The sequence below is a fragment of the Actinomadura litoris genome, from assembly GCF_009733595.1.
GTDB classification, from domain to species: domain Bacteria; phylum Actinomycetota; class Actinomycetes; order Streptosporangiales; family Streptosporangiaceae; genus Spirillospora; species Spirillospora litoris.
In genome coordinates, this window is the sequence record NZ_WOFH01000021.1 from 1 (window position 1) to 57,104 (window position 57,104).

At 71.8% G+C, this 57,104-nt stretch carries 53 protein-coding genes, 1 tRNA gene and 1 pseudogene (1 of these 55 running past the window's edge); 27 read left to right on the forward strand and 28 right to left on the reverse strand.

Annotated features, from left to right (window positions below):
• From GNZ18_RS41035 to GNZ18_RS38370, 4 genes and pseudogenes are all read left to right on the forward strand, one after another.
• Positions 1–547, forward strand: a pseudogene (locus GNZ18_RS41035) (cell division protein FtsK); the annotation flags it as partial.
• Positions 544–2,241, forward strand: a complete 1,698-nt coding sequence (locus tag GNZ18_RS38360; RefSeq protein ID WP_156222116.1) for a replication initiator — start codon at positions 544–546, stop codon at positions 2,239–2,241. The pseudogene GNZ18_RS41035 and the gene GNZ18_RS38360, both read left to right, overlap by 4 nt.
• On the forward strand, positions 2,238–2,432 hold the full coding sequence (locus tag GNZ18_RS38365; RefSeq protein ID WP_312874988.1) for a helix-turn-helix transcriptional regulator: 195 nt from the start codon (positions 2,238–2,240) through the stop codon (positions 2,430–2,432). The genes GNZ18_RS38360 and GNZ18_RS38365 overlap by 4 nt, the downstream gene beginning before the upstream one ends.
• Positions 2,429–3,829, forward strand: coding sequence for a tyrosine-type recombinase/integrase (locus GNZ18_RS38370; RefSeq protein ID WP_281378248.1), 1,401 nt, complete (start codon positions 2,429–2,431; stop codon positions 3,827–3,829). The genes GNZ18_RS38365 and GNZ18_RS38370 overlap by 4 nt, the downstream gene beginning before the upstream one ends.
• 211 nt (positions 3,830–4,040) lie before the next feature.
• Here GNZ18_RS38370 and GNZ18_RS38375 read toward each other — a convergent pair.
• Positions 4,041–4,122, reverse strand: a tRNA-Tyr gene (locus tag GNZ18_RS38375).
• A 153-nt stretch (positions 4,123–4,275) separates the two neighbouring features.
• Here GNZ18_RS38375 and GNZ18_RS38380 point away from each other — a divergent pair.
• Positions 4,276–4,764: a YajQ family cyclic di-GMP-binding protein gene (locus tag GNZ18_RS38380; RefSeq protein ID WP_156222120.1), complete on the forward strand. Its 489-nt coding sequence runs from the start codon at positions 4,276–4,278 to the stop codon at positions 4,762–4,764.
• Between the two features lie 462 nt (positions 4,765–5,226).
• On the opposite strand, the gene GNZ18_RS38385 is transcribed toward GNZ18_RS38380, so the two are convergent.
• A complete protein-coding gene (locus GNZ18_RS38385) occupies positions 5,227–5,499 on the reverse strand; it encodes a helix-turn-helix domain-containing protein (RefSeq protein ID WP_156222123.1) in 273 nt (90 codons plus the stop codon).
• Between the two features lie 35 nt (positions 5,500–5,534).
• Between GNZ18_RS38385 and map the strand changes: the two genes are divergently transcribed.
• On the forward strand, positions 5,535–6,302 hold the full coding sequence (gene map, locus GNZ18_RS38390) for a type I methionyl aminopeptidase (RefSeq protein ID WP_156222124.1): 768 nt from the start codon (positions 5,535–5,537) through the stop codon (positions 6,300–6,302).
• Here map and htpX read toward each other — a convergent pair.
• The 7 genes from htpX to GNZ18_RS38425 form a co-directional block, all read right to left on the reverse strand.
• A complete protein-coding gene (gene htpX / locus GNZ18_RS38395) occupies positions 6,299–7,156 on the reverse strand; it encodes a zinc metalloprotease HtpX (RefSeq protein ID WP_312874989.1) in 858 nt (285 codons plus the stop codon). The genes map and htpX overlap by 4 nt on opposite strands.
• A 92-nt stretch (positions 7,157–7,248) precedes the next feature.
• The gene (locus tag GNZ18_RS38400; protein ID WP_156222127.1) at positions 7,249–8,727 is read right to left on the reverse strand and encodes an NADH-quinone oxidoreductase subunit N; all 1,479 of its coding nucleotides are present in this window, start codon (positions 8,725–8,727) and stop codon (positions 7,249–7,251) included.
• Entirely contained in the window at positions 8,727–10,235 is a 1,509-nt protein-coding gene (locus GNZ18_RS38405) for a complex I subunit 4 family protein (RefSeq protein WP_156222128.1), read from the reverse strand. Before GNZ18_RS38405 ends, GNZ18_RS38400 begins: the two co-directional genes overlap by 1 nt.
• Positions 10,232–12,283: an NADH-quinone oxidoreductase subunit 5 family protein gene (locus tag GNZ18_RS38410; RefSeq protein ID WP_312874990.1), complete on the reverse strand. Its 2,052-nt coding sequence runs from the start codon at positions 12,281–12,283 to the stop codon at positions 10,232–10,234. Before GNZ18_RS38410 ends, GNZ18_RS38405 begins: the two co-directional genes overlap by 4 nt.
• The gene (gene nuoK / locus GNZ18_RS38415; protein ID WP_156222130.1) at positions 12,280–12,657 is read right to left on the reverse strand and encodes an NADH-quinone oxidoreductase subunit NuoK; all 378 of its coding nucleotides are present in this window, start codon (positions 12,655–12,657) and stop codon (positions 12,280–12,282) included. The genes GNZ18_RS38410 and nuoK (GNZ18_RS38415) overlap by 4 nt, the downstream gene beginning before the upstream one ends.
• On the reverse strand, positions 12,657–13,220 hold the full coding sequence (locus tag GNZ18_RS38420) for an NADH-quinone oxidoreductase subunit J family protein (protein ID WP_312874991.1): 564 nt from the start codon (positions 13,218–13,220) through the stop codon (positions 12,657–12,659). Before GNZ18_RS38420 ends, nuoK (GNZ18_RS38415) begins: the two co-directional genes overlap by 1 nt.
• Entirely contained in the window at positions 13,217–13,765 is a 549-nt protein-coding gene (locus GNZ18_RS38425) for a NuoI/complex I 23 kDa subunit family protein (RefSeq protein ID WP_242891865.1), read from the reverse strand. Before GNZ18_RS38425 ends, GNZ18_RS38420 begins: the two co-directional genes overlap by 4 nt.
• A gap of 354 nt (positions 13,766–14,119) precedes the next feature.
• On the opposite strand from GNZ18_RS38425, the gene GNZ18_RS38430 reads away from it, so the two are divergent.
• The gene (locus GNZ18_RS38430) at positions 14,120–14,770 is read left to right on the forward strand and encodes a helix-hairpin-helix domain-containing protein (protein WP_246251233.1); all 651 of its coding nucleotides are present in this window, start codon (positions 14,120–14,122) and stop codon (positions 14,768–14,770) included.
• Between the two features lie 3 nt (positions 14,771–14,773).
• Here the strand turns inward: GNZ18_RS38430 and GNZ18_RS38435 are convergent, their stop codons facing one another.
• The 4 genes from GNZ18_RS38435 to GNZ18_RS38450 form a co-directional block, all read right to left on the reverse strand.
• Positions 14,774–15,730: a complex I subunit 1/NuoH family protein gene (locus GNZ18_RS38435; RefSeq protein WP_156222136.1), complete on the reverse strand. Its 957-nt coding sequence runs from the start codon at positions 15,728–15,730 to the stop codon at positions 14,774–14,776.
• On the reverse strand, positions 15,723–16,337 hold the full coding sequence (locus tag GNZ18_RS38440; RefSeq protein ID WP_312874992.1) for an NADH-quinone oxidoreductase subunit C: 615 nt from the start codon (positions 16,335–16,337) through the stop codon (positions 15,723–15,725). The genes GNZ18_RS38435 and GNZ18_RS38440 overlap by 8 nt, the downstream gene beginning before the upstream one ends.
• Positions 16,334–17,161 carry an NADH-quinone oxidoreductase subunit B gene (locus GNZ18_RS44225; RefSeq protein ID WP_312874993.1) on the reverse strand — a complete coding sequence of 276 codons (828 nt, stop codon included), beginning with the start codon at positions 17,159–17,161 and terminating at the stop codon, positions 16,334–16,336. The genes GNZ18_RS38440 and GNZ18_RS44225 overlap by 4 nt, the downstream gene beginning before the upstream one ends.
• A gap of 82 nt (positions 17,162–17,243) precedes the next feature.
• Positions 17,244–17,615: an NADH-quinone oxidoreductase subunit A gene (locus tag GNZ18_RS38450; RefSeq protein ID WP_214618183.1), complete on the reverse strand. Its 372-nt coding sequence runs from the start codon at positions 17,613–17,615 to the stop codon at positions 17,244–17,246.
• A 367-nt stretch (positions 17,616–17,982) separates the two neighbouring features.
• Between GNZ18_RS38450 and GNZ18_RS38460 the strand changes: the two genes are divergently transcribed.
• The 6 genes from GNZ18_RS38460 (at position 17,983) to GNZ18_RS38480 (ending at position 25,591) form a co-directional block, all read left to right on the forward strand.
• Positions 17,983–19,053: a hypothetical protein gene (locus GNZ18_RS38460; RefSeq protein ID WP_242891859.1), complete on the forward strand. Its 1,071-nt coding sequence runs from the start codon at positions 17,983–17,985 to the stop codon at positions 19,051–19,053.
• Positions 19,054–19,272: 219 nt separating this feature from the next.
• Positions 19,273–20,862: a LolA-like protein gene (locus GNZ18_RS38465; RefSeq protein WP_156222143.1), complete on the forward strand. Its 1,590-nt coding sequence runs from the start codon at positions 19,273–19,275 to the stop codon at positions 20,860–20,862.
• A 206-nt stretch (positions 20,863–21,068) separates the two neighbouring features.
• Complete coding sequence (locus GNZ18_RS44185) at positions 21,069–21,167, forward strand: putative leader peptide (RefSeq protein ID WP_376766300.1); 99 nt, start codon at positions 21,069–21,071, stop codon at positions 21,165–21,167.
• 356 nt (positions 21,168–21,523) lie between these two features.
• Complete coding sequence (locus tag GNZ18_RS38470; RefSeq protein ID WP_214618181.1) at positions 21,524–23,365, forward strand: 2-oxoacid:acceptor oxidoreductase subunit alpha; 1,842 nt, start codon at positions 21,524–21,526, stop codon at positions 23,363–23,365.
• Entirely contained in the window at positions 23,358–24,437 is a 1,080-nt protein-coding gene (locus GNZ18_RS38475; RefSeq protein WP_312874994.1) for a 2-oxoacid:ferredoxin oxidoreductase subunit beta, read from the forward strand. The genes GNZ18_RS38470 and GNZ18_RS38475 overlap by 8 nt, the downstream gene beginning before the upstream one ends.
• 407 nt (positions 24,438–24,844) lie before the next feature.
• Positions 24,845–25,591, forward strand: a complete 747-nt coding sequence (locus GNZ18_RS38480) for a SecDF P1 head subdomain-containing protein (protein WP_156222144.1) — start codon at positions 24,845–24,847, stop codon at positions 25,589–25,591.
• Positions 25,592–25,600: 9 nt separating this feature from the next.
• On the opposite strand, the gene GNZ18_RS38485 is transcribed toward GNZ18_RS38480, so the two are convergent.
• Positions 25,601–26,428 carry a YceI family protein gene (locus GNZ18_RS38485; RefSeq protein ID WP_156222145.1) on the reverse strand — a complete coding sequence of 276 codons (828 nt, stop codon included), beginning with the start codon at positions 26,426–26,428 and terminating at the stop codon, positions 25,601–25,603.
• An 80-nt stretch (positions 26,429–26,508) separates the two neighbouring features.
• Entirely contained in the window at positions 26,509–29,100 is a 2,592-nt protein-coding gene (locus GNZ18_RS43925) for an MFS transporter (RefSeq protein WP_156222146.1), read from the reverse strand.
• 141 nt (positions 29,101–29,241) lie between these two features.
• Here GNZ18_RS43925 and GNZ18_RS38495 point away from each other — a divergent pair, with 141 nt between their 5' ends.
• The 5 genes from GNZ18_RS38495 to GNZ18_RS38515 all read left to right on the forward strand — a co-directional run bounded on the left by GNZ18_RS38495 (position 29,242) and on the right by GNZ18_RS38515 (position 36,187).
• Positions 29,242–29,880, forward strand: coding sequence for a TetR/AcrR family transcriptional regulator (locus GNZ18_RS38495; protein WP_156222147.1), 639 nt, complete (start codon positions 29,242–29,244; stop codon positions 29,878–29,880).
• A gap of 89 nt (positions 29,881–29,969) precedes the next feature.
• Positions 29,970–32,456: an alpha/beta fold hydrolase gene (locus GNZ18_RS38500; protein ID WP_156222148.1), complete on the forward strand. Its 2,487-nt coding sequence runs from the start codon at positions 29,970–29,972 to the stop codon at positions 32,454–32,456.
• On the forward strand, positions 32,453–33,319 hold the full coding sequence (locus tag GNZ18_RS38505; RefSeq protein WP_156222149.1) for an ABC transporter permease: 867 nt from the start codon (positions 32,453–32,455) through the stop codon (positions 33,317–33,319). The genes GNZ18_RS38500 and GNZ18_RS38505 overlap by 4 nt, the downstream gene beginning before the upstream one ends.
• Positions 33,320–33,707: 388 nt before the next feature.
• The gene (locus GNZ18_RS38510; RefSeq protein WP_156222150.1) at positions 33,708–34,235 is read left to right on the forward strand and encodes a GNAT family N-acetyltransferase; all 528 of its coding nucleotides are present in this window, start codon (positions 33,708–33,710) and stop codon (positions 34,233–34,235) included.
• Between the two features lie 329 nt (positions 34,236–34,564).
• Positions 34,565–36,187: a flavin monoamine oxidase family protein gene (locus GNZ18_RS38515; RefSeq protein ID WP_173391013.1), complete on the forward strand. Its 1,623-nt coding sequence runs from the start codon at positions 34,565–34,567 to the stop codon at positions 36,185–36,187.
• Between the two features lie 143 nt (positions 36,188–36,330).
• On the opposite strand, the gene GNZ18_RS38520 is transcribed toward GNZ18_RS38515, so the two are convergent.
• From GNZ18_RS38520 to msrA, 5 genes are all read right to left on the reverse strand, one after another.
• On the reverse strand, positions 36,331–36,669 hold the full coding sequence (locus GNZ18_RS38520; RefSeq protein ID WP_156222152.1) for a hypothetical protein: 339 nt from the start codon (positions 36,667–36,669) through the stop codon (positions 36,331–36,333).
• Positions 36,659–37,126 carry a hypothetical protein gene (locus tag GNZ18_RS38525; RefSeq protein WP_246251235.1) on the reverse strand — a complete coding sequence of 156 codons (468 nt, stop codon included), beginning with the start codon at positions 37,124–37,126 and terminating at the stop codon, positions 36,659–36,661. Before GNZ18_RS38525 ends, GNZ18_RS38520 begins: the two co-directional genes overlap by 11 nt.
• Positions 37,127–37,254: 128 nt before the next feature.
• Positions 37,255–37,689 (reverse strand): PIN domain nuclease, encoded by a 435-nt coding sequence (locus GNZ18_RS38530; protein ID WP_156222153.1) that lies wholly within the window; start codon positions 37,687–37,689, stop codon positions 37,255–37,257.
• Positions 37,686–37,925 (reverse strand): type II toxin-antitoxin system VapB family antitoxin, encoded by a 240-nt coding sequence (locus tag GNZ18_RS38535; RefSeq protein WP_312874995.1) that lies wholly within the window; start codon positions 37,923–37,925, stop codon positions 37,686–37,688. The genes GNZ18_RS38530 and GNZ18_RS38535 overlap by 4 nt, the downstream gene beginning before the upstream one ends.
• Positions 37,926–38,049: 124 nt before the next feature.
• Positions 38,050–38,703 carry a peptide-methionine (S)-S-oxide reductase MsrA gene (gene msrA / locus GNZ18_RS38540; RefSeq protein ID WP_156222155.1) on the reverse strand — a complete coding sequence of 218 codons (654 nt, stop codon included), beginning with the start codon at positions 38,701–38,703 and terminating at the stop codon, positions 38,050–38,052.
• 68 nt (positions 38,704–38,771) lie between these two features.
• Between msrA and rarD the strand changes: the two genes are divergently transcribed.
• From rarD to GNZ18_RS38585, 9 genes are all read left to right on the forward strand, one after another.
• Entirely contained in the window at positions 38,772–39,677 is a 906-nt protein-coding gene (rarD, locus tag GNZ18_RS38545; protein WP_312874996.1) for an EamA family transporter RarD, read from the forward strand.
• Positions 39,678–39,742: 65 nt separating this feature from the next.
• Complete coding sequence (locus tag GNZ18_RS38550) at positions 39,743–40,123, forward strand: hypothetical protein (protein WP_156222156.1); 381 nt, start codon at positions 39,743–39,745, stop codon at positions 40,121–40,123.
• Between the two features lie 384 nt (positions 40,124–40,507).
• Positions 40,508–41,779 (forward strand): cytochrome P450, encoded by a 1,272-nt coding sequence (locus tag GNZ18_RS38555; protein WP_173391014.1) that lies wholly within the window; start codon positions 40,508–40,510, stop codon positions 41,777–41,779.
• The gene (locus GNZ18_RS38560) at positions 41,776–42,699 is read left to right on the forward strand and encodes a terpene synthase family protein (protein ID WP_216651577.1); all 924 of its coding nucleotides are present in this window, start codon (positions 41,776–41,778) and stop codon (positions 42,697–42,699) included. Before GNZ18_RS38555 ends, GNZ18_RS38560 begins: the two co-directional genes overlap by 4 nt.
• Complete coding sequence (locus tag GNZ18_RS38565) at positions 42,696–44,402, forward strand: prenyltransferase/squalene oxidase repeat-containing protein (RefSeq protein WP_312874997.1); 1,707 nt, start codon at positions 42,696–42,698, stop codon at positions 44,400–44,402. Before GNZ18_RS38560 ends, GNZ18_RS38565 begins: the two co-directional genes overlap by 4 nt.
• A 207-nt stretch (positions 44,403–44,609) precedes the next feature.
• On the forward strand, positions 44,610–47,057 hold the full coding sequence (locus tag GNZ18_RS38570; RefSeq protein WP_156222158.1) for a sensor histidine kinase: 2,448 nt from the start codon (positions 44,610–44,612) through the stop codon (positions 47,055–47,057).
• Positions 47,057–47,476, forward strand: coding sequence for a roadblock/LC7 domain-containing protein (locus GNZ18_RS38575; protein WP_156222159.1), 420 nt, complete (start codon positions 47,057–47,059; stop codon positions 47,474–47,476). Before GNZ18_RS38570 ends, GNZ18_RS38575 begins: the two co-directional genes overlap by 1 nt.
• The gene (locus GNZ18_RS38580; protein WP_156222160.1) at positions 47,476–47,922 is read left to right on the forward strand and encodes a DUF742 domain-containing protein; all 447 of its coding nucleotides are present in this window, start codon (positions 47,476–47,478) and stop codon (positions 47,920–47,922) included. Before GNZ18_RS38575 ends, GNZ18_RS38580 begins: the two co-directional genes overlap by 1 nt.
• Positions 47,903–48,511, forward strand: a complete 609-nt coding sequence (locus GNZ18_RS38585) for a GTP-binding protein (RefSeq protein WP_156222161.1) — start codon at positions 47,903–47,905, stop codon at positions 48,509–48,511. Before GNZ18_RS38580 ends, GNZ18_RS38585 begins: the two co-directional genes overlap by 20 nt.
• A gap of 7 nt (positions 48,512–48,518) precedes the next feature.
• Here the strand turns inward: GNZ18_RS38585 and GNZ18_RS38590 are convergent, their stop codons facing one another.
• The 8 genes from GNZ18_RS38590 to nuoH all read right to left on the reverse strand — a co-directional run.
• On the reverse strand, positions 48,519–49,493 hold the full coding sequence (locus GNZ18_RS38590) for a polyprenyl synthetase family protein (RefSeq protein ID WP_216651581.1): 975 nt from the start codon (positions 49,491–49,493) through the stop codon (positions 48,519–48,521).
• A gap of 151 nt (positions 49,494–49,644) precedes the next feature.
• Positions 49,645–51,234: an NADH-quinone oxidoreductase subunit NuoN gene (gene nuoN / locus GNZ18_RS38595; RefSeq protein WP_156222162.1), complete on the reverse strand. Its 1,590-nt coding sequence runs from the start codon at positions 51,232–51,234 to the stop codon at positions 49,645–49,647.
• On the reverse strand, positions 51,231–52,811 hold the full coding sequence (locus GNZ18_RS38600; protein WP_214618164.1) for an NADH-quinone oxidoreductase subunit M: 1,581 nt from the start codon (positions 52,809–52,811) through the stop codon (positions 51,231–51,233). Before GNZ18_RS38600 ends, nuoN begins: the two co-directional genes overlap by 4 nt.
• Positions 52,808–54,724 (reverse strand): NADH-quinone oxidoreductase subunit L, encoded by a 1,917-nt coding sequence (nuoL, locus tag GNZ18_RS38605; RefSeq protein WP_156222293.1) that lies wholly within the window; start codon positions 54,722–54,724, stop codon positions 52,808–52,810. Before nuoL ends, GNZ18_RS38600 begins: the two co-directional genes overlap by 4 nt.
• Before the next feature lie 10 nt (positions 54,725–54,734).
• Positions 54,735–55,034 (reverse strand): NADH-quinone oxidoreductase subunit NuoK, encoded by a 300-nt coding sequence (gene nuoK, locus GNZ18_RS38610; RefSeq protein WP_067466785.1) that lies wholly within the window; start codon positions 55,032–55,034, stop codon positions 54,735–54,737.
• Positions 55,031–55,987: an NADH-quinone oxidoreductase subunit J gene (locus GNZ18_RS38615; protein ID WP_173391022.1), complete on the reverse strand. Its 957-nt coding sequence runs from the start codon at positions 55,985–55,987 to the stop codon at positions 55,031–55,033. The genes nuoK (GNZ18_RS38610) and GNZ18_RS38615 overlap by 4 nt, the downstream gene beginning before the upstream one ends.
• 23 nt (positions 55,988–56,010) lie before the next feature.
• Positions 56,011–56,544: an NADH-quinone oxidoreductase subunit NuoI gene (gene nuoI / locus GNZ18_RS38620; RefSeq protein WP_246251259.1), complete on the reverse strand. Its 534-nt coding sequence runs from the start codon at positions 56,542–56,544 to the stop codon at positions 56,011–56,013.
• A 43-nt stretch (positions 56,545–56,587) separates the two neighbouring features.
• A protein-coding gene (gene nuoH / locus GNZ18_RS38625) for an NADH-quinone oxidoreductase subunit NuoH (RefSeq protein WP_156222164.1) crosses the window boundary here: on the reverse strand, positions 56,588–57,104 show its final stretch. 821 nt of this gene lie beyond the right edge of the window; 517 of the gene's 1,338 nt are visible here — the last part of the coding sequence; its start codon lies off the right edge, out of view; its stop codon occupies positions 56,588–56,590.

Here is a 57,104-nt window from a genome sequence, read left to right on the forward strand (position 1 = left end):
CCCCAAGGGCGGCATGGTCGAACTGCTGGAGTCGGCCGCCGAGAACATGAACGCGCGGGCGGAACAGTTCGCCGGGGTGACGCGCTCGTTCCGGCCCTCGCGTGAGCATCCGTTCCGGGTGGTCGTGGTGGATGAGCTGGCGTTCCTGACGGCCTACTGCCCTGAACGCGACTTGCGCAAGCGCGCCGAATCAGCCATCGCCGTACTCACCTCGCAAGGGCGGTCGGTGGGGTACTGCGTGATCGGTGCACAGCAGGACGCCCGCAAAGAGGTCAACAACCTGCGCAACCTGTTCCCCACCCGGCTCGCGCTCCGCCTGGACGAGAGCGAACAGGTCGACATGGTCCTCGGCGACGGGTCCCGCGACCGTGGGGCGCTGGCCGACCAGATCTCCGCCGTCCCCGAGATCGGCGCCGGGGTGGGGTTCGTCCGGTTGGAGACCGTCCCGGATCCGGTGCGGGTGCGGGCGGCCTACGTCTCCGACACCGACATCCGCCACATGGTCACCCTCGGCGCCCCCGACCTAGAGGCGGGTGAGGCGGCATGACGCAGCTTTCCCTTGATGGCTCGCACCCTCCCGCGGCGGAGGAGACCACTCCTGAGGCGGTGGTCAAGACGCTGCCGCCGCTGGCGCGGGAGGTCCTCCAAGCGGTCGCCATCGACCACGGCGTGTGCATCCGCCCCGTCCCCATGCGCCGCACCGACCTGCACACCGGTGAGTCTGTAGTGGTGTACGTCCCGTGCAACCACACGCTTGCCTCGGTGTGTCCGACCTGCGCCGAGCGCAAGCGCAAGCTCCGGGCCGTCCAGTGCAGCCAGGGTTGGCACCTCGCTACCGAACCCGTCATCACCCGGGCCGATCCAGACGAGCAACAGCGGTCGCTGCTGGAACTGCGGGCACGGGCCCAGAGCGAACGCGATCAGGCGGCCGAGACCGGTACCGCCCACGGCGAAGACGTCGACTTCTGGGATGGCCTGCTGCGCGAACTCGATGTCGAGATCGAACGCGCGGGGGTGCGCGGCACCCTCAAGACCGGGGATGAGACCAGGGGCCGGCGGACTCGTTCGACTCGGCGACGTCAGGACGCGCCCGACCTGCCCCGGCGGCCCGTCGACTCCCGCACCGTGGGCAAGGTGTTCCGGGGGCGGGATGGCAAGACCTTCCGGCCCTCTATCTTCCTGACCCTGACCCTGGACTCCTACGGCCGCGTCCGCTCCGACGACGGAACCCCCGTCGACCCCACCACCTACGACTACACGCGGGCCGCGCGGGATGCGCTGCACTTCTCCAAGCTGGTCGACCGGTTCGTGCAGAACCTGCGGCGGTTCGTCGGCTACGACGTCCAGTACTTCGCCACCGTCGAACCGCAGCGCCGTCTGGCCCCCCACCTGCACATGGCGATCCGCGGAACCATCTCGCGCGCTGAGCTGCGTCAGGTGGTGGCGGCGACCTACCACCAGGTGTGGTGGCCGCCGATCGACCAGGTGAAGTACGACGGGGAGCATCTCCCGGTCTGGGACGACGCTGCGAGCCCGGACGGTGGCGGTTACGTCGATAAACGCACGGGGGAACCGCTTCCGACCTGGGATGACGCGCTTGACGCCCTCGGCTTGGACGACGAGGCCGAACCCCTGCACGTGGTGCGCTTCGGCCGCCAGATCGACGCCCAAGGCGTCATGGCCGACTCCCCCGAGTCCCGGCGGCTGATCGGCTACCTGACCAAATACCTCGTCAAGGGCGTCGCCGAATGCCACGAAGCGGAGACCTCGGCGCAGCGTGAACACGTCGACTGGATGGCCGAGACCCTCCGCTACGAGCCGTGCTCCCCTACCTGCGCGAACTGGCTGCGCTACGGCGTCCAGCCCAAGAACCCCCGGCGGGGGATGACTCCCGGGTTCTGCAAAGGCAAAGCCCACCGCCGCGAACACCTGGGCTACGGCGGACGACGCGTGCTGGTCTCCCGCCGCTGGTCCGGCAAAACCCTGGCCGACCACAAAGCCGACCGCAAGGCATGGGTCCTGGCACGTCTGGCCGAGGCCGGGATATCGGTGCTCAACCCGGCCGACCCGACCGCCGTCCACGTGTGGGAGCGCGCCGGGCCTGGCGACCCGGACGTGAAGTCCCTGGAACGACGGCTCATGCACCTGATCAACGAGCGGGTCACGCGCCGGGCGCAACTCGACGCAGCGACCCAACCCACCACGACCCCAGAACTCTCGGCAACAGCGGAGGCAGCGTGAGTACGCGGCGCGATGAACTCCTCACCGTTCCCCAGGTCCTCGAAGAACTCGGGGGTGTGTCTGAACGGACCTTCTACCGCTGGCGCGAGGTTGGAAAGGCGCCCGAAGCGCTTCGGCTCCCGAACAACGAACTGCGTGTCTGGCGTAGTGAGTTGATGCGCTGGCTCGGCACCCTCCAGGAGGCAGCGTGAGAACGTCATACAAGGTTTCTTTCTGGGAGATCCGTCCGAACGTAGGCGGACCAAGGTCGCGCAATGCAGGCAAGGTCATCTCTTACACGGTCCGATGGTTGGTCGCCGGGCGTGAGAAGTCGCAGACCTTCAAGAAGTCGACACCGGCTAAGAACTTCCTATCGGACCTGCGGCAGGCGGCGAAGAACGGCGAAGAGTTTGATATCGACTCGGGGTTGCCCCTGTCCAAGCTTCCCCCAAAGACGGAGGAGAAGCCCGCGCGTACGTGGCTGGAGTTCAGCCGGTCCTACATCGATATGAAGTGGCCGGATGCTGCCCCCAACAGTCGGGATGGTCTCACTGAGACGATTGCGACCGTTTCGCCTGCACTCGTGCACGAGGACGCCTCGGGCGCACCTGATCCGGAACTCCTCCGGCGGGCGCTGCGGGCGTACTACCTGGCTCCGCAGGATCGGGAAGAGCCTCGGCCGGTCGGGGTCGCTGAGGCGCTCGCCTGGCTGGAAAAGGCATCTCTGCCGATGCCTGACGTTGCTAAGCCCACCAACGTCCGGGCAGCGCTCAACGCGCTTTCTCGACTCCTGAACGGCAAGCCTGCGGCGGCCTCCACGGTCGCACGGAAACGGGCGGTCCTACATAACGCCTTCGAGTACGCAGTCGAACTAGAGGAACTCGACCACAACCCGATCGACAAGGTCAAGTGGACTCCGCCGAAGCTCGCTGAAGAGGTGGACTGGCGCGTAGTAATCGGGCCCCGGCTCATGCGGGAATGCCTGACAGCGGTTACCTATGTCGGCAAGCGGGGCCGTGGGCGACGCTTGCGTGCGCTGTATGCCTGCATGTACTACGGGGCGCTTCGCCCGGCTGAGGCTGTGGCACTCCACATAGAGGACTGCCACCTTCCGGCAACTGGCTGGGGCCGTCTCGTCCTCTGCCGTTCCCTTCCGGAATCGGGGTCGCGCTGGACCGACAGCGGGTCGACTCACGAGCAGCGTGGCCTGAAGCTCCGGCCGCTGGCCGAGGTCCGGACCGTGCCGATCCCTCCGGTGCTGGTGCAGATCCTCCGGGACCACATCGCTGAGTTCGGGACGGCCGAGGATGGGCGGATCTTCCAGACCGAGCGCGGCGGCATCGTCGGCTCGACGGCGTACGGGGACGTGTGGGCCGCGACTCGCCTCCTGGCCCTCACCCCCGCCCAGGTCGCCTCTCCCCTCGCTCGGCGGCCGTACGACCTGCGTCACGCGGGGGTATCGTTGTGGCTCAACTCCGGGGTTCCGGCAACCGAGGTCGCCGAACGCGCGGGGCACAGCGTCAAGGTCCTCTTGCAGGTCTACGCCAAGTGCATCCTTGGCCAGCACGACCGGGCGAATCAGCGGATCGACGAGGCGCTCGATGACTAGCCCGGCCTACGCTGTGGGGGCTCCGGTTTACGCCGGGGCCCTTCGCCGTTCCTGGCGCGACCTGCGGGAACACGCCCGGAGTCATTCCGCGTATATTCCGGGACCAGTGACATCCGGTGGCGCCTGGTGGCATCTGGCTGCGTGTGGGGGATCTTGCAGACGCGAACAGCCTCCGACCGTTTGCGCTGGTCAGAGGCTGTTTCCGCTGCTGTGGCGGGTGCAGGGTTCGAACCTGCGTAGGCTAAGCCGACGGATTTACAGTCCGCTCCCATTGGCCACTCGGGCAACCCGCCTGGGCGTCGCTCTCGCGACGGCACTGGAAAGGATAGCGGACGGGCGGAGCGGTCGTGACATCGGAGCGGACGGGGCGGCCGGGTGCTCGGGGGCGGGTTCGTCGCTACGATCCCTGGATCGGGAAGCTGCTGCTGAGGGGATGTGCGTGTGCTATGGCCGACTCATCGTTCGACATCGTGTCCAAGCTTGATCGGCAGGAGGTCGACAACGCGTTGAACCAGGCCGCGAAGGAGGTGGCCAACCGGTTCGACTTCCGGAACGTGGACGCGGGGATCAAGTGGTCGGGGGAGACCATCGAGGTCCAGGCGAACACCGAGGAGCGGGCCAACGCCGTCCTGGACGTGCTGAAGGACAAGCTCGTCAAGCGCGGGATCTCGCTGAAGGCGATCGATCCCGGCGAGCCGAAGCTGTCGGGGAAGGTGTACAAGCTGGGGATCGGCCTCAAGGAGGGCATCGCCCAGGAGGACGCCAAGAAGATCGGCAAGATCATCCGGGACGAGGGGCCCAAGGGGATCAAGGCCCAGATCCAGGGGGACGAGCTGCGGGTCAGCTCCAAGAAGAAGGACGACCTCCAGGACGTCATCGCCCTCCTCAAGGGCAAGGACCTGGACGTCGCGCTCCAGTTCGTCAACTACCGGTAGGTGCTGCTCAACGGCCTCTGCCGACCCGCGGCTCCTTGGCGGTGAGGCTGGGCCACCTGGTTGTGCTCGGCGTCGCGCCCCGTCCGCCCATGGGTGGACGGGGCGCCGTGCTTGGTCGGCGCGCGCCCCGGCCGCCTGGTGCGTTCACCGGTCACGGAAGCCGCTGCGCCTCACTGCCGACTGGATCGGTTGATCTCCAGTTCGGGGTGCGGAACTTGGGTCGTACTGCTCGGAGTGGGGGTCGCACGCCGGGCCGGCGCTCCGGCCGGTGTCGGGTCAGGCTCGGGTGGCTTCGCCGGACGACTCGTTGGTCATTGCCACGGTCTCCGCACAGACCACGTGTTCTGTCCCGGGGGAGGCGGCTGGGCACGAAAAAGCGAGCGCGCCGACTTCTTCCCCCGCAGAAGTGGCCGGCGCGCTCGTAACTGGTATGACGCGGGGGTTCGCGAAATGGTTCGGCTCTCAGCCCGCCAATTCGGAGGCGGGGTCGTCGAAGGGGGCCAGGGTGCGGGCCAGGGCCGTGAGGTCCAGGTCGAGGACGTCCGCCAGGGACGCGACGGTGAAGAAGGCGGGGACGGCGATGGCGCCGCGTTCGATCTTGCGGAGGGTGTCGAGGGAGATGCCGGCGGAGCGGGCGACGTCGGCGGCGCTGCGGGGGCCTCGGGCGGCGCGGAGGATCTGGCCCAGGGCGCGGCCCCGGTCGCGTTGCTCCTCGGTGAGCGGTGTTCGGACCATGCGAGCATTGTAATACTGGTATTAAAATATTCTGCATGGTGACCTATCGAAGCCCACGGGAGTGGGAGCTCATGCGGGAGGCGGGACGGGTCGTGGCCCGGATCCTCGCCGAGGGACGGGAAGCGGCGGTGCCCGGTGTCGTCACGGCCGAGTTGGACGCGTTGGCCGGGCGGATCCTCAAGGAGTGCGGGGCGACGTCGCCGTTCCTGCACTACAAACCGGTTTGGGCCCCGTTTCCGTACCCGGCGAACATCTGCGTCTCGGTGAACGAGGTGGTGGTGCACGGCATCCCGGGCCGGCGGGTGCTGGAGGACGGGGATCTCGTGACGATCGACGCCGGGGCGAAGCTCGGGGGCTACTGCGGGGACGCGGCGGTGTCGTTCGTGGTGGGGACGCAGGACGCGGCGTCCACGAGGTTGGTCGAGACCACGCGGCGGGCGTTGGAGAACGCTGTCGCGGCGGCCGTTCCGGGGAACCGGATGGGCGATGTCGCATCCGCGGTGGAGCGGACGGCGCGGGACGCCGGTTACGGGATCGCCGACGGGTCCGGGGGGCATGGGATCGGGACGGAGATGCACGAGGATCCGCCGGTGCCCAACACGGGGCGGGCCGGGCGCGGGATGCCGCTCAGGGAGGGGCTGACGATCGCGATCGAGCCGCTCGTCACCGAGAGCGGGCGGGACGAGACGTGGCAGATGCCGGACGGGTGGGCGGTCGCCACCGTCGACGGGAGCCGGGCCGTGCACTTCGAGCACACGGTGGCGGTCACCGGGGATGGGCCGGTGGTCCTGACGGCGCCCTAGCGGGGGCCGCCCGCCATGCGTTCCAGGCGGGCTATGCGGTCGGCCGTCGGGGGGTGGGTGGAGAACAGCCTGCCGATCCCGGCGCCGGAGAACGGGTTGGCGATCATCAGGGCGCTGGTGGTCGCCAGCTCGGGGTCCTGGGGCAGCGGCATCGCACGGGTGCCGGCGTCGATCTTGCGGAGGGCCGAGGCGAGGGCGAGGGGGTCGCCGGTGAGGCGGGCGCCGGCGGCGTCGGCGGCGAACTCGCGGGTGCGGCTGATGGCCATCTGGACGACGGCGGCGGCGACCGGGCCGAGCACGAGCATCATGAGGGCGCCGAGGACGCCGGGCCCGTCGTCGTCGTCCGAACGGCCGATCGGCAGGAAGATCGCCAGGTGCGACAGGTAGGTGATCACGGTGGCGATCGCGGCGGCGACGGAGGAGATGAGGATGTCGCGGTTGTAGACGTGGGACAGCTCGTGGCCGAGGACGGCGCGCAGCTCCCGCTCGTCGAGCATCTGGAGGATGCCGCGGGTGCAGCAGACGGCGGCGTTGCGGGGGTTGCGTCCGGTGGCGAAGGCGTTGGGCTGGCGCGTCTCGGAGACGTACAGGCGCGGCATGGGCTGGCGGGCCGAGGTCGACAGCTCGCGGACGAGCCGGTACAGCACGGGCGCCTCGACCTCGCCGACCGGGTGGGCGCGCATCGAGCGCAGCGCGATGCGGTCGCTGAACAGGAAGGCGACGCCGTTGGTGCCGAGCGCGATCACCAGCGCGATGGTCAGCCCGGCGCCGCCGCCGAACACCCATCCGGCGACGAGCATCAATGCCGACAGCGCCGCGATCAGCGCCGCGGTCCGGACGCCGTTGAACTGCACTTTCGCTGCGCCTCCCCGTTCGTACCGGCCATGAACATCAACGGTTTGACCTGCTCAAACGTTCCCGGGGCCGGGAGGGGCGGCGGCCCTGGTCAGGTGGCCTGCGCGACCGTCTGCAGGACGATCTGCGGCGCGACCGACAGCACGAGCGCGCCCGCGGCGGTCGCGGCGATGGCGGCGCGGACGGGCAGTCCAGGCGCGGCGTCGCCGGCGGCCGGTCCCGGGGCGAACAGGCGCGCCGCCCAGACGAGGTAGTAGTACAGCCCGATCACGGTGTTGACCGCCATGACGACGGCGAGCCAGGTGACGTCCCCGGCGACGGTCGCGCGGAACACGACGACCTTGGCGAACAGGCCCATCACCCCGGGTGGGAGCCCGGCGAGGCAGATCAGGAAGAAGGCGAGCGCGGCGGCGACGGCGGGGCTGCTGCGGGCGAGGCCGCGGAAGTCGTCGAGGGTGTCGTAGGCGCGGGCGCCGGGCCGCCGGTGGAAGCCGATCACGACGGCGAACGCGCCGAGGTTCATGACGGCGTAGAGGGCGACGTAGGCGGTGGTGGCGGCGACGGCCTCGGGGAGGCGGTGCGTCCCGACCGACAGCGGCGCGAGCATGTAGCCGGACTGGGCGACCGACGACCAGGCGAGCAGCCGGATCGCGGTCCGCTGCCGGAGGGCGAGGAGGTTGCCGAGCGTCATCGTGATCGCGGCGAGGACGGCGACGAGCGGCCCCCACACGTGCGCGTAGGCGGGGAAGCCGAGGGCGAGGACGATCGCGAGCCCGGCGAACCCGGCGGCCTTCGACACGACCGACAGGAACGCGGCGACCGGCAGCGGGGCGCCCTGGTAGACGTCGGGGGCCCAGAAGTGGAACGGGACGGCGGCGACCTTGAACCCGAACCCGGCGAGCACGAGGACGACGCCGACGGCCGCGACCGGGTCGAGGTCGGCGGGGAGGTCCTCCAGCGCGGGGGCGATGCGGTCCAGGTGCATGGCGCCGGTCGCGCCGTAGACCATGCTGATCCCGAACAGCATGACCGCGGCGGAGACGACCGAGACGAGGAACAGCTTGAGCGCGGCCTCGGAGGCGTTCCCGTCGTAGCGGCGCAGCCCGACGAGCGCGAAGACCGGCAGCGACAGTGTCTCCAGCGCGACGACGAGCAGGATCAGGTCGCGGGCGGCGACCAGGGCCAGCGCGCCGATCACGGCCGACAGCAGCAGGAAGTGGTACTCCCCCACCGGGATCTTCGAGTCGGTGATCTCCTGGAGCGACAGCAGGACGACGACCGCGGCGGCGGCGAGGACGATCCCCTGGAACAGCAGGGTGAAGTCGTCGGCGACGTAGGAGCAGGAGCGGGGGCCGCCGGAGCGCAGGCCGTCCGGGAGGCAGAAGGTGGCGCGGCGGTCCCCGGCGGCGAGCGCGCCGACGGCGGCCAGCGCGACGGCGAGCGCGCCGCCGCTGGCCAGGCCGAGGACGCGGCGCGGGGCGTCGAAGGCGTCGGCGAGCAGCAGCCCGATGGCGGCGACGGCGAGGATCAGCGGCGGCGCGATCGCCGCGTAGTCGATGCCCTGGATCATCAGCCGCCTCCGAACAGCGCGTGGACGGGCCCGGTGGTCACGTCCAGCAGGGTCTTCGGCCAGAGCCCGACCAGCAGCGTGAGCGCGATCAGCGGGACCCAGGCGGCGTACTCCTGCGTCGAGACGGCGGGGCCGGGCGCGGCGCTCACGCCGGACGGCGGCCCGTGCGTGAGCTTCGCGAGCATCCGCAGGAAGTAGGCGGCGGTCAGCACGGCGCCGAGCGCGGCGACCCCCATGAACGTCACGAACGTCTCACGGGGCAGGTCGGCGTGCGGGCGGTACGCGCCGAGCAGCGCGAGCATCTCGCCCCAGAACCCGGCGAGGCCCGGCAGGCCGAGCGAGGCGACGGACGCGAAGGTGAGGATCGAGGCGAGCCGCGGGGACGTGCCGAGCAGGCCGCCGCCGAGCGCGTCCAGGTCGGCGGTGCCCCAGCGTTCCTTGACCGCGCCCGCGAGGAAGAACAGCAGGCTGGTGATGAGGCCGTGCGCGATGTTGCCGAACAGCGCGGCGTTGATGCCGACCGGGGTGAGGGTGGCGATGCCGAGCAGCACGAACCCCATGTGCCCGACGGACGAGTAGGCGATCATCCGCTTGAGGTCGCGCTGGGCGAGGCAGGCGAGCGCCCCGTACACGATGCCGATCACGGCGAGGAGGCCGAGCCAGGGCGCCCAGACCTGCGCGCCGTGCGGGGCGAGCGGCAGCGCGACGCGGACGAGCCCGTAGGTGCCCATCTTCAGCAGGACCCCGGCGAGCAGCACCGACCCGACGGTCGGCGCCTCGGTGTGCGCGTCCGGCAGCCAGGTGTGCAGCGGCCACATCGGCGCCTTGACCGCGAACCCGAGCCCCATCAGCGCGAACGCGGCGATCTGGACGCCGTGCGAGACGCCCGCGCCGTGCCGGGCGGCGAGTTCGGTCATGTCGAGCGTGCCCGCGTTCACCGCGACGAGCAGCATCCCGGCGAGCAGCAGGCCGGAGCCGAGCAGCGTGTAGAGGATGAACTTGTAGGCGGCGGCCTGGCGGGCCGGGCCGCCCCAGAGAATGATCACCGCGTACATGGGGATCAGGACGACCTCGAAGAACACGAAGAACAGCACGAGGTCGAGCGCGACGAACGTGCCGACCAGCCCGATCTCCAGGACGAGCAGCAGCGCGGTCAGCAGCCGGATCCGGCCCCCGGCGGGCGGGTGCCGCAGCGTGTAGAGGAAGCAGAGGAACGTCAGCAGCGCGGTCAGCGCGACGAGCGGCAGCGAGATCCCGTCCACGCCGAGGTGGAAGCGCAGCCCGATCGCGGGCGCCCACGACCGGTCGATCTCCAGCTGCATGCCCGCGGAGGACGGCGCGTCGAAGTCGAACGCGGTCAGCGCGGAGACCGCGACGAGCAGCGTCGCGCCGGACACGGCCGTCCCGAACACGCGGACGGAGGAGTCGGTGCGCAGGAACCGGTCGGCCGGGACGAGCATCGCGAGCGCCCCGAGCAGCGGGAGCGCCATCATCAGCAGGAAGATCATCGGAAGATCACCACCCCGGCGACGATGACGACGACGCCCGCGAGCAGGCCGGTCAGGTAGGTCTGCGGGTTGCCGTTCTGCGGGACGCGCAGCAGCCCGCCGAGCCGCCGCGCGCCGCGTCCGGCGCCGACCACCGCGCCGTCGACGCGCCGCGAGTCGAACGTGACGACCCCGCGCGCCAGCGCCAGGAACGGGCGGACGACGAGCGCCGCGTACACCTCGTCCACATAGAAGGCCCGCGCGAAGACGGGGCGGGCCCGGCCGAGCGCGCGCGCCGGGTCGGCCGCCGGATCGCGGTTCCAGACGAGGAACGCGGCGCCCGCGCCGAGGACCGCCAGGAGCAGCCCGAGCAGCGCGGACCCGACATGGGGGCGCAGTTCCTCGGCGCCGAGCCCGAAGAACCCGAGGATCGTGGCGGGGACGGCCAGCACCGCGACCGTCCATGACATGGCCCGGGGCGCCTCGCGGATCTCATAGGTGCCGCGCGGCTCGCCGAAGAACGTCATCAGCCAGGCGCGCGTCGCGTACGCCGCCGTCAGCGCGACCGTGAGCAGCAGCCCGAGGTAGACCAGCCACGCCACCCCGGCGGGCAGGTCCACGCGGAAGGTGCGGAATTCAGCGTGCCCCAGGGAGGCGGTCATCGTGGCCCGCGCCTCGTCCGGCCGCGACAGGCAGGCGGCCGTGACGTCGTTCGCGCATGCCGGCGGCCGGATGAGCTGAGGGAACGACTTGACTTCCGGCAGGGCGAAGGGGGCGGGGAACCAACCGGCGGGGGCGGGCCTGATGGGGGACTCGCCGCCGTGCAGCGCGGAGTGCTGGGCGGCCTCGATGACCGAGTCCTTGCTGAACCAGCCGCTGAACGGCGGAACGCCGACGAGCGCGGCCAACCCGACCGTCATCGACCAGAACGTGACCGGCATGCCGCGCCGCAGCCCGCCGTAGTGCGCGAGCATGTTCGACCCGGCGACGACGATCACGCAGCCCGCCGACAGGAACAGCAGCGCCTTGAACGCGCCGTGCGTGAGCAGGTGGAAGATCGCGGCGGTGTCGGCGCCGACCGCCAGGCCCGCCGCCATCACGCCGAGCTGGCTGATCGTGGAGTAGGCGAGGACGCGTTTCAGGTCGTCCTGGGCGAGGGCGGCGAGCGCCGACCCGACCATGGAGACCACCGCGACGACACCGAGGACGGTCAGCGCCGCCGAGCTCAGGACGAACACCCCGTACAGGCGGGCGACGACGTACACGCCCGCCGCGACCATCGTCGCCGCGTGGATCAGGGCGCTGATCGGGGTGGGGCCCGCCATCGCGTCCGGGAGCCAGGTGTGCAGCGGGAACTGCGCGCTCTTGCCCGCGACACCGGCGAGCAGGAGCAGGGCCGCCGCCGTCACCGTCGAATGCGGCAGGCCGCCCGCCTCGGCGAGCACGCCCCGTATGGAGAAGGTGTTCGCGCCCACGCCGAGCACCAGGATCCCGATGAGGAAACCGACGTCGCCCAGGCGCGTCACCAGGAACGCCTTGACCGCCGCCCGCGAGTTGCCGCGGTCCTCCCAGTGGTGCCCGATCAGGAAGTACGAGCAGATGCCCATGACCTCCCAGCCCGCGTACAGGACGATCAGGTCGCCCGAGTAGACCACCAGCAGCATCGCGGCGGTGAACATCGAGATGAACGCGGCGTAGGACGAGTAGCGCCCGTCCTCCCGCATGTACGCGACGGAGTAGACCTGCACCGCGAGCGCCACGCAGCAGACCATCAGCGCGACGACCGCCGCCAGGCCGTCCACCTGGAGGCCGACGTGGATCGGGACGGAACCGGTGTCGATCGTCGCCAGCTCGCCGTTCCGCTGCCCCGGGTCGCGCCAGACGGTGAACGCGACGATCGCGGCGAAGACGAGCGACACGGCGATCGGCACGCAGGCGATCAGCGCGGGCCCGTTGCGCGGCGAGCCGGGGCGGCCGCCGAGCAGGCGCGTCAGGCCCGGTCCGAGCAGCATCCCGGCGAACGCGGCGAGGAACGGCAGCAGGACGGTCAGCGACGCAAGCCAGATCACCGGGCCGCCTCCTCGTGCGGCGCCTCCGCGGCGGGAGCCTCCGCGGCGGGAACGGACGGCGCGTCGCGCTCCTCGGCCAGCGCGTCCATCCGGTCGACGTCGACCATCCGCCGGTTGCGGTACACCAGCAGGACGATCGCCAGCCCCAGCCCGACCTCCGCCGCCGCGATCACGATCGTGAACAGCGTCAGGACCTGCCCGCCGTGCAGCCGGTCGGCGAAGCGGATGTCGAAGGCGACGAGGTTGAGGTTCACCGCGTTCAGCATCAACTCGACCGACATCAGCACGAGGATCGCGTTGCGTCGCGCGAGCACCCCGTACACGCCCACGGAGAACAGCAGCGCCGCCACGACCGTCGGATAGGCGAGATGCATCAGGCGCCGCCCTCCTCGTCCGCGCGACCGCCGATGTCCGTGCCGCCGCCGATGTCCGCGCCGCCGCCGATGTCCGTGCGGGACAGGACGATCGCGCCGACCAGCGACGCCAGCAGCAGGACCGACAGCACCTCGAACGGCAGCACCCACGTGCGGAACACGCTGGCGCCGAGCTCGTCGGCCGAGCCGCCGCCCGCCTTCAGCGGCATCCGGTCGTCCCGGAAGCCCATGGCCATGACCGTCACCAGCACGGCGGCCGTGGCGAGCGCGACGCCCGCCGCGACCCAGCGGTTGCCGGAGTCCAGGTCGGCGGACTCCCCGATCGGCGCCCGCGTCAGCATGATCCCGAAGAGCAGCAGCACGACCACCGCGCCGACGTAGATGAGCACCTGCACCCAGGCGACGAACTCCGCCGTGAGCACGAGGTAGCCCCCGGCCAGCGCGCCGAACGTCACCACCAGCCACAGCGCCGCGTGCACCAGTTGCCGCGTCGTCACCACCATGATCCCGGCGCCGACCGCGACCACGCCGAGCAGCGCGAAGACGACCTCCTGACCGCTCACGCGCCCGCCCCCGGCGGCGTGCGGGGGGCGCGGGCCGCGCGGGCGGACGCCTTCTCGGCGGCGGCCACCTCCTTCGGCGGCTCGGCGGACGGGTCGTGCGCCTGCGGCGGCGGGACCGTCCACATCCACTCGCGCAGCCGCTCCTTCTCGTGGGTCAGCTCGGCGATGTCGTACTCGGCGTACTCGAACTCCGGCGACCAGAACAGCGCGTCGAACGGGCACGCCTCGATGCAGATGCCGCAGTACATGCACAGCGCGAAGTCGATGGCGAACCGGTCGAGGACGTTGCGCATGCGCGCGCGCCCGCCGCCCTCGGCCGGGAGCGTCTCCTTGTGCGAGTCGATGTAGATGCACCAGTCGGGGCATTCGCGCGCGCAGAGCATGCAGACCGTGCAGTTCTCCTCGAACAGCGCGATCACGCCTCGGCTGCGCGGGGCCAGGTCAGGCTGGACCTCCGGATACTGGCGCGTGATGGATCGCCGCGTCATCGTCCGTAGCGTCACGGCGAGCCCCTTGGCCAGCCCGCCTCCTGGTAGCCGTCCCACGCGCCCCATGATTGCGTACGAAGCGCCGCCAGGGAACGCGGCGGTGGCCGCGTTCGTCAAACCACACGTGGGACCTGTCGTCCCGCGCTCGGGACGGCCTGCGGGCGAGGAGGGCATGTGAGCCATCACGCGGACGGCCCCAACGGTCCGGAATCCGGCCACGACCAGGGGGGCTCGCGCTATGGCCGCCCGTCCCCCGGGCGCCCGCCGTATGACCGCCCGCCCCATGGGCGCCCTTCTTACGGACAGGTTCCCCACGACCCTCGCGCCACTCCGTATCCCCCCGGCCGTCCGTACGGCGCGCCCGGCTGGCGGCCCCCGTTCGTCGGGCCGCCGATGCAGCCCCTCCAGCCCATGCCGCCCGCCCCGGCGTCCGCCGAGGGGCCGAAGGGGATCCTCTGGGCGTTCGTCCCGTTCCTGACGTTCGGCTTCGGGACGCCGTTCTCGTTCCTGTACGCGGCGCTGCGGCGCGGCTCCAGGAACCTCGGCGTCACCGCCGCCGGCTACGGCATCGCGCTGGTCGGATGCCTGGCGCTGACCTCGTCCGACGAGGTGGTCCCGGTCGCGTTCGGCACGATGCTGACGATGATGCTGTGGGTCGCGGGCACCGCGCACGCGTTCGCCGTCCGCTCCTCGGTCTTCCCGCGCGAGCTCCCGCGCAACCGGATCAACCAGCACGCCATCGAGGTGGCCAAGTACCGCAGGACGCTGCGCGAGGAGGCCCGCGCCCTCGCCGCCGAGGACCCGGCGCTCGCCCACGAGCTGCGGATCGGCCGCCCCGACGCGCCCCGCACCTACGACGACGGCGGCCTCGTGGACGTCAACCACGCCCCGGGGGAGATCATCGCGGCGCTCCCCGGCATGGACGCCGAACTCGCCGAGCGCGTCGTCCGGCTCAGGGACACCCAGGGCCCGTTCGTGTCGGCCGAGGAGCTGGCGGTCAACGCGGACCTGCCGCCCGACATCGTCCCGCAGCTCTCGGAGTACTCGATCTTCCTTCCGTGAGGGCTAGCCGAACGCGACCTTCAGGACGCCGGTCAGCGCGAGCTGCGCCAGCGACAGCGGCACCAGGTACGCCCACGCGAGCTTCTGGAGCTGGTCCTCGCGCATGCGCGGGTAGCTGACCCGCAGCCAGATGACGACGAACGCCAGCACGCCGACCTTGGCCAGCGTCCAGAGCCAGCCCAGCTCGGTGTTCAGGAACGGGCCCTTCCACCCGCCCAGGAACAGGACGGTCGTCAGCGCGCACAGCACCACGATCCCCGCGTACTCGGCCAGCAGGAACAGCGCGAACCGCAGCCCGCCGTACTCGGTGTACGGGCCGAAGATGATCTCCGAGTCGGCGACCGGCATGTCGAACGGCGGGCGGCGCAGCTCCGCCAGGCCCGCGACGAAGAACACCACCGCGCCGACCGCCTGCCAGGGCAGCCAGTACCAGCGCCACTCCTCCGGGATGCCGGTCAGCGAGACGGTGCCCGCCGCCATCGCCGACGACGACGCCGCGAACACCATCGGCAGCTCGTAGGACATCAGCTGCGCCGCGACCCGCATCCCGCCGAGCAGCGCGTACTTGTTCGCGCTCGCCCAGCCCGCCATGATCGCGCCGATGACGCCGACGCCCATCACGGCCAGCGCGAAGAACAGGCCGAGGCCGAGGTCGAGCACGACCTGCCCGTCCGGGCCCACCGGCACGACGAGCAGCACCAGCAGGTAGGGGACGAGCGCGACGCCCGGCGCGAGCTTGAACACCCACCGGTCCGCGTCGCGGGGGACGACGTCCTCCTTCTGGGCGAACTTCACCCCGTCGGCGACGAGCTGCGCCCAGCCGTGGAAGCCGCCCGCGTACATGGGGCCGAGCCGTCCCTGCATGTGGGCCATGACCTTGTGCTCGGCCTGCCCCACCAGCAGCGGCAGCAGCGCGAACGCCGCCGCGACCAGCACCAGCTTGCCGACGATCTCAAGCATCGGGGTTCTCCGGGACCGGGGGCCGCCGGGCCGGGCCCCACGTCCCCTCCTCGGGCACGCCCGGCGGGCGGACGCGGCGCCGGCTCGGCGCGCCGTGCCCCGACTCGCCGGGCTCCTTCGCGCCCGGCCAGGGCTTGGCGACGCGCGCGGCGAGCACGAACTCCTTGCGCAGCGGGTTGCCCTCGAAGCCGTCGGGCAGCAGCAGCGGGACCAGGTGCGGGTGCCCCTCGAACCGCACGCCGAACATCTCGAACGTCTCCCGCTCGTGCCAGGCGGCGCCGCGGTACACGCCGGTCGCGGTGGGCAGCACCGGCTCCGCGCGCGGGACGCGGGTGCGGACGAGCAGGTGGTGGCGGCGCTCCAGCGAGTACACGTGGACGACGACCGCGAAGCCGTCCTCCAGCTCGTCCACGCCGGTCAGCCAGTCGAAGAACCCGCACGACAGCTCGTCGCGCGCGAACGCCAGCGCCGCCACCCAGTGCTCGGGCGGCACGCCGACCGCGAGGCCGCCGAACGTCTCCCCGGTGGTGATCTCCGTGCCGAACCGCTCCGTCCAGGCGGCGGTCAGCTCCGCGGTCCGCTCGTTCGGGTCGGGGGCGGCGTTCACCGGTCGCGTCCGATCTCGTCGTCGTGCCCGTGGTCGGTCAGGCCCGGGATGATCGAGGGATCGTGGTCGAGCGGCGGCCCGGCGTCGTCGGGCGGCGACGGCCTCTCCTCGCGGACGGGCTCCTCGCGGACGGGCTCCCGGACGGGCGGCAGCGGCCGCGTCTCCGCCTCCGGCTCGGCCACGGGCCCGGGTGCGGACGCTGCCTCGGACATGGGCTCGGGTGCGGGCTCCGGCGCCGGTTCGGGCGCGGGCTGGATCGGGCGGCGCAGCACGGTGGCCGAGAGCGGACGCGGCGCCGGCGGCGGCGACATCGGCTCGCCGCCGTCGTAGCGCTCGCCGAGCGACTCGCCCGCGATCTTCTCCTGGAGGTGGACGATGCCGTGCAGCAGCGCCTCCGGACGCGGCGGGCAGCCCGGCACGTACACATCCACCGGGATGATCTGGTCGACGCCCTTGGTGACGCAGTAGGAGTCCCAGTACGGGCCGCCGCAGTTGGAGCAGGCGCCGAACGAGATGACGTACTTGGGCTCGGGCATCTGCTCGTAGAGGCGGCGGACGGCGGGCGCCATCTTGTCGCTGACGGTCCCCGACACGACCATCAGGTCGGCCTGCCGCGGGCCGGGCGCGAACGGGATCACGCCGAGCCGGATGAAGTCGTGCCGGCTCATCGAGGTGGCGATGAACTCGATCGCGCAGCAGGCCAGCCCGAAGTTGAACACCCACAGCGAATACCGGCGGCCCCAGTTGAGCACGAACTTGATCGGCTTCGGCGCCAGCCGGGAGACCGGCCCGACGCTGGGCGGCGGGAGATCGATAGTGCTCACACAGGGCATTCTTGCAGCCCTCGCCGATCACGCCAGGGCCCCGTTTCGGCCCCTGTCCCCGACGCGTCCCGACCCCTCGGGGTCACACCCAGGACAGGACGCCCTTCTTCCCCGCGTAGGCGAGGCCCACCGCGAGGAAGGCGAGGAAGACGAACATCTCCCCCAGCGTGGTGGCGCCGTATCCGGGGGCGGAGAACACCGTGGCCCAAGGGAACAGGAACACCGCGTCCACGGCGAACACCACGTACAGGTAGGCGAAGACGTAGTAGCGCACGTATGAATGCGCCCACCCGCCCCCCACGGGATCGACGCCGCACTCATAGGTGAGCAGCTTCTCGGCCGTCGGGCGGTTCGGTCTGAGCAGCCGGTTCGCGGCCAGACCGCCCCCGACGATGCCGCCGCCGACCGCGATCAGCGCCACCAAGACCCCGTACGAGTCGAAATAGTCCCGCACCGTTACCTCCCGGGGAGCGTCCAACCAGTATCGCTGATGCGCGTGCGCGTGAGTGTGACGTCGTACCTCCTCCCGAGAGGATCACAATGTCAATGTTTTGCTGCACACTAGAGAAGCGTTGGGGTCAGTTGACCTGGAAGGACGTGACCGGATGAGCAACCCTCCGCCTCCCCCGGGCTGGGAACCCCCCGGCGGCGCCTCATGGCCGCCGCCGCCACCGCCCGCGGGCCCCGGCGGTCCTCCCGGTCCGGGTGGTCCCGGCATCCCGGGCGGCCCCGGCGGACCGGGCGGGGCACCCCCTCCACCTGGCGGTTTCGGCCCTCCCAATACCCCTCCCGGCTTCTACCCGCCGCCCCCGGGCGCGCCGATGCCGCCGCCGCGCAAGCGGGGCGGCGGCGCGCTGATCGCGGCGCTGCTCGGCGGCGTGCTGGTCGTCGTCGTGATCATCGGCGCCGTGGTGCTCGTGCTGGCCTCCGGCGGCGGCAAGAAGCCCGAGGAGAAGCTGCGGGCGGCCGCCGACACGATGGGCGCGGCGCGCGCGGTCGGGCTCAAGGGCAACTTCGGCGGCGGGGCCGAGACGATCCAGGGTGAGCTGAACGTCACCAAGGGCGGCCGGGTCACCGGCCCCGTGCGGTGGAACAGCGACAGCGTCACGCTGCTGGCCGCCGACGGGAAGCTGTTCGTCAAGGCCGACTCCTCCTACTGGCGGCGGCAGATCTCCGGCACGGAGACGCCCTACTACCTCGGCTCCGGCGAGCAGTGGGGACGGCTCAGCGCCGACAAGCTCGACGTCGACTTCAAGCAGGAGCTGACGCCGACGGCCCTGTCCAACAAGCTGCGCGCGGCGGCCGCCGCGAAGGTGAAGCCGACCGAGACCACCTGGCAGGGCAAGAAGGCGCTGCGGTTCAGCACGTTCTCCTCCACCCTCTACATCACCGACGCCGACGACGCGGAGCTGCTGCGCTACGAGTCGACGACGCCGCGCCTCGCGCTGGATGTGACCCCGAAGAGCTCCGGCCAGGCGTCCTCGATCGTCTCCGACATGCGCACCAGCATGGGCGAGCTGAAGGACTCCTTCGACGGCTCGGCGCGCCCGACGGTCGACGAGTGGAAGAAGGGCGGCTGCAACGGCGACTCCGGCTGCACGGTCGAGGCCAAGATCCGCCCGCCGTACGGGGTGGAGACGCCGGTCACGATCGACGTCCGGTTCCGCCTCACCGCCGGGACGCTGACCGGCAGGGACCTCGGCAACTGCACCGCCCGGATCACGATCACCAGCAGCACCGCGCAGTGGGCGAGCTGCCGCGTGACCAGCAGTTCCTGGTCGAGCTGGGCGAAGTCCACCGGTGGCACGTACTACAAGCACGCCGACTACAAGGTCATCGGGGCCACGGCGAGCGAGGTGCAGGCCCTGCAGGGCGGCCTCGACGGCGAGTGACGCCGGACGCGCGGCCGACGATGTCCGAGCCGCCGTTTCTGGTGTGATTCGTCCGAGCTGAGGGCTTGTGCCCGGCGATGCGTGATTCCCGCTCCGGCGGGACGCGTCGCCGGGCACACTTATGCTCTGGGTGGGCGCTCCCCCCGAGCCCCGGCAGCCACCCCCGTACCTGGCAGGAGTGGGCCGACGCGGCCCGGAAGCGAGCAGAGTGAGCGTCGAGTGAGCGTTGAACAGGACGAGCCGTCCTCCGCGGCCCCGCGTCCGACCCCCGCGCCCGGCGACAAGCTCGTCGCGGGCGGACCCGCGTCCTGGAGGCCGGTGGCGGGCGGGCCGGAACCCGAACGGCCGGTCGCCGCCGAACCCGCGTCTTCCGCCCCCGCGCCTTCCGACACCGCGCCCTCCGAGGACGCGCCGGCCGGGGAAGCCTCCGCCGAAGCCGCGGCCGTCGAGCAAGCGCCTGCCGGGCAAGCACCGGTCGGGGAAGCGGCGGGCATCGCCGACACGACCGTGCCCGACGGCTTCGCGGCCCCGGCGGTCGGCGTGGCGAGCGCGACGGTCACCGACGTCCCCGTCCCGGAGGTCCTCGCACCCGTCTCGCCGAGGGCGACCGTCCCGGACGGCTTCCAGCCCACCCTGCCCCCGCCTCCCCTGCCCCCCTCCCCGGGCGCCGTGCCGCCGGGCCCCGGCGGGCGGCCGCTGAAGCTGATCGTCGCCGGTGCCGTGGCCGCCGCCGTCGTGGTGGCCGGGGTGGGCGCCCTCGCCCTCACCAGCGGCGGCGGGACGGAGAAGGAGGCGCCGAAGAAGGCGTCGCCGCCCCCGTCGAGCTGGGCGCTGGGGGCCGGACGGCAGCTCACCTCCGGCCCCGGCCTGCGCTACGACGGGACGCTGACCGTGGACGGCAGGCCCGTCCAGGCGCGGCTGCGGGTCACCAGGGCGGGCTCGGCGAGCGGCACGCTCACGGCGGGCGCGCTCAAGGCCGACGTCGTGGCCGTGGACGGCGTCACCTACCTCAGGGCCCCGGTCGCGTTCTGGCGCGACTACGCCGGCGAGACCTCGCACCCCGACAACTACGCGGGCCGCTGGGCGAAGGCACCGGCGTCGCTGCCCGGCTTCGACGTCCCGGACGTGCTGGGCCCGAAGTCGATCGCCGGACGGCTCGCGCGGGCGAAGCCGAACCCGCCGACCGAGGACGTGAACGGCGTCCGCGCCTACCGGGTCAAGACGGACGGCGCCGACTACCTGGTCACGGCGGCGGCCCCGCACGCGCTGCTGGCCGTCCGGGCGGCCGGGCCGCGCGGCCCCCGCTTCACCTCCGCGCCGCTGGGCGACCCGGTCGGGCTGTTCTCCGAGGTGCGCGCCCGGGTCGCCGGTCTCGGCGGCGCCGCCGACCCCGGGCTGCGTTTCGCGCCCGGGAAGCTGGAGTTCGTCAACTGCAACCAGAACACCAACGGCTGCACGGTGAGCGTCCCCGCCGTCCTCTCCTCACCGGAGGGCGACGTCCCGCGCGGTGCCCGCGCCGCGCTCCGCACGGCGATCGTCTCCAAGGGCAGGCCGCTCGGCTCGTGCACGGGCTCGGAGCCGGTGCCCTCCGGGCGCCGCGTCGAGCTGCGGTGCACGGTCACGGGCCGGCCCTGGCGCACGTGGATGAAGGCCGCGCTCGACAAGCCGGGCCCGCACCCCTACGAGGCGCAGGCGCGCGTCGTCGGCGAGGCGGTGGCCCTGGCGGACGTCCCCCGTCTGCTCGCGAAGATCGACAAGGAGCGCGGGAAGAAGCCCAAGCCGACGGTGAGCGCCCGGTCCGGGGAGTAGTCCGGAGTGAGGTCCGGCACACCCCGGTGAGGCGTCCGGCGCCTCCGGCGCCTTAGCCCACCCCTGCCCGATCCCTTGTCGAACCCTGCCTCATCTCCGAAATCACCCTAGGGAGGACCCTTGTTCCGGGGCCGGACGAGAGCCTCGGTCAGGGGCCGGTTCAGAGCGGCTTTGCTCGTGCCATCTACACTTCAGGCGTGAAATCCGTGCCCGGGAGCCCCGGCTCCTCGACGATCCCCGCGCGGCTCGTGCGTCGGCTCCACGTCGACCTGTGCCGCCAGGCGAGCTGTCTGTGTTCGCGATGAAGCGGGGGACCCGCCCAGGTCGCACGATGGGATAGGGCCTGCCCGAATCCAGGGGAGTCAGGTGAACTCCGGTCGGGAGTGGTACGTCTTGTGTTACGGGGCGACGACCTCCCTGGAAGCGGGACGTCACATGACGGGCGGAGCAAGGGTTTCCGGTCGGATCTCATCCCCCGGCCGGTGGCCACCGGCGGGCCGGCAGCGGCACGAGCGCGGCCCGCGCGCTTCTTCCGGCGTGCCCCCCGTCCCCCACGAAGAGCATGTCATCCCGGACATACCATGAAGGTAAGCCTAAGTAGCACCCCGCTCCCGGGAGCCTCCCCCGGGGCGGGTGCTGCGCGTCGAGGAGGTCTTCCTCTGTGACCAAACAGGTCCAGCGACTCGACCGCGTCATCATCCGCTTCGCCGGCGACTCCGGCGACGGCATGCAGCTGACCGGCGACCGCTTCACCCAGGAGACGGCGGCATTCGGCAACGACTTGTCGACGTTGCCGAACTTCCCGGCCGAGATCCGCGCCCCCGCCGGGACCCTCCCCGGCGTGTCCAGTTTCCAGTTGCACTTCGCCGACCACGACATCCTCACGCCGGGCGACGCGCCCAACGTCCTGGTCGCGATGAACCCGGCCGCCCTCAAGGCCAACCTCGGGGACCTCCCCCGCGGGGCGGACCTGATCGTCAACACCGACGAGTTCACCAAGCGCAACCTGGCGAAGGTCGGCTACGCGAGCAACCCCGTCGAGGACGACGCGCTCGCCGAGTACCGCGTGCACGCGCTGCCGCTCACCTCGATGACGGTGACGGCGCTGGCCGGTTTCGAGATCTCCAAGAAGGACGCCGAGCGCGCGAAGAACATGTTCGCGCTCGGGCTCCTGTCGTGGCTGTACCACCGTCCCACCGAGGGCACGGTGTCCTTCCTTGAGAAGAAGTTCGCCCGCAAGCCCGCGATCATGAAGGCCAACATCGCCGCGTTCCAGGCGGGCTGGAGCTACGGCGAGACCACCGAGGCGTTCTCGGTGCAGTACGAGATCAAGCCGGCCGAGCACGAGCCCGGCCTGTACCGCAACATCACCGGGAACGTGGCCCTCGCCTACGGGCTGGTCGCGGCGGGCGAGCAGAGCGGACTGCCGATCTACCTGGGTTCCTACCCGATCACTCCGGCGTCCGACATCCTGCACGAGTTGTCCAAGCACAAGCGGTTCGGGGTCAGGACGTTCCAGGCCGAGGACGAGATCGCCGCCGTCGGCGCCGCGCTCGGCGCCTCGTTCGGCGGGTCGCTCGGCGTCACCACGACCTCCGGGCCGGGCATCGCGCTGAAGAGCGAGACGATCGGCCTCGGCGTCGCGACCGAGCTGCCGCTGCTGGTCATCGACGTCCAGCGGGCCGGGCCCTCCACCGGGATGCCGACCAAGACCGAGCAGGCCGACCTGCTCCAGGCGATGCACGGCCGCAACGGCGAGGCGCCGGTCCCGGTGATCGCGCCGCGGTCGCCCTCGGACTGCTTCGACGCCGCGCTGGAGGCCGCGCGGATCGCGGTGAAGTACCGCACCCCGGTCATCCTGCTGTCGGACGGCTACCTCGCCAACGGGTCCGAGCCGTGGAAGCTGCCGGACGTGGCGTCGCTGCCGAAGATCGAGCCGAACTTCGCCGCGCCCGGCCAGGAGGACTTCCAGCCGTTCGCGCGCGACCCGGAGACCCTCGCCCGGCCCTGGGCGATCCCGGGCACGGCCGGTCTGGAGCACCGGATCGGCGGCCTGGAGAAGGCCGACGGGTCCGGCAACATCTCCTACGACCCGGCCAACCACGACCGCATGACCCGGCTCCGGCAGGCCAAGATCGAGGGGATCGCGAACGACATCGCGCCGCTCGACGTGGACGACCCGTCCGGTGTGGCGCGGGTGCTGGTGCTCGGCTGGGGCGGGACGTTCGGGGCGATCTCCGCCGGCGTCCGCCGCGTCCGGGCCGGCGGCGGGCACGTCGCGCAGGCGCACCTGCGCCACCTCAACCCCTTCCCCGCCAACCTCGCCGAGGTCCTGCGGTCCTATGACCGGGTCGTGGTGCCGGAGATCAACCTCGGCCAGCTCGCGCTGCTGCTGCGCGGCCGGTTCCTCGTCGACGTGATCGGCTACAACCAGGTCCGCGGCCTGCCGTTCAAGGCGGAGGAGCTGCAGGGCGTCATCCAGGATGTGATCGACAGTGAGTGACAACGGAGTGAACGGCGCGAGCGCCTCGGCCGGCCGGTCGCTGCTCTCCCTCGTCCCGAAGGCGGACGGGAAGCAGTCGATGAAGGACTTCAAGACCGACCAGGAGGTGCGCTGGTGCCCGGGATGCGGTGACTACGCGATCCTGGCGGCCGTCCAGTCCTTCCTGCCCGAGCTGGGGCTGCGCCGGGAGAACATCACGTTCGTGTCCGGCATCGGCTGCTCGTCGCGGTTCCCCTACTACATGAACACCTACGGGTTCCACTCGATCCACGGCCGCGCGCCCGCGATCGCGACCGGGCTCGCGACCTCGCGTCCCGACCTGTCGGTGTGGGTCGTCACCGGCGACGGCGACGCGCTGTCGATCGGCGGCAACCACCTGATCCACGCGCTGCGCCGCAACGTCAACCTGAAGATCCTGCTGTTCAACAACCGGATCTACGGGCTGACCAAGGGCCAGTACTCGCCCACCTCGGAGCTCGGCAAGATCACCAAGTCGACGCCGATGGGGTCGCTGGACGCGCCGTTCAACCCGCTGTCGCTGGCGATCGGCGCCGAGGGCACGTTCGTCGCACGCACGATCGACTCCGACCGCAAGCACCTCCAGTCGGTGCTGCGGGCGGCGGCGCAGCACCGGGGCACGGCGCTGGTCGAGATCTACCAGAACTGCAACATCTTCAACGACAACGCGTTCGAGCCGCTGAAGGACGCGGCGGTCCGCGACGACATCACGGTCCGGCTGGAGCACGGCGAGCCGATCGTCTTCGGCGCGGAGCGGACCAAGGCGCTGCGGCGCACGCCGTCCGGCTCGTTCGAGGTCGTGAACACCGCCGACGTCGACCCGTCGGAGATCGCGGTGCACGACGCCCACAACCCGGACCCCTCGCAGGCGTTCGCGCTGTCGCGGCTGGACTCCCCGGCGTTCGAGCACACCCCGATCGGCGTGTTCCGCGACGTGGACCGGCCGTCCTACGACGAGTTGATGCGCGGGCAGGTGGACGAGGCCGTCCAGACCCAGGGCCAGGGCGACCTGGCCGCGCTGCTGGGCAGCGGCGACACCTGGCGGATCGACTAGCGGGAACCCGGCGCCGGAACCTTTGAGGCCCGTCCCCCGGTTGTCCCTGGGGGGCGGGCCTCGGCCGCATTGAAACCGCGCTGACGGGGCACGGTTGTCAGGTGGCGGCCCCGTCCCGGCACGGCGCGCCTTTCGGCAGGGGCGCGGCGCGCCTTTCGGCCGATCGCACGGGTGCGGGGCGCGGCCCCGTGCTGACAGACTGTCGAGACCATCCAGCCCTGGAGGTGACGATGCGGGTCGTTCCGCGCCGCAACAAGGGTCGTCCGGGGAGCGCGGCTCCCGCGCCTCCACCGGGCGACCAGGCGTTCGCCCCCACCGCGCCCCAGCCGCCCCCTCCCCCTCCGACCCCGCCTTCCTCGGCCCCGCCTTCTCCGGGCCCGCCTTCTTCAGGCCCGCCTTCTCCGGTGATGCCTCCGACCCAGGGGGTGCCGCCGAGGCCCGCGCCGCCGCCCGTCCGGCCTCTCACCAGCCGCGTCTCCGACGGACGGACCGCGCCGCTCCCGGCCGCCGCTCCCGGCGCCGTCCCCGATTCCGACCAGCGCCGCCGCGAGCGGGCGGCGGCGCGGCGCCGCGAGGCCGCCGAGGCCAAGCGCAGCCGTGCCGCGCAGCGGGCCAGGCGGCCCACGGCCGCGGACCGGGCGGCCGCGCAGCACCGGTCGGCGCTGCTGGTCATGGTGCTGACGCTGGGCCTGCTGATCGCGGCCGTCGTGGTGACCGGCGGGATGGTCGCGGCGTCGCTGCGGACCCGTCCGGTGACGCTGGCCTCGCCGCTGCACATCTACCCGGTGAAGATGACGACCCCCGGGCAGTGCCCCGCCGGGACGCCCGGCATCACCGGCCAGGTCGGCGCCGGGCCGACCTGCTACTGGCTGAACCGGGGCATCGCGATCCACAAGGTGGCCGACCTGCGCGTCCAGCGGGTGAAGGGCGCGCCCGGCTACGACGTGGCGGTGACGCTGCGGCCGGTGGACCGGCGCGCCTTCGCCACCCTGACCCGCATGACCGTGGGCCACGACCTGGCGTTCGTCGTCCGCGACCGGCTGGTCACGCTGCCGCGCGTCGACACGGCGGTGCTGGACGGGAAGGTCGCGGTGACCGGGTCGCCCGACCGCGCGGCCGCCGAGCGGCTCGTCCGCGAGCTGAAGGGCCGCTAGCCCCGCCGGTCACGCCTGCGGCAGCTCCGTGCCCTGGACGGCCTGGATCTCCAGCTCGACCTTGAGGCTCTCGCCGACCATCGCGATGCCCGCCTCCATGACCTGGTTGAAGCGGATGCCGAAGTCGGCGCGGCGCAGCTCCGCCTCGGCGCGGAACGCCGCCCGGAGGCCGCCCCACGGGTCGCCGCCGCTGCCGAGGAACGTCATGTCCAGGTCGACGGGGCGCGTGACGCCGTTGAGTGTGAGGCCGCCGTGGACGGTCCAGCGGTCCGGGCCGACGGCGGTCAGCCCCTCGCCCGCGTACTCGATCACGGGGTGGACGTCGGCGCTCAGGAAGTCCGCCGAGCGCAGGTGGTCGTCGCGGAGCTTGTTGCCGGTGTCGATGGACGCGGCGTCGATCCGCGCCGTGACCAGCGAGCGCTCCACCGGCTCGGCGATCTCGATCCGCCCCTCGAACGACCCGAACCGGCCGCGCACGCTCGACAGTCCGATGTGCCGGGCGACGGCGCCGACGGCGGAGTGCGCGGGGTCGATCGTCCAGGTGCCGGCCGGGGGCAGCGCGGCGCCGCCCGCGCGGGCCAGCACCAGCGTGCCGAGGTCGGCCGAGCCGGAGCCGTGCACGATCAGCGTCGCGGCCTCCGGCCGGTAGCCGGGCGCCGTCACGATCGCCGTGTAGGTCCCGGCGGGCAGCGGCCCGGCGGCGAGCACGCCGTCCTCGCCGGTGCGCTCGCGCGCGACCTGCCGGCCCGCCATGTCGGTGATCGTGACGATGGCGTGCGGCACGGCCCAGCCGTCCCGCGTCCGCACCGCCGCGCGCAGCCCCTGACCGTCATCCATGCTCGACCCGCGCTCTCGTTGCCTGGGATCCGTCACTCGCCTGTGCCGTCACTCGTCCGTGCCGTCGCTCGCCTGTGCCGTCATTCGTCCGGGTAGCCGAGTGTGAGGTCGTGCCCGTCCGCGCCGGTGCCCGACAGCGCCAGGCCGGTCGCGACCGGAGGATAGCCGGAGGCGATCACGGTGTACCGGCCCGCGGCGAGGTCGGTGAAGGCGTACTCGCCGTCCGGGCCGGTGATCGCCATCGCGACGGCGTTGCCCGCCGCGTCCACGAGCGTGACCCTGGCCTCGCCGATCGGCTCGCCGGCCGCGGTGCGGACCGTTCCGCGCACCCGCGCGCCGGGCGGCATGTCGACGTCCACGCGGTGCTGGCCGCCTCCGGTCACCTCCACGGGCACCGCGACCGGACGGTGCGCGGCGGCGCTGACCGCGAGCGTGTAGGAGCCGGACATCACGTCCCGGAAGGCGTAGTGCCCGGAGGCGTCGGTGCGGCCGGTGCCGACGACCTCGCCGCGCACGTCGGTGATCACCACCATCGCGTTGGTGATCGGGACGCCGCCCGCGCCGCGGACCGTCCCGCCGAGGCCGCCGTTCCCGGCCAGCACCAGGTCGAAGTCCACCGGGCGGTCGCCGACGACGACGGTCGCGGCCTGCGGCTCGTGCTCGCCGGTCGCGGCGATCAGCACGTAGGTGCCGGGGCCGGGGGTGGGGAGCGCGTACCGGCCGTCGGGGCGCGTGATGGCGCGGGCGAGCTGGTGCCCGTCCACCCCGATCAGGGTCAGCGCGGCGGACGCGACGGCCGCGCCCTCGGCCGAGCGCACCACGCCCTGGACCGGGACGCCGCCGCCCCGCGCGTCGGCCGGTTCGGACCGCTCCATACCGCCACCGGCCGGAGGGCCGGGCGGGGACGCCCCGTTGGGCGACATCTCGTTCACCGCGGCGGGCCTCCCGTCGGGCGGGCCACCGGCGGCGACCGTGACCAGCTCCTGCTCGCGCCCGGTGACGACCGGGATGTCGGACAGCGTAGGGGGCGCGGGCACCGGCTCGGGCGCGGGGGCGGGCGCCGGGGCGGCCGCGGAGGCGGGCGCGGAGGTCCCGCCGCGTCCCGACGAGCCGCGCAGGGGCAGCTCCTTCAGCGCGAGCGCCGCGAGGAAGCCGAGCACCGCGATCGGGATGCCGACCGTGAACACGCTCTCCAGCGCGTTGGTGAACGCGGTCAGCACGATGTGCTTGAACGGCTCGGGCAGCGCGGCGATCTGGTCGGGCGAGCCCAGCTCGCCGCCGCCCGCCGGGGGCGCGACGTGCGCGGCGCGGAGCCCGTCGGCCAGCTCGGCCGCCAGCCGGTTGGACAGGATCGCGCCGAACGCGGCCACGCCCATCGCGCCGCCGAGGCTGCGGAAGAAGGAGACCCCGGACGTGGTGGAGGCCAGGTCCTCGGGCGCGGCGGCGTTCTGCGCGGCGAGGATGAGGATCTGGAGCGTCAGCCCGAGGCCGACGCCGAGGACGGCGAGGTCCGCGCCGATCAGCAGCTCGGACGAGCCGACGTGCAGCCGCGACAGCAGCAGCATCGAGGCCCCGACGAAGACCAGGCCGAGCACCGGGAAGATCTTGTAGCGGCCGGTGCGGGTGACGAGCTGGCCCGACCCGGTGGAGGTGGCGAGCATGCCGAGCACGAGCGGGAGCGTCATCAGGCCGGAGGCGGTCGGGCTCATCCCCTTCACGACCTGGAGGTACTGCGGCATGTAGATCATGCCGCCGAACATGGCGACGCCGATGCAGACCGAGGTGAGGCTGGCGAGCACGAACGTCCGGTTGCGGAACAGCCGGGGCGGCAGGATCGGGTCGCGGGCGCCGCGCTCGGCGAAGACCGCGAGGACGAGCAGGAGGGCGGTGGCGCCGAGCAGGAGGCCGGTCCACCGCGAGGCCCACGCGAACTGCTGGCCCCCCATGGACAGCAGCAGCATCACGGCGGTGGCCGCGCCGGTGATCGTGACCGCGCCGAAGACGTCGAGCCTGGTGTCGCGGCGGACCTTCGGCAGCTTCAGCACCCGCTGGATCACCAGGAAGGCGATCACCGCGAGCGGGACGCAGACGTAGAAGCACCAGCGCCAGCCGAGGGCGTCGGCGTCCACGATGAACCCGCCGAGCAGCGGCCCGGCGACGGTCGCGACGCCGAACGTCGCGCCCATGTATCCGGCGTAGCGGCCGCGCTGGCGGGGCTCGACCACGTCGCCGAGGATCACCTGGGCCAGCGCGGACAGGCCGCCGACGCCGAGGCCCTGGCACGCGCGCGCCGCGATGAGCTGGCCGATGTTCTGCGAGAGCCCGCCGCCGACGGAGGCGAGGACGAACAGCAGCAGCGCGGACTGGAACATCAGCTTGCGGCCGAAGATGTCCGACAGCTTGCCCCACAGCGGCGTCGAGGCCGTCATCGTGAGCAGGGCGGCGCTGGCGACCCAGGACAGCTGGTCCTGGCCGCCCAGTTCCCCGACGATCGTCGGCAGCGCGGTGCTGATCACCGACGTCGAGATCATGGCGGTCAGCATCGCCATCATGAGCCCGGAGAGGATCTCCAGGATCTGGCGGTGCGTGTAGTACCGCCGCGCGGGCTCGCCCTGGTCGGACGGCCGCGCCGCCTGCGCCCGCTCCGGCGACCCCGGGCCCTGGGCCGCCATGCTCGGTTGAGCCACCCTGCCCCCAATTCAACCGATTACCTGTGCTTTGCATGTATATTATGTAGACGCTTGTTTACTTGCAACTCGGGGATACTGGAACCTGTCCGGATGCCGGGTGATCGGGGATGGAACGCGATGGGGATGCGGGCTGCGGAGACGGCGCGACCTGCGGAAACGGCGTCGCCCGCCGAGGCGGGGCCGGTCCGGCCCAAGCGCGACCGGGAGGCGACGCGGCGGCGCATCCTCGCGGCCGCCCGCGACCTGTTCGGCGAGCACGGCTACGCCGACGTCACCGTCCGCATGATCGCGGGTGCGGCCGAGGCCAACACGGCGCTGGTCAACCGGTACTTCGGCTCGAAGGCGGCGCTGTTCGGCGAGGTCCTGTCGGGCGAGTCGGCACTGCGCGCGGTCATCGCCGGTGATCCGGACGGGTTGGCCAGGCGCCTCGCCGAGCACTACGTCCGGCACCTCGACCAGCGGGAGACCACCGTGGTCACCCGGATGATCGACCGCTCCAGCGGCGACCCCGAGGTCAAGCAGATCATGCTGACCTACCTGGAGGAGGTCATCGTCCAGCCGATCGCCGCGCAGCTCGACGGCCCCGACGCCCGCGCCCGCGCGCTGCTCGCGTCCGCGCTGATCATGGGCGGCGGGCCCATCCGGCGGCTGCTCGGCGTCCACGCGCTGGAGGACGCCGACCCCGCCGACCTGGCCGACCGGCTCACGGCGATGTTCACGGCCGCGCTCACGCCGGGGGGCGGCGTACAGCCCGGGATGTAGGGGCGGGCCGCCGCGTACGGCAGCGGGCGCAGCGAAGATCGACTCGGTGGCGGAGCGGACGCCGCGGAGCCGCGCATAGGCTGCTGGACATGAGGCTGGGGGGCGCGCTCCGGGCGCGGTGGGGCAGGACGGGCCGCGCCGCCCGCTGGAGCGCCGCCGCCGCGGCGATCGCGCTGGTCGGCGGCACCGCCGCCGTGGGCGCCACCGCCGGGGAGGCGCCCCGCGTCCGGACGTCCGAGCAGAACGTCGCGGTCGTGGACGGCCCGAAGGACGACCAGCGCGTCACCCTCGACACCACCTTCTACGCGCCCGTGGGTCGCGCGAAGGGCCCGGCCGTCATGATCGGGCACGGTTTCGGCGGCGACAAGCACGGCGTGGCCGAGGAGGCGCGCGCGCTCGCCCGGGAGGGCTACGCGGTGCTCGCGTGGTCGGCGCGCGGCTTCGGGCGCTCGACCGGCGAGATCGCGCTGAACTCCCCCGACTACGAGGTCAAGGACACCCGGCAGCTCATCGACTGGCTGGCCAAGCGCCCCGAGGTGCAGCTCGACGGGCCCGGCGACCCGCGGCTCGGCATGGCGGGCGAGTCCTACGGCGGGGCGATCGCGCTGATGACCGCCGCCTACGACCGGCGGGTGGACGCCATCGCGCCGCAGATCACCTGGAACGACCTCGCCGACTCCCTGTTCCCCGACGCCTCCGGCGGGGGCGCCGGGAACGGCGTCTTCAAGAAGCTCTGGGCGGGCCTGTTCTTCACCGACGGCGCGGGCAGTTCCGCATGCGGACGCTTCCTGCCGTCGCTGTGCGAGATGTACCAGAAGGTCGCCGAGACGGGCGCCCCCACCGCGGACGCGGTGGCGACGCTGCGCAGGTCGAGCCCCTCGTCGGTCATCGACCGCGTCACGGTGCCGACGCTGCTCGTCCAGGGGCAGGCCGACTCGCTGTTCCCGCTCGACCAGGCCGACGCCAACGCCCGCGGCATCGCCCGCAACGGCGCGCCGGTGTCGGTCGTCTGGTACCAGGGCGGGCACGACGGCGGCGACTCCGAGACCGGACGCGTCCGGGGGCTGCTGCGCGACTTCTTCGACGCGCGGCTCCGGGGCGGCGCGGCGTCCCGGGACGGCTTCGCGGTGACGCGCGCGGGCGGGCTCGACTCCTCCACCCAGCAGGTCGTCGTCGAGGAGGCGACGGCCCGCGCCTACCCGGGCCTCGGCGCCGGGCCGCGCACGCTCCCGCTGGACGGCCGGGAGCAGACGATCTTCAACCCGGCGGGCGGGTCGCCCGCGTCGATCTCGGCGCTGCCCGGCCTCGGCGCGCTCGGCGGCCTCGGCGACCTGGGCGGGCTCGCGGGCGGTCTGGGCGGCGGGCTGCCGGTCGACATGCCCGGCCAGTCCGCCCAGTTCGACACGGCCCCGCTGGCGAGCCCGCTGCGGCTGACCGGCGCCGCCACCGTCCGGATCGCGGTGAGCGGCAAGGGGCCGGTGCCCCTGTTCGCCAAGCTGTACGACGTCTCGCCGGGCGGGCTCTCCGTCCCGGCCCGGCGGATCGCCGCGCCGCTGCGCGTCACCCCCGGCGGCGAGGCGAGGGTCACGCTCCCGGCGATGGACTACCGCTTCGACCGCGGCCACCGGCTCCGCGTCGTCCTCGCCACCACCGACATGGGGTTCGCGACGCCGCCGCAGCCCGCCTCGTACAAGGTGCGGGTGGTGTCGGGGCTGACCGTCCCGACCGTCCCGGCGCTGAAGACCGAGCCCACCCCGATCCCGGCGTGGGTCTGGGTGCTGCCGCTCGTCGCGTTCGCGATCGCCGCCGGGATCCTGGTGCGCGGACGCAGGGGGCGTATGACCGAGCCGTCCCTGAGCGACGTGCCGCTGGAGATAAGCGGCCTCACCAAGAAGTACAAGAACGGCCACCTCGCCGTGGCGGATCTGTCGTTCCGCGTGGAGAAGGGCCAGGTGCTCGGGCTGCTCGGCCCCAACGGCGCGGGGAAGACGACCACGCTCCGCATGCTGATGGGCCTCATCCATCCCGACTCGGGTGAGATCCGCATCTTCGGGCACCGCGTCACGCCCGGGGCGCCCGTACTGTCGCGGCTCGGGTCCTTCGTGGAGGGGCCCGGATTCCTCCCCCACCTGTCCGGGCGCGACAACCTCGACCTCTACTGGCGCGCCACCGGCCGTCCCCTGGACGAGGCCCACATGGACGAGGCGCTGCGGATCGCCGGCCTCGGACCGGCCCTGGAGCGCGCCGTCCGGACGTACTCGCAGGGCATGCGGCAGCGGCTCGCGATCGCGCAGGCGATGCTCGGCCTCCCGGACCTCCTCGTCCTGGACGAGCCGACCAACGGCCTCGACCCGCCGCAGATCCGCGAGATGCGCGAGGTCCTCGTCCGTTATGCGGCCGGCGGCCGGACCGTCATCGTCTCCAGCCACCTGCTCGCCGAGGTCGAGCAGACCTGCACGCACGCCGTCGTCATGGCCGGGGGGCGCCGCGTCGCCGCCGGTCCCGTCGCCGAGATCACCGGGTCCGGGCGGCGGCTGGAGGACGCGTTCCTGGAGATCATCGGGGAGGCCCCATGACCACCGGAGAGATCACCGCCGCCGCGGAGGGCGGCTCGGGGTACCGCGTCCGGCGGACGCTGCCGCTGCGCGTGGAGGCCATCCGCCAGTTCCGGCGGCGCCGCACGCTGGTCGCGTTCGGGATCCTGCTCGTCCTGCCGTGGGTACTGGTCGGCGCGTTCAAGATCGGCGGCGACCCGGGGCCGGACGGCGTGCCCAGCCTCGTCGACGTCGCCACCGCGAGCGCGCTCAACTTCGCCCTGTTCGCGCTGTTCGTCTCGACGGGCTTCCTGCTCGTCGTCGCGGTCGCCCTGTTCTGCGGCGACACCGTCGCGAGCGAGGCGGGCTGGTCGTCGCTGCGCTACCTGCTCGCCGCGCCCGTCCCACGCGCGCGGCTGCTGCGGCAGAAGCTCGCCGTCGCGCTGTCCTACGCCGTCGTCGCGGTCGTCAGCCTCCCGCTGATGGCGCTGGTCGCCGGCGTCGTCGGGTTCGGCTGGGGCCCGGTCGAGCTGCCGACCGGCGGCACCGTCCCGGCGGGCACCGCGCTCGGCCGGATGGCGGTCATCATCGGCTACTCGCTGGTCGCCCAACTCGTCGTCGCGGCCCTGGCGTTCCTGCTGTCGGTCACCACCGACTCCCCGCTCGGCGCGGTCGGCGGCGCGGTCGGGCTGGTGATCGTCAGCAACATCCTGGACGCGGTGACCGCGCTCGGCTCCTGGCGCGACTTCCTGCCCACCCACTGGATGTACTCGTGGATGGACGCCCTCCAGCCCCAGATCCAGTGGACGGGCATGGCGAAGGGCTCCGCGATCTCGATCTCCTACGCGGCGGTCCTGTTCGCCCTGGCGTTCCGCCGCTTCCGCGACCGCGACATCGTCTCCTGACCGTGGTCGGCCACGCGTCCACGGTCACTCTCCGTCAACTGAATTCGGTCGAAGAGGCAGAGATTAGAGCATAAGCTCGGCGAACCTCACGTACGGCTGGCGCGTCGTACAAGTGCAGGCGACATCGGCTCGATCAACGGGTTAACACCCGGCCCGACGGGGGAGATGATCACCATGGCACGGCAGCAGCTCATCAAGAGCCCCAAGCCCCCACGTCAACCGAGCCCGCCCGACCTGAGGACGCCTTCGGGCCGCCTCCTGCCGTACTGACCGGACGCACCCGTCCGACACGGAGACAGACTCCGCCTCCCGCGGAACGCGTGAGACGCAGGGCCTTCCCGGTACCGGGAAGGCCCTGCGCCGTTGACGGCGCAGGCACACTGTGATCATGAGTGTGGTGGAGACGGAACGACTGCTGCTGCGTCCGCTCGCGGGCGACGACTTCGACGACTACGCGGCGATGCTCGCCGACCCGGACGTCGCGGGCGGGCTGGCCGAGTCCGTCGGCACGTCCCCCGCCGACGCCTGGCGCAGCCTCGCCACCTTCATCGGCCACCGCGAGATCCGCGGCTACTCGCACTGGGCGATCGTCGAGAAGTCCACCGGGCGCTTCGCCGGACGCGCCGGCCCCTGGCGCCCGCACGGCTTCCCCGGCCTCGGCGTCGGCTGGTGCCTGGCCCGCGACCACTGGGGCAAGGGCTACGCCGCCGAGGCGGGCCGCGCCGCCGTCGCCTACTGCTTCACCGAACTCGGCGCGGACGAGGTGATCTCGGTGATCCTGCCGTCCAACGTCCGCTCCATCGCCGTGGCGACCCGGATCGGCCACACGCACCTGCGCGACACGACCTACCGCGGCCAGGAGGTCCACATCTACGGCCAGTCCCGCCCGGGGACCGGAAATCCGCCACCGCTCTGAACACGAGCGCACACCACGTCCCGCTCCGAACTCCGGCTACAGAAAACCTGCACAAAACACTCCTCACCGAATGACGGATAAACGGCCCACCCCGAGGCGGCGAAAGGGGCATGGGAACGTGACCGCTTCCGTCCGTTCCCGTGGAACGAACCACCCCCGCCACGTAGCCTTCGCCCATGCCCACGACGCGATCAGTGCCATAAGTCCCACTCCCCATGCCTCGCCCGCGAGCTCCTCCGGCGGCCCCACCCCACCCCCGCCGGTTTCGCCCCCAAGGAGACATGATGGAGAATTCGCACAAGGGATCGTCACGAAGGAATTTCCTGGGCATGGCGGCCTCCGCCGGCCTGCTCCAGGTCATGACCGGCGCCCTCCCCGCCCATGCCGAGTCGGCGCCGTCCCGCCTTTTCACGCCGCCCCCCAGAAAGGGCAACGGCAGGTCCGTGGCGATCCTCGGCGCCGGCGTCAGCGGGATGACGGCCGCCGTCAAACTCGTCCAGGCCGGTTTCGCGGTCACGGTCCTGGAGGCCCAGGACCACACCAACGGCCGCGCCCGCACACTCCGCCGCGGCGACACGATCACCGAGGTGTGGGCGGACGGCTCGTCCCACACCCTGACCTGCCAGTTCGACCAGGGCCTCTACCTCAACATCGGGCCGAGCCGGCTCTCCCACCAGCACCAGCGCGTCTTCGCGCTCTGCCGCCGGTTCCGCATCCCCCTTGAGCCCTACATCATGCAGGCGACCGCCAACCTCTACCAGACCGACAAGGCGTTCCAGAAGTCCGCCAGGACCTATCGCCAGGTCGCCTTCGACACCCGCGGATACGTCGCCGAGTACGCCGCCGCGGCCGTCAAGAAGGGCCTGCTCGACAGCGACAGGCTGACCGATTCCCAGCGCGAGAGACTGCTGACCCTCCTCATCGAGTTCGGCCAGCTCAGCAAGACCGACCACTCCTTCCACGGCTCCACCCGCTCCGGACTGGCGAAACCCCTCAGCGTCTCCCAGGCGGCCGAGGGCCCCGATCCGCTGCGCCTCGCCGACCTGCTGGACAGCGAGTTCTGGAACGACCAGTTCTTCCGCGGCGACGACAACACCTGGCAGAGCCCAATGTTCCAGGCGGTCGGCGGCATGGACGCCATCGTCCGCGCCATCGCCAAGACCGTCCCCGCCGGGATCATCACGCTGAACGCGCCCGTCCACGCCATCAGGCTCACCGACGACAACGTCCGCGTCTCCTGGAAGGACGCCGACGGAACCCACGACAAGACCTTCGACCACTGCCTGAGCAGCATTCCCATCCCGGTGCTGCGCCAGCGAGTCCACCTCGAAGGCTTCTCCCCCGAATTCACCTGGGCGGTCGAGAACGCGCAGAACTCCGGCGCCGTCAAGGTCGGCTGGCAGGTCACCCAGCGGTTCTGGGAATCGGAGCGCTACCAGATCTACGGCGGCATCAGCTGGCTCGGCAACCTCGCCCGGCAGATCGTCTACCCCTCCAACGACTGCTTCGCCCCCGGCAAGGCCACCCTCACCGGCGCCTACTCCTCCTACGACGCCGGCCGCCAACTGGGCGAGCAGACCCACGTCCAACGCCTGGCCACCGCCCGCGAGGCCGGCGCGAAACTCCACCAGGAATTCCTCAGCCGCTCCATCGTCCCCGACGAGAAGGCGATCTCCATCGCCTGGCAGAAGGTCCCCTACATCCAGCACGGCTGGGCCCACTGGGACCCCGCCATCCCCGACCACAAACGCATCTACCAGTCCCTGATCTACCCGCAGGGCAACAACAGGTTCCTGATGATGGGCGACCAGCTCTCCGCACTCCCCGGCTGGCAGGAGGGCGCCCTGATGTCCGCCGAATGGGCCCTCCAATGGCTCACCGGCGACCGCCGCGAAAGCGAGACCCGAACCCCGGTCCACCGGGTCCCCGACTCCAAGACCCTGACGACCTAGCACAGGGGGCGGCGCCCCCGCACCCAGCGCCGCCCCACCATCAGGACCAGAACCCGCCGAAACACACAACCGACCACCACGAAACACCGGCCGTCAGGGCACGGACCTTTTACGGGCCAAGGCGCGATGCCGCCGAGGCGGGATCACTCCGTCCGCTTCGGATGGCCCGTCCCAGCCCACGTCAGCCACAGTGTGCGCTTCTCGTCGTCGACGAGGTACCAGACCCGGCCGCCACCCGTGACCTCGTACTGCCACTGGTCGAGGCTTCCCTCACGGTGCTTGACCGTGCCCAGGGATCCCTTCAGCCGGTGCTGGCGCGCGTCGGTGCGCCGAGGATCACCGGTGATCGCCATGTACGCGCGGTCGAGGTTCGAGCGGGACTGGCGTTTCAGCTCCTCCCAGCCCTTCACGGCGCCGCTGTTGGCGGCGATCAGCGTCCACGGGTGCGGGCGCTCAATGACGTCCCCGCGCTTAGGCATCATCGCCGGGCCGCCCGACGACCTCGCCACCGGTCTCGTCGAACGGGTCCGCGAGGCGCCGGGCCGTGTTGGGGTCGCTCCACGCGATGGCGGTGCTCCGCCAGGCGCCGAGGGCCCGGAGGAACGGCCCGAACTCGCGGGTGTCGACCCCGGCGATCAGGTTGTCGAGCAGTTCGCCCACGGCCTGCGGACGCTCCTCGACCGGCAGCCAGACCAGCCAGGGCAGCTCCTCGGCCAGCGCCTCCTCGGCCAGGGCCCGGTGCCTGCGCGCCAGGATGGACAGGGACCTGGCCGCGATCACCAGTGCCTGGCGCGCCGCCTCGAAGCGCTCGGCGCGCATGAGCACCAGGTTCTCGCCGTCGCGCCGCTCCAGGACGACGTCGGAGTCGTCCAGCGCCGGGAACACGCTGCCGGCATCGCGCGCCAGCGTGCTCCACGGAAAACTCGCCATGGCAGTCATGCCTACGAGTGTAGGCGATTGTTGAACTAGTTCAACAGTTACCTACTGGACGCGGGCGGCGCCTACGGGGCAGTAGAGGACCGCGCCACCGAGTCTCTGACCTCTGTGGCCCGTGGAGCCGGGCCTGCTCACCCTTTGGGGCGGTCAAGGGTGCCGGGCTCGGCGAGCCACTGCATGGGTTGGCCGGACACGTCGGCGATCTGGTCGAAGTCACGGTCGTAGTGCAACAGGGTGACACCGTGCAGGTCAGCGGCCGCGGCGACGAGCAGGTCGACGGGCCCGGGGGCTCGGTGCAGCCCGCGTGCGGTGAGTTCCGCCTGAACCGCCAGGGCGCGCTCGTAGGCGCGGTCGGGCACGGCAAGCCAGCCGAACACCTCGCCCAGATCGTCGACCAGATCGGCACGGTCGGCGGGCGACCGCGCGCTGTAGAGGATCTCCAGCTCGGTTATCGGGCAGATGGCCACGAGGCGGCGGGCGAGCATGTCCTCCCACCGGCCGTACGCCCGTTCGTCGCGGAGCAGCCGGGCGACGGCGGAGGTGTCGGCGAGCCAGTGGGCGGTCAACGGGCGGCGGCCCCGGCATCGGCAGGCTTGGGACGGTAGGCGTCCTTCTCGTACAGGACGTCGAACTCCCCTGCCAGTGCGCGCCGACGAAGCCGCGAAAGCGCCTGGCGACGGCGCAGGACGGCGGCGGCTTCGACAAGTGCCGTGTTGACGGTGTCCTTCATGGTGTCGGTGCCGTACACCTCGGCAGCAGCGGCAAGAGCGTCCTCGTCGATGTCGATCAGCTTCTTGGTCACGGCCACCTCCGTATATCCAACTTCCAGATCAGTATATACCCGCGCCTTCGGCCGCGCCCCGAGCCATTGCAGGGCGCGGCCGCCCGGCGCCGACGTTCTCCTCTGCTGGAGCGGTGCCCGCTGGTCAGCCGGTGGTGCGGGCGGCGCCTACGGGGCAGGAGAGGCCTGTGCCGCCCAGGCCGCAGTAGCCGTTCGGGTTCTTGGTGTCGGAGAGGTACTGCTGGTGGTAGTCCTCGGCGTAGTAGAAGGTCGTCGCCGGGGTCAGGTCCGTGGTGATGGGGCCGTGGCCGGCGGCGGTGAGGACGGGCTGGTAGGCGTCGCGGGACGCCTCGGCGGCCGCGCGCTGGGCGTCGTCGCGGTAGAAGATCGCGGAGCGGTACTGGGTGCCGACGTCGTTGCCCTGGCGCATGCCCTGGGTGGGGTTGTGCGACTCCCAGAAGACGCGGAGGAGGTCGTCGTAGGAGACCTCCGACGGGTCGTAGACGACGCGGACGGTCTCGGTGTGGCCGGTCAGGCCGCTGCAGACCTCTTCGTAGGTGGGGTTCGGGGTGTGTCCGCCCTCGTAGCCGACGGAGGTCGAGACGACGCCGGGCGTCTGCCAGAACCTGCGCTCGGCGCCCCAGAAGCAGCCGAGGGCGAACTCGGCGATCTCGGTGCCGGCCGGGAACGGCGGCGCGAGGGGGGCGTCCAGGACCTCGTGGCGGGGCGGGACGGGAAGCGGCGTGTCCCTGCCCGGCAGGGCGTTCTCCGGGGTGACCAGTTGGGTCTTCGCGAACATGCGTCCAATGTAGCTCGCCTGCTCCGTCATGAGCCTGGGTGAGGTTGAGTGATTACGCCGCTGCTATCGTGCGGGACGTGAAACGGGGCGTACTGTACGGAGCCGGGGCGTATGCCCTGTGGGGCTTGTTTCCGCTGTACTGGCCGCTCCTCAAGCCGGCGGGGGCGGCCGAGATCCTGGCCCACCGGATCATGTGGTCGCTGATCACGGTGGCGGCCGTGCTCGCGGTCACCCGGAACTGGGGCTGGATCAGGGCGCTGAGAGCGCGCCAACTGGGGCTGCTGACGCTGGCCGCCGTGATGATCAGCGTCAACTGGGGCGTGTTCATCTACGCGGTCAACAGCGGGCGCACGATCGAGGCCGCGCTCGGGTACTTCATCAACCCGCTGATCAGCGTCGTGTTCGGCGTCGCCGTCTTCCGGGAGCGGCTGCGGGCCTGGCAGTGGGGCGCGGTCGGGCTCGGCGCGGCGGCGGTCGTGCTGCTGACCGCCGACTACGGGGAGCCGCCCTGGATCGCGCTGATCCTGGCGTTCTCGTTCGGCGTCTACGGGCTGCTGAAGAAGTTCGCCAACATGCCCTCGGCGGAGAGCCTCGGGGTGGAGACGGCGGCGATGTTCGTGCCCGCGCTCGTCCTCGCGCTGACCCTGGAAGGACGCGGCGACGCGGCGTTCGGGCACGCGGGCCCCGGGCACGCGACCCTGCTGGCGACGGCGGGCCTGGTCACGGCCTTCCCGCTGATGATGTTCAACGCGGCGGCGATCCGGCTGCCGCTGAGCATGATCGGCATGCTCCAGTACCTCGCGCCCGCGCTCCAGTTCCTCATCGGGCTGCTCGTCCAGGGCGAGGAGATGCCCGCGAGCCGCTGGACGGGCTTCCTCCTGGTCTGGCTCGCGCTCATCGTCCTGACCTGGGACGGGCTGAGAACCGCCCGCAGGACGGCCCGGATACCGGAGCCGGTGTCCGAAGCCGCCTAGAGTGGGCGTCCGGTAGGCACTAGAGTGCCGGAGGTCACATCCCCTCCCGGCCGAGGAGCCCCCCGTTGCGCCTGCTCAGCGTCACCGTGTTGGGAACCGCACTCGTCACTGCGGGCCTCGCGGCACCGGCGGCGGGGCAGGCCTCCGGCCTGGGACGCGGAGAGGTCTCGGTCGAGCCGGGCGCGGCGCGTCCCGGCTCGCGGGTGGAGGTGGCGGTGCCGCGGTGCCCGCACCCGCACGGGGCCGACTCCCCCGCCTTCACCAGGCATGTCCCGCTGCGCGGCGAGGGCGACCGCGGTGAGGGCGTCGCGACGGTCCGGCGGGACGCCAAGCCCGGCCGCTACACGGTCACGGCGCGCTGCGGAACCCGCACGGTCACCGGCAGGTTCAAGGTCTCCAGCGGCCTCGCCTGGCCCGCCATTCTCCCCACCTCGAACGGGCTGTAGGCGGACCATCAATCGATCCCGGAATCGATTGAGAAGATCATTGAATGGCACTGCGAGTGCCGCGTATCACTTTGACGAATCACTTGCAAAGTGACCTACCTCACAAGCGAGACGGCATGATTTTTCCGGTCTCGACGCTTGTTTCCGTTAATTGATCATGTGATACTTCCGATAAAACGGCCATGCACCGCCTTCATTCGCAAAAGCTCCGAAAGCACTCGCTTCCCCCTTCCGAGCCACCTTCGTGAACCACTTCCCCGTTGACTTCACAAAGGGCCCAGAATGTCCATCGATGCCGGTCCCCGCCCTGTCCACGACGCCAAGACGCTCTCGCTACGCCATCTCCCCCGGCTACTCCGAGATCCACTGCGGGCGTTCGAGGAGGTGGGACGGGAGGCCGGCGGCGAGATCGCGCGCGTCAACCTGGGACCGTTCCGCCCGTACCTGATCACCCACCCCGATCATCTGCAATACGTCCTGCGCGACAACGTCGCGAACTACCGCCGCGAGGGGATGATGTGGAAACCCCTCAGCCGGCTCACCGGTGAGGGCTCCGACGTGGACCCGAGCTGGCCGGTCAAGCGCAAGGTCTTCCAGACGCTGCTGTCCGGGCCGAGCGTCACGGGCTTCGCGGACGAGATGACCGCCACCATCGCCGACGCCGTCGACGATCTCGCCCGCCGCGCCGGAGCGGGGGGTCCCGGAGGAGCGGGCCGTCCGGTGGACGCCTTCGCCGAGATGACCCGCGTGGTGTACCGCACGATCATCCGGGTGCTCGTCGGCGACCGCATCTCCCTGTCGGGCATCGACGAGTTGGGCCAGGTGATGGTGACCGCGACGACGTCGTCGTTCCGGTCGCGGATGCTGATGCCGTTCGTGCCGCTCTCGGTCCCGCTGCCGGGCGACCGCATGTTCAACCGGTGCGTGCAGGCCGTGGACGACCTCGTCTACCCGATCGTCCGGAAGGCGCGCCGCGACGGCGCGGACGGCCGCGACGTCGTGTCGATGATGATCCGGGCGCGCGACGACGCGGGCCGGGGCGTCGACGACAAGGCGGTGCGGGACGGCGTCGTCGGCCTGTTCGTCGCGAGCACCGACACCACCGTGTCGGCGCTGTCGTTCCTCTGGGCGGCGCTGGACGCCCACCCGGACGTCCGCGCGAGGCTCTACGACGAGATCGACACCGTGGTCGGGACCGACAAGCCCGGCTTCGAGCACCTGCCGAAGCTCGTTTACACGAAGCTGTTCCTGCACGAGGTCCTGCGCGTGTACTCGGTCGCGTGGATCACGCCGCGGACGGTCGCGGCCGACGACGTCATCGACGGCGTGCGCATCCGCGCCGGATCGACCGTGGCCATCTCCCCGTACCTCACCCACCGGCTACCCGGGGTCTGGCCGGAGCCGGAGGTCTTCGACCCCGAGCGGTTCGCGGCGGACCGGACCCGGCACCGCTTCGCCTACCTGGCCTTCGGCGGCGGGCCCAACCAGTGCGCGGGAAGGGTCTTCTTCTTCCTGGAGGCGCCCCTCATCCTGGCGACGCTCCTGAGCCGGTTCCGCCCGGTCCTGGAGAACACGGCGGAGGTGCGGCCGAGGGTCGACATCACGTTGAAGCCGCGGGAGCCGGTCATGATCCGCCTGCGTCCGGTCGAGCGGTGACGGCGCCCGGAAGCGGGCGGGCCCGGGACCACCTGGGCCGGGCGTTCGCGGGCGAGGTGTCGGCCGCCGCCGAGCACGGGCGGATCTGCGCGCTGGCGATGGAGTGCCAGCGCGACCTGGAGCGCTGCGTCGGCTCCTATCCCGACCTGTTCCCGAGCAAGCCGTTCGACGGCCGGCTCTTCGCCGCCGTGGCGCTCGCCAATGCGTTCGGCTCGCCGTGGGCGGACGCGGCCCGCCTCCGGATGCTGATCAAGACCTCGATGTGGAACTTCGCCGCGGACTGGCAGATCGACTACGTCGCCGGGACGCGCGAGGAGGTCGAGCGCCTGGTCGAGGACTGCCTGGCGGTCGCGGACGGCGCGGACCCGGCTCCGCGCGGCTCGATCACGACTTTTCTGGGCGAGATAATGGGAGATCTGGCCCAGGGGCCCGCCGCGGGCGTCCTGCCGAGATGGCGCGAGCAGCTCGCCCGGTGGCTGGCCGCGATGGCGCGGGAGTGGGAGTGGAAGTCCGCCCGGGGCTCCGGCCCGCTGCCGACGTTCGAGGAGTACCTCGACAACGCCGACAACTTCGGGACGACCTGGGTCAACCTCTCGCACTGGATCGTCACCGGCGACGAGGTGACCGTCGCCCGCGTGGACGAGCTGTGGGAGGCGAGCCAGCAGGTGCAGCGCGTGCTGAGGCTGCTCAACGACCTCGCCACCTACCGGCGGGACGTCGAGTGGGGCGACCTCAACGCCCTCATGCTGGGGTTGGAGCGGTCCGAGGTCTCGGCGCGGATCGAGGAGCTGGTCGAGCACGCCCACAAGCTGATCGAGCCGCTCAAGGACGACTGCCACGAGGCCGCCGTCTACCTGGAGCGGCAGATCGGGTTCAGCACGGGGTTCTACGGGGTCACCGACTACTGGGGGGCGCTGTGACCGTCGGCGACGCCTGCCCGGCGGCCGGGATCGCCCCGGACGTCGACCTCCCAGCGGCCGCCCGCGCCCTGGTCGGCGACCTGCTGGCCATGCCCTGGGGGCAGGTGTCGCCGTCGATCTACGAGACGGGACGGCTCGTGACCCTCGCCCCGTGGCTCACCGGTCACCGGCGGCGGCTGGAGTACCTGGTCGCCGCCCAGCGCCCGGACGGGGGCTGGGGCGGGCCGGGCGGATACGCGCTCGTGCCGACGCTCAGCGCCGTCGAGGCGGTCCTGGCGAGCCTGGCCCCCGCGTCCGCCGGCTCCGGCACGGTGGAGGTCCCCGATCCCGAGTCCCTGCTCCGGGCGGCCGAGCGGGGGCTGCGGTTCCTGGCGTGCACGCTCCCGGCGATCGAGGCGCGCGCCGTCCCGGACATGCCCGCGCTGGACCTGATCGTGACGTCCCTGACCGACGCGATCAACGACCGGCTCGCCCGTGCCGCGCCGCCCGGCCTGCGCTTCGCCGGACGGCTGAGCCCCCCGGCGGGCGTGGACGGCGCGCGGCTGGCGATGGTCCAGGCGGCCGTGCGCGGCGGCGCGGGCCTGCCGGCCAAGATCCTCCACGCGCTGGAGGTCGCCGGCTCCGCCGCCCGCGGCCACCCCGCGATCCGTCCGGAGGAGAGCGGGACGGTCGGGGCCTCCGCCGCCGCGACGGCCGCCTGGCTGGACGTCACCGGGGAGAACGGCGCCTGGACGGGTTCACGGCGGCGAGCCGAACGATTTCTGGAGCGGGTGGTGGCCGACCACGACGGCCTCGCGCCCTGCGGCATCCCCGTCACGGTGTTCGAGAGGTCGTGGGTGCTGAGCGGCCTGGCGCGCGCGGGGCTGGAGGTCGACGTGCCGCCGCGGATCGTCGCCGACCTCGCCGCCGCGCTCGGCCCCCACGGCGCGGCGGCCGCGGGCGGGCTTCCGGTGGACGCCGACACCACGTCCGTGACCCTCCACGCCCTCGGGCTGCTCGGCGTCCAGCGCGCGCCCGCCGCGCTGTGGGAGTTCGAGACGGACACGCACTTCTGCACCTGGCCGGGCGAGCAGGGCTTCTCGGTCAGCGTGAACGCCCACGTGCTCGACGCCTTCGGCCAGTACCTCCGTGCCCGCCGGGCGTCCCGGAAGGCTTGCGCGCCCGCGCCGTCCGAGACTCCGGGGGCGGCCGCGGACGGCCCGGCCGACCGGTACCGGGCGGCCGTCCTCAAGCTCACGGATCTGCTGCGCGACCGCCAGCGGGCCGACGGGAGCTGGGTCGACCGGTGGCACGCGTCCCCCTACTACGCGACGGCGTGCTGCGCGCTCGCGCTCCACGACTTCGGCGGGCGGGCCGCGGCGGAGGCCGTGCGGCGGGCCCGCGACTGGGTCGTGACCACCCAGCGGCCGGACGGCTCGTGGGGGCGGTGGGAGGGCTCGGCCGAGGAGACCGCGTACGGGCTGCAAATCCTCGCGCTCACCCGATCCGCCCGCCCGGAGGTACAAGAATCTTTTACCCGGGGATATGAATTCCTCCACCGGGCGGCGCGGAACACGCTGGAGAACGGCGCGGCCGGTCCGGCCCTGTGGCACGACAAGGACCTCTACTACCCTGCGGCGATCGTGCGCGCGTCGGTCGTGTCCGCGCTTCACCTGGCGGCCACCTCCCGGACCGCTCCGGATCAGACGGAGGACCGTCAATAGTTTGTAACGCAGATCACCATTGTGACTTCCTGGCGCCGTCCGTTCCATGTGGACAAAGTGCGCCATTTGAACCCTGAGCGTTGCTAAAGTACTGCGCTGTGCGACGCGGCGTACCCCGCCGTCCGCGCGCCCAGGACAGCAGCGGCTCGACGTCGGCGACCCTCGCGACGGACCGCGAGTCTTCCGGAACTCGTTGAGGACAGGTTGATGCGCATCCGCAACACGCGTCTGCGGACAAAGATCACGGCCCTGCTGGTGTCCCTCGCCGCGCTGTGGGCGTTCGCCGCGTGGGTGACGCTGCGCGAGGGCCTGGGGCTGCTGTCGGCCAGCACCATCGACCAGAACGTCACCCGCCCGATGGTCACGCTGGTGACGGATCTGCAGGAGGAGCGCAAGCTCTCGGCGATCTACCTCAGCAGCCCGGGGGCCGCGCAGCGGCAGGCCCTCGTCGCGCAGCGCGCCCGCGTCGACGCCTCGGAGGCCGCGTTCCGCGACCGCGCCGTCGGCGAGGACGCGATGGGCACGGCCAGCGGGACGCTCAAGAGGCGCATCAGGGAGACGGCCGGCCACCTCGACGCCATCGCCACGGGACGCAAGGCGATCGACTCGCGGTCGATCGACCGGCAGGCGGCCGTCCGGCCCTACAACGAGGTCATCGACTCGGCGTTCCGCGTCTACAACGCCGCGGGCACGGTGAACAACGAGGAGATCGCCCGGGACAGCCGGGCCCTCAACTCCCTCACGCGCGCCAAGGAGATCCTCTCCCGGGAGGACACGCTCCTGTCGGGCGCGCTCGCCGCCGGGCGCCTGACCCCCGCCGACCACGCGCAGTTCGTCTCGCTCGTCGGCACCCAGCGGTACCTGCACGAGGAGGCCGCCGCCGAGCTTCCCTCCGACGACCTCGCCCAGTACCAGCGGCTGACGAGCACCGCCCAGTACAAGCGGCTCCGCTTCCTGGAGGACTACGTCTACCAGGGCCGTCCCGGCTCGCCGCTGCGGGTGAAGACCGAGGAGTGGCGCTCGTTGATCGGAACGGTCCTGTCCGGTCTGGAGGACGTCGTCCTCGACGGCGGCGACCGCCTGGTGGACCGGGCGAAGCCGGTGGCGGTCGGGGTCGTCGTGCGGCTGGTGCTCGCCGGCGGTCTCGGCCTGCTCGCGGTCATCGCCTCGGTCGTGGTGTCGATCACCACCGCACGCGCGCTGATGCGGCAGCTCGAACGGCTGCGGGCGGCGGCGTGGGAGCTGGCCGAGCGGCGGCTGCCCGGGGTCGTCGAGCGGCTCGGGCACGGCGAGCAGGTGGACGTGGCCACCGAGGCGCCGCCGCTGGAGTTCGGCACCGACGAGATCGGGCAGGTGGGCCGGGCGTTCAACGCCGTCCAGGAGACCGCGATCCGCACCGCCGTCGAGCAGGCGGAGCTGCGCCGCGGCATCCGGGACGTGCTGCTCAGCCTCGCGCGGCGGACGCAGACGCTCGTGCACCGGCAGCTCACCATGCTCGACACGATGGAGCGGCGCCACGACATCGAGGCGAAGGACCTGGAGGAGCTGTTCCGGCTCGACCACCTCGCCACCCGCATGCGGCGCAACGCCGAGAACCTGATCGTGCTGTCGGGGGCGCTGCCCGCCCGCGGATGGCGCAACTCGGTGCCGATGGTGGACGTGGTCCGCGCCGCGGTCGGCGAGGTCGAGGACTACACCCGCGTCACCGTCCTGCCGTTCGGCCCGCTCGGGCTGGCCGGGCGCGCGGTCGGCGACGTCACGCACCTGCTGGCCGAGCTGATCGAGAACGCCGTGTCGTTCTCCCCGCCCGACACCGTGGTGCAGGTCAGCGGCAACCTCGTCGCCAACGGCTTCGCGATCGACATCGAGGACCGCGGGCTCGGCATGACCGACGAGCGGCTCGCCGAGATCAACGAGCGCATCGCGGACCCGCCCGAGTTCAACCTCCAGAGCTCGGTGCAGCTCGGCCTGTACGTGGTCAGCCGGCTCGCCGGGCGGTACGGGCTCCAGGTGTCGCTGAAGCGCTCCGCCTACGGCGGCACCACCGCCGTCGTGGTGATCCCCAAGGAACTGGTCGTCGAGCAGGAGCAGGGACCGGCGCCCGCCGGGGCGCGGACGCGGAACGGGCTGGAGGTGCGGCGGCCCGCCGCCGTCGGCGCGCCCTCGGCGACGCCCTCCGGCGGTCTGCTGACCGTGGCGCCGGACCGTCCGGCGCAGCCGTCCGGGCCCGCGCTGGTCGCGGTGCCGCCGCCCGCGTCCGAGCCGGCCGAGGAGCCGGAGCCCGCGGAGCCCGCCGGGCCGCCGGCGCCGGCCGGGGCGGTGGACGGGGGGCCTCTCGCGACCACCACCGACGCACCGACCAGTGAGGCGGAGGACCAGTCACCCGTGGCCGAACTCTCCACGACACCGTCCGGGCTGCCCGTCCGGGTGCCGCAGGCGAACCTCGCCGAGCCGCTGCGGGCCGGGGAGGCGGACACCGCCGAGGCGGCGGACGGCCAGGACGATCCCGGCCGGTCGCCCGAGGAGATCAAGCAGATCATGGGCTCGTACCAGCGCGGCACCCAGCGCGGCCGTACCGACGCGGCGGGCGCCGCGAACGGCACCGCGCCCGTGGCCCTCGGCAGTGACGCAGAGGAAGGCGAGGAAGACCAGTGATGCAGAAGGCGGGTTCTTCATCCGATCTGGGCTGGTTGCTGGACGACCTGGTCCACCGGCTGCCGCACGCGCGCAGCGCGGTCGTGCTGTCGGCCGACGGCCTGCTCATGGCCTCCTCCAAGGGCATGACGCAGGACGACGGCGAGCACCTCGCGGCGGTCTCGGCGGGGATCCAGAGCCTGGCCAAGGGCGCCGGGACCCGCTTCGGCGGCGGCCCGGTGCGGCAGACGATCATCGAGATGCAGTCGGCCTTCATGCTGGTGTCGGTGGCGGGCAAGGGGGCGTGCCTCGCGGTGCTCGCCAGTGAGGAGGCCGATGTGGGGCTGGTCGCCTACGAGATGGCGATGCTGGTCACCGCGATGGGGCAGCACCTCAGCTCACCCGCCCGCACCGAGGCCGCCGTGGAGGGACGCGCCTGATGATGCCGCCCGAGGAGCACCCGCTGGATCCCTGGCGGGACGAGCCGCCGCCGGCGGTGCCGGCGCCGCGCCCGCCCGTCCAGGACCCGAGGCTGCTGGACGAGAACGCCGGGCCGATGGTGCGCCCCTACGTGATGACCAGCGGGCGGATCGAGCCGACGCGCGGCAGGTTCGACCTCATCACGCTCGTGATGGCCGAGGGCCCCGAGCCCGAGGGCGCGATCGGGCTCGGCCCCGAGCACCTGTCGATCATCCGGCTGTGCCAGTCGGTGCTGTCGGTGGCCGAGATCACCGGGCGCCTCGACCTGCCGGTCGCGACCGTGCGGGTGCTGCTGGGCGACCTGTTCGACAAGGGGTTCGTCTCGATGCAGGAACCGGAACCGGAGGCGGACATGCACGACATCAGGCTCTACAAGGCGGTGATCGATGGACTCCGGGCGCTCTAGGCGCGAGGTGCGCGCACGCCGGCTCCCCACCGCGGTCAAGATCGTGGTCGCGGGCGGCTTCGGCGTCGGCAAGACCACGATGGTCGGGACGGTGTCGGAGACGCAGCCGCTGCGCACCGAGGAGCTGCTCACCGACGAGAGCGTGGGCGTCGACGACATGGCCGGGGTGGAGCGCAAGAAGACCACCACGGTCGCGATGGACTTCGGCCGCATCACGATGCGGGACGACTACGTCCTCTACCTGTTCGGCACGCCCGGGCAGGAGCGCTTCTGGTTCATGTGGGACGAGGTGGCGCTCGGCGCCCTCGGCGCGGTCGTCCTCGCCGACACCCGCCGGCTGTCCGACTGCTTCCCCTCGGTCGACTACTTCGAGCGGCGCTCCACCCCGTTCGTCGTCGCCGTCAACTGCTTCGAGGGCGCCCGCTCCTACGAGCTGGAGGAGATCCAGCTCGCCCTGAACCTGGGCCCGAAGGTCCCGGTGATGCTCTGCGACGCGCGCGAGCTCGGCTCCTGCAAGCAGGTCCTGATCGACCTCGTGCTGCACGCGATGAAGTCGCGCGGGGTCACCGAGACCCCCCAGAGCGTCTGAGCGGCCCTCAGCCCGTGCGGGAGACGACGTAGTCGCACAGGCCGGTGAAGGCCGAGCGCGCGGGGATGTCGGGGAGCGTGAGCAGCTCGGTGCGGGCGTCCTCGGCCCAGCGGCGCAGGTCGGCGCGGGCGAGGTCCAGCGCGGGGTGCGCGCGCAGCAGCGCGAGCGCCTCGGCGTGCAGGGCGTCGTCCTCGGAGAGGTCCTGGCCGAGCAGCTCCCGCAGCCGGGCGTCCTTGGCGTCGGTACCGGCGAGGACGTGGTGCACCGGCAGCGTGCGGATGCCCTCGCGCAGGTCGGTGCCGGGGGTCTTGCCCGACTGCTCGGCGTCGGAGTCGATGTCGAGGATGTCGTCCGACAGCTGGAACGCGATGCCGATCTTCTCGCACGCGGAGGTGATCGTGTCGACGACCGAGGCGGGGGCGCCCGACAGCAGCGCGCCGAACTGGCCGGAGACCGCGATCAGCGAGGCGGTCTTGTCGGCGACGACCTGGAGGTAGTGCTTGAGCGGGTCGGCGTCCTCCGCCGGGCCGACGGTCTCCTGGATCTGCCCCCGCACGAGCCGCGCGAACGCGCGGGCCTGGATGCGGACGGCCTCGGGCCCGAGGTCGGCGAGCAGGTCGGACGCGCGGGCGAACAGGTAGTCGCCGGTGAGGATGGCGACGGTGTTGGTCCAGCGGGAGTTCGCCGACTCCTGGCCGCGGCGGACGGTCGCCTCGTCCATGACGTCGTCGTGGTAGAGCGTGCCGAGGTGGGTCAGCTCGACCACCACCGCGGCCGGGACGACGCCGGCCGCGGCGGGGTCGCCGAAGTGCGAGGCGAGCAGCACCAGCATCGGGCGGAACCGCTTGCCGCCCGCGACCACCAGGTGCTTGGACGCCTCGGTGAGCAGCGGGTCCTCGCCCTGGACCGAGTCGAGCAGGAGCGCCTCCACGGCGCCGAGGCGCCGCTTGGCGTCGGCCGCGAGCTCCGCGTCGACGTGCAGGCCGAACGGGCCGGTCTCCTCGCGCAGGGCCCGCGGGGACGCAGTCCCCCGCACGCCCTGGGACGGGCCGTTCCGGGGGGTGCGGGGGGTCGCCCCCCCACCAGTGGCCTGCCCGGACTCCTCAGCGAAGGCGTTGCTCACCCATGACCCCTTACCGGACGAACATATGTGTCGTGGCGTGTCCCGCGAGGTCCAGGATCGGCTGGGGGAGCACACCGAGTACCACAGTAGCCGTCAACCCGAGTGCCACCGCCGCCGCGGTCGCCGGCCCGGCGACGACCGTGGGGCCGTCGGCCTCCGGCTCGCTGAAGAACATCACGACGATCACCCGGACGTAGAAGAACGCCGCGATCGCCGAGGAGATCACACCGACGATCACCAGCGGCGTCGCGTCGGCCTGCACGGCCGCCTTGAACACCGCGAACTTGCCGGTGAAGCCGCTGGTCAGCGGGATACCGGCGAAGGCCAGCAGGAAGAAGGCGAAGGTGCCCGCGACGACCGGGGAGCGCTTGCCGAGCCCGGCCCAGCGCGACAGGTGCGCCGCCTCACCGCCCGCGTCCCGCACCATCGTGATCACCGCGAACGCGCCGACCGTGGTGAAGCCGTAGGCCGCGAGGTAGAACAGCGCGCTGGACAGGCCGTCCCTGGAGGTGGCGACGACCGCGGTCAGCAGGAACCCGGCGTGCGCGATCGAGGAGTAGGCCAGCATCCGCTTGAGGTCGGTCTGGGTGATCGCGATGACCGCGCCGATGACCATTGTGAGAATGGCCACCCCCCACATGATCGGCTCCCAGTCCCACTTGAGCGTCTCGAACCCGACGTAGTAGACGCGCAGGATCGCGCCGAACGCGGCGACGAGCGTGCAGGAGGCCATCAGCGCCGTGATCGGCGTGGGGGCGCCCTGGTAGACGTCCGGCTTCCACATGTGGAACGGCACCGCGCCGAGCTTGAACAGCAGCCCGACCGACAGCAGCGCGACGCCCGCGAGCAGCAGCGTCTCGCTCCCGGCGTCCTTGCTGATCTCGGCGGAGATGTCGGCGAGCCGCACCGAGCCCGCGTACCCGTACAGCAGCGCCGCGCCGTACAGGAAGAACGCCGAGGAGAACGCGCCGAGCAGGAAGTACTTGACCGCCGCCTCCTGGGAGAGCAGGCGCCGCCGGCGGGCGAGCCCGCACAGCAGGTACAGCGGCAGTGACATGACCTCCAGCGCCACGAACATCGTGAGCAGGTCGTTGGAGGCCGGGAACATCAGCATCCCGCCGACCGCGAACATCATCAGCGGGAACACCTCGGTCTGGGTGATCCCGGCGGCGGCGCTGCGCTGCTCGGCCTCGCTGCCCGGCAGCGCGGACGCCTGCGCGGCGAAGTGCCCGCCGCCGACGACGCTGCCGCCGCGCTCGGCGATCAGCAGCAGGCTGACGAGCGCGAGCACGAGGATGGTGCCCTGGAGGAACAGGGTGGGGCCGTCCACGCCGAGCGCGCCCTCGGCGGCGACGTGGTGCGGCTCGTCGTGGACGCCGAGGACGATCGTCCACGCGAACGCGCCGGCGAGGCCGAGGAAGGCGAGGGGGACCTGCGCGTAGTAGCGCCAGGTGCGTCCGACGAACGCCTCGACCAGCACGCCGGCGACGGCGATCCCGAGCACGAGCAGCAGCGGGCCGATCTGGTCGTACTCGATGTGCGGCGCCGGGATGTCACCCCCCTGCGCGAGGACGGCGCTCACCTGACTGCTGCGGCTCATGGACGGGCTCCGTTCTCGGCGACGTTCCCGGTGGTCTTCGGCGCGGGATCATGCCGATCGACCCGGACCAGCGTCTCCTTCACCGAAGGGTTGATGACGTGCAGCACCGGCTGCGGGAACAGGCCCATCGCCACGATGATCGCGATGATGGGCGCGACCGCCCACTTCTCGCGCGCGGACAGGTCCCGCATGCCCTCGACGGCCGGGGCCTTGGGCCCGCCCATGGTCCGCTGGTACATCCACAGGATGTAGATCGCGGCGAGGACGACGCCGCTGACCGCGAGCACGGCGGCCCACCGGTAGCGGCTGAACGTCCCGACGATGACGAGGAACTCCGATACGAACGTGGACAGGCCGGGCAGCGACAGCCCGGACAGGCCCGCGACGAGGAACGTCCCGGCGAGGACGGGCGCGACCTTCTGGACGCCGCCGTAGTCGCCGATCCGCGCCGACCGGCGCCGGACGATCATGAAGCCGACGACGAGGAACAGCGCGCCGGTGGAGAACCCGTGGTTGACCATGTAGAGGGTCGCGCCGGACTGGCCCTGCGAGGTCATCGCGAAGATGCCGAGCACGATGAACCCGAAGTGCGACACCGAGGTGTAGGCGATGAGCCGCTTCAGGTCGACCTGCCCGATCGCGAGGACGGCGCCGTAGATGATGCTGAGCACCGCGAACCCGAGCACGACCGGCGTCGCCCACTTGGCGGCGCCGGGGAACAGCTCCAGGCAGAACCGCAGCATCCCGTAGGTGCCGACCTTGTCCAGGACGCCGACGATCAGCACGAGCGCGCCGGGCGGGGACTGCTGCGCCGCGTCGGGCAGCCAGGTGTGCACCGGCACCATCGGCGCCTTGATCGCGAACGCGACGAAGAAGCCGAGGAACAGCCACTTGGCGGTGGTCGGGTCGATGTTCATCTTCGACAGCTCGTCGAACATGAACGTGCCGTGCCCGAGGCCGCCCTCGGCGGTGGACTTGGCCGACAGCGGGTACAGCCAGATCACCGCGACGAGCATCAGCAGCCCGCCGAACAGCGAGTACAGCAGGAACTTCACCGCGGCGTAGGAGCGCTGCGCGCCGCCGTAGTACCCGATGATGAAGTACACCGGGATCAGCATCGCCTCGAAGAAGACGTAGAACAGGAACACGTCGGTCGCGGCGAACACGCCGATCATCGCCGCTTCCAGCGTGAGCAGCAGCGCCATGTAGGTCTTCACCGACCGCTTGGCGGGCACGTCCACGCCGCCCGACCGGTCGTCCTCGCTCCAGGAGGCGAGGATCACCAGCGGGACGAGGATCACCGACAGCACGATCAGCACCAGCGCGACGCCGTCGACGCCGAGCGCCCAGTGGACGCCGAACTCCTTGATCCACCAGTACTTCTCGGTGAACTGGAAGCGCGACCCGCCGGCGTCGAAGCGCGCCGCCATCACGAGGGCGACCGCCAGCGTGACCGCGGACGCGCCGAGCGCGACCTGCTTGACCAGCGCCTCGCGCTCGCGCGGCAGCACCGCCACGAGCACCGCGCCGACGAGCGGCAGCGCGATGAGGACGCTCAGCCAGGGAAAGTCATTCACGACACGTTCACCACCAGGAGCGCCGCGACGACGAGAGCCGCGCCGAAGAACATCGAAAGGGCGTAGGAGCGGGCGAAGCCGGTCTGGAGGCGCCGGATGCGCCCGGAGCTGCCGCCGACCCCCGCGGCCAGGCCGTTGACGGCGCCGTCGACGCCGCGGCCGTCGAACCAGACCGCGAGCCGGGTCAGCCACTGGCCGGGCCGCATCAGCAGCGACTCGTTCAGCGCGTCCCCGTACAGGTCCTTGCGGGCGGCGACGGTGACGAACGACCCGGCGGGCGCCTCGCGCGGCACCTTCCGGCTGCCGTACTGCCGCCAGGCGATCGCGACGCCGATGACCATCAGCACGAACGTGCCGGCGCCGGCGGCGGTGATCAGCTTGAACTCGTGCTCGTGCTCGGGCGCCCCGACGACCGGCTCCAGGAAGTCGGAGAACCCGCCGAGGATGAGGAACCCGCCCGCGAACACCGAGCCGACCGCCAGCAGCATCAGCGGAACGGTCATCACCTTCGGCGACTCGTGCGGGTGGACGTCCTCGGCCCAGCGCTTCTCACCGAAGAACGTCATGAACATCACGCGCGACATGTAGTAGGCGGTGATGCCCGCGCCGATCAGCGCGCACGAGCCGAGGATCGCCCCGGACGTGCCGCCCTTGTCGAACGCGGCCTCGATGATGCCGTCCTTGGTGAACCAGCCGGACAGGCCGGGGAACCCGATGATGGCGAGGTACCCGAGCCCGAACGTGGCGTAGGTGATCACCATCATCGTGCGGAGCGCGCCGTAGTGGCGCATGTTCACGTCGTCCTTCATGCCGTGCATGACCGACCCGGCGCCGAGGAACAGGCCCGCCTTGAAGAAGCCGTGCGCGATGAGGTGCGCGATGGCGAAGACGTAACCGGGCTTGCCGAGCCCCGCGGCGAGGTGCATGTAGCCGATCTGCGACATCGTCGACCCGGCGAGGGCCTTCTTGATGTCGTCCTTGCCGCACCCGATGATCGCACCGGCGAGCAGCGTGGCCGCGCCGACGATCGTCACCACGAGCTGCGCGGTGTCGGACATCTCGAAGATCGGCCCGGCCCGGACGATCAGGTAGACGCCGGCGGTCACCATCGTCGCGGCGTGGATGAGCGCCGACACCGGGGTCGGGCCCTCCATCGCGTCCAGCAGCCAGGACTGGAGCGGGAGCTGCGCGGACTTGCCGCACGCGCCGAGCAGGAGCAGCAGCCCGATCGCGGTCGCGGTGCCGGTGCTGAGCTGGGACGCCAGGCCCACGTGCTCGGCGCCGGTGCCGAGGATCTGGTCGAAGCCGATCGTCCCGAACGTGGAGAACATCAGCGCGATCGCGAGGATCAGCCCGAGGTCGCCGACGCGGTTGACGACGAACGCCTTCTTCGCGGCGGTCGCGGCGGTCGGCTTGTACTGCCAGAACCCGATCAGCAGGTAGGACGCGAGGCCCACGCCCTCCCAGCCGAGGAACAGCACCAGGAAGTTGTTGCCGAGCACCAGCAGCAGCATCGCCGCGACGAACAGGTTCAGGTAGGCGAAGAACCGGCGCCGGTCGGGGTCCTCGGCCATGTAGCCGATGGAGTAGATGTGGATGAGCGAGCCCACCCCGGTGATCAGCAGGACGAAGCTGATGGACAGCGGGTCCACCAGCAGGTCCATCCCGACCTTGAACGAGCCGACGTCGATGAAGTCCCACAGGTGCAGGGTCCGGCGCCGCTCCTCGGCCTCGTAGCCCAGCATCTGGACGAACATCGCCGCGCCCACGACGAACGAGGCCAGCGACATCGTGACGCCGAGCAGATGGCCCCACCGGTCGGTGCGCCTCCCCCCGAGCAGGAGGATCGCGGCGCCCGCGAGCGGCAGCGCGATGAGAAGCCAGGACGCGGCCTGGATGCCTTCCGCTTTCATCACTGGCCTCTCAGTACTTCAGCAGGTTCGCGTCGTCGACCGACGAGGACCTGCGCGTCCGGAAGATGGTCATGATGATCGCCAGGCCCACCACGACCTCCGCCGCGGCCACCACCATCACGAAGAACGCGATGATCTGGCCGTCCAGCTCGCCGTGCATGCGGGAGAACGAGACGAACGCCAGGTTCGTCGCGTTCAGCATGAGCTCGACGCACATGAACACCACGATCGCGTTGCGGCGCACGAGGACGCCGAGCGCACCGATGGTGAACAGGATCGCCGAGAGCGCCAGATAGTGCCCCGGACTCATTGACCAGCCTCGCCTTCACGCTCGTTGCCGGCCGACCCGCCGCCGGCGCCGCCCTCGGAGGGGGCGCCCGCGACCGGCGATCCGGCCTTGACGACGCGCGACTCGGCGCCCGCGTCCCGCGACTCCCGGGTCACCGCCCGCACAGCCGCCACGTCCTGCCCGAGGGCCTCCTCCTCGGTCTCGCCGTGCAGGTCGACGTGCCGCTCGACGGTGTCGGTGCGCGCCGCGATGATCGGGTTGACCGACAGCTCGGACGGCGTCCCGTCGGGCAGCAGCGCCGGCATGTCGACGGCGTTGTGCCGGGCGTAGGTGCCCGGGCCCGGCAGCGGGCCGGGGTGGTCGCCGGACAGGAACCGTCCCTTGGACAGGTCGCGCTGCGTCGGCTTCGGCTCGGTCCGCTCGCGGTGCGCGAGCACCATCGCGCCGAGCGCCGCCGTGATCAGCAGGGCGCTGGTCGCCTCGAACGCGAACACGTAGTCCTTGAACAGCAGCCGCGCGAGACCGACGACGTTGCCGTCGCCGTTCGCGGTCTTCAGCCCGGCCGAGTCGCCGAGCGCCGCGTTGCCGAGCCCGACCGCCAGCAGCGCGACGAACCCGATCGCGCCGATCGCCGCCCAGAACCGCTGGCCCCTGATCGTCTCCACCAGCGAGTCGGTGGAGCTGACCCCGACCAGCATCAGCACGAACAGGAACAGCATCAGCACCGCGCCGGTGTAGACGATGACCTGGACGAACGCGAGGAACGGCGCGTCCTGGATCGCGTACAGCGCGGCCAGCGAGAGCATCACGGTCGCCAGCAGCAGCGCCGAGTGCACCGCCTTCCGCATGAAGATCATGCCGAGCGCGGCGCAGACCGACACGACGGCCAGCAGCCAGAAGAAGAACGGCTCGCCCGACTGCTTGTCGGCGACGTGCCCGGCCAGGACCTGCCCGGAGGCGACGTGCCCCGCCAGCGCGTGGCCGGTCAGCCCGGCGCTCACTGGGTCTCACCGCCCCTGCGGCCGCGCGCCCGGCCCGCGGCGGAGGCGCCGCCGGACTCGGCCGGGGCGGACTCCTCGGGCTGGAGGCCGAGGCGGTAGTACTCCTCCTCGGTGTCGCCGAGCCGCATCTCGTGCGGCGGCTGCTCCATGCCCTCGCGCAGCGGCGCCAGCAGCATCTCCTTGGTGTAGATCAGGCTCTCGCGGCTGTCGTCGGCGAGCTCGTACTCGTTGGTCATCGTGAGCGCCCGGGTGGGGCACGCCTCGATGCACAGCCCGCACAGGATGCAGCGCAGATAGTTGATCTGGTAGACGCGGCCGTACCGCTCGCCCGGCGAGTACCGCTCGTCGGCGGTGTTGTCGGCGCCCTCGACGAAGATGGCGTCGGCGGGGCACGCCCAGGCGCACAGCTCGCACCCGACGCACTTCTCCAGCCCGTCCGGCCACCGGTTGAGCTGGTGCCGGCCGTGGAAGCGCGGCGCGGTCGGCTTCTTCACCTCGGGGTACTGAACGGTCTCGCTCTTGCTGAACATCTGGTGGAACGAGACCCCGAACCCCTTGACGGGATTCAGGAAATCAGTGAGTCCCACTGGTGACCTCCTCAGGAGGGGTTTTGACCTTGGTGGCCCCGGCCGGACCGCCGTGGTAGTGCGGCGCGTCCAGCGGCGGCACCGGGAACCCGCCGGCGGCGGGATCGGGCGCGACGTCCCGGCCCGCTCCGGGGACGATCTCCTTCTCGTCCTCGCCGCCGCGGACCATCTCCCAGATCACCGTGGCCACCAGCACCACCGCCGCGACCACGGCGGCGATGATGACGATCTGCCGCATGTCGTGGCCCTCGTTGCGCAGCGCGCGGATGGTCGACACCAGCAGGATCCAGCCGAGCGAGAAGGGCATGAGCACCTTCCACCCGAGCTTCATCAGCTGGTCGTAGCGGACGCGCGGCAGCGAGCCGCGCAGCCAGATGAAGAAGAAGATGAACAGCCACAGCTTGACCAGGAACCACAGCACCGGCCACCAGCCGGCGTTGGCGCCCGCCCACACCGTGGAGATCGGCGCGGGAGCCCGCCAGCCGCCGAGGAACAGCGTCGTG

Coding starts and splice junctions, on each gene's coding strand:
- msrA (WP_156222155.1), bottom strand. CDS start 38,703: ATGTTCGCGAAGACCCAACTGGTCACCCCGGAGAACGCCCTGCCGGGC.
- GNZ18_RS38480 (WP_156222144.1), top strand. CDS start 24,845: ATGCCTCCGACCCAGGGGGTGCCGCCGAGGCCCGCGCCGCCGCCCGTC.
- GNZ18_RS38525 (WP_246251235.1), bottom strand. CDS start 37,126: ATGACTGCCATGGCGAGTTTTCCGTGGAGCACGCTGGCGCGCGATGCC.
- GNZ18_RS38405 (WP_156222128.1), bottom strand. CDS start 10,235: ATGATCTTCCTGCTGATGATGGCGCTCCCGCTGCTCGGGGCGCTCGCG.
- GNZ18_RS38385 (WP_156222123.1), bottom strand. CDS start 5,499: ATGGTCCGAACACCGCTCACCGAGGAGCAACGCGACCGGGGCCGCGCC.
- GNZ18_RS38510 (WP_156222150.1), top strand. CDS start 33,708: ATGAGTGTGGTGGAGACGGAACGACTGCTGCTGCGTCCGCTCGCGGGC.
- GNZ18_RS38575 (WP_156222159.1), top strand. CDS start 47,057: ATGCAGAAGGCGGGTTCTTCATCCGATCTGGGCTGGTTGCTGGACGAC.
- GNZ18_RS38580 (WP_156222160.1), top strand. CDS start 47,476: ATGATGCCGCCCGAGGAGCACCCGCTGGATCCCTGGCGGGACGAGCCG.
- GNZ18_RS38430 (WP_246251233.1), top strand. CDS start 14,120: ATGCCGCCCGCCCCGGCGTCCGCCGAGGGGCCGAAGGGGATCCTCTGG.
- GNZ18_RS38585 (WP_156222161.1), top strand. CDS start 47,903: ATGGACTCCGGGCGCTCTAGGCGCGAGGTGCGCGCACGCCGGCTCCCC.
- GNZ18_RS38495 (WP_156222147.1), top strand. CDS start 29,242: ATGCGGGCTGCGGAGACGGCGCGACCTGCGGAAACGGCGTCGCCCGCC.
- map (WP_156222124.1), top strand. CDS start 5,535: ATGGTGACCTATCGAAGCCCACGGGAGTGGGAGCTCATGCGGGAGGCG.
- GNZ18_RS38380 (WP_156222120.1), top strand. CDS start 4,276: ATGGCCGACTCATCGTTCGACATCGTGTCCAAGCTTGATCGGCAGGAG.
- nuoN (WP_156222162.1), bottom strand. CDS start 51,234: ATGAGCCGCAGCAGTCAGGTGAGCGCCGTCCTCGCGCAGGGGGGTGAC.
- GNZ18_RS38400 (WP_156222127.1), bottom strand. CDS start 8,727: ATGATCCAGGGCATCGACTACGCGGCGATCGCGCCGCCGCTGATCCTC.
- GNZ18_RS38570 (WP_156222158.1), top strand. CDS start 44,610: ATGCGCATCCGCAACACGCGTCTGCGGACAAAGATCACGGCCCTGCTG.
- GNZ18_RS38500 (WP_156222148.1), top strand. CDS start 29,970: ATGAGGCTGGGGGGCGCGCTCCGGGCGCGGTGGGGCAGGACGGGCCGC.
- GNZ18_RS38520 (WP_156222152.1), bottom strand. CDS start 36,669: ATGATGCCTAAGCGCGGGGACGTCATTGAGCGCCCGCACCCGTGGACG.
- GNZ18_RS38515 (WP_173391013.1), top strand. CDS start 34,565: ATGGCGGCCTCCGCCGGCCTGCTCCAGGTCATGACCGGCGCCCTCCCC.
- nuoK (WP_156222130.1), bottom strand. CDS start 12,657: ATGCATCTCGCCTATCCGACGGTCGTGGCGGCGCTGCTGTTCTCCGTG.
- GNZ18_RS38505 (WP_156222149.1), top strand. CDS start 32,453: ATGACCACCGGAGAGATCACCGCCGCCGCGGAGGGCGGCTCGGGGTAC.
- GNZ18_RS43925 (WP_156222146.1), bottom strand. CDS start 29,100: ATGGCGGCCCAGGGCCCGGGGTCGCCGGAGCGGGCGCAGGCGGCGCGG.
- GNZ18_RS38460 (WP_242891859.1), top strand. CDS start 17,983: ATGCCGCCGCCGCGCAAGCGGGGCGGCGGCGCGCTGATCGCGGCGCTG.
- GNZ18_RS38435 (WP_156222136.1), bottom strand. CDS start 15,730: ATGCTTGAGATCGTCGGCAAGCTGGTGCTGGTCGCGGCGGCGTTCGCG.
- GNZ18_RS38360 (WP_156222116.1), top strand. CDS start 544: ATGACGCAGCTTTCCCTTGATGGCTCGCACCCTCCCGCGGCGGAGGAG.
- GNZ18_RS38485 (WP_156222145.1), bottom strand. CDS start 26,428: ATGGATGACGGTCAGGGGCTGCGCGCGGCGGTGCGGACGCGGGACGGC.
- nuoK (WP_067466785.1), bottom strand. CDS start 55,034: ATGAGTCCGGGGCACTATCTGGCGCTCTCGGCGATCCTGTTCACCATC.
- nuoI (WP_246251259.1), bottom strand. CDS start 56,544: ATGTTCAGCAAGAGCGAGACCGTTCAGTACCCCGAGGTGAAGAAGCCG.
- nuoL (WP_156222293.1), bottom strand. CDS start 54,724: ATGAAAGCGGAAGGCATCCAGGCCGCGTCCTGGCTTCTCATCGCGCTG.